The organism is Streptomyces sp. CG4 (assembly GCF_041080655.1).
GTDB lineage: Bacteria > Actinomycetota > Actinomycetes > Streptomycetales > Streptomycetaceae > Streptomyces.
In genome coordinates this window covers 1-56,504 of the sequence record NZ_CP163525.1, presented here as the reverse complement: position 1 = coordinate 56,504, position 56,504 = coordinate 1, and the positions used below count along the sequence as shown (strand labels likewise).

The following is a 56,504-nucleotide window of genomic DNA, read 5'->3' as shown; positions in this document are numbered from 1 at the left end:
GCCGAGGCGACCGGACTTCTCCAACACAACGACGTCGTCGAAGCCAGCCCGGCGCAGCGCGATCACGGCGGCCACGCCGGAGAGGCCGGCCCCGATGACGACGACTTCCGCTTCATGGCGATGGTTGTCCATACTGGCGTCGGCCACCGGTTCCCCCGTCTGGCTCGTGAGCGTCCCGGCACATATGCCGAACCGCTCCAACTGTTTACCCAGAGCGACCGATCGTAGTGTTATCCGTGATCGTTCATGGTGATACGACCGCTGGATACCTCATATGAGTGATCTTGCCGGGCGGCCTGAATTCACTGCGTCTTCTCGTGTTTGGCTGCCGACCATGACGATGAGGGACGAACTGCCCACGTCTCGTGGTCCACACGCCGCAGTCGACGAGCCGGGGTGGCATCTGCCCTACCCCAGTGGCTGGTTCTGCCTGGCGCGGTCACGAGAACTGGCCCCCGGCAATGTCCTGACCCGCCGCTTCATGGACGAGGACGTAGTCCTCTACCGCACCCGCGACGGCCGGCCCCGCGCAGTGCATCCCTACTGCCCGCACCTGGGCGCTCATCTGGGGGCAGGCGGCACTGTGGAGGGGCAAAACCTGGTATGCCCCTTCCATCGCTTCGCCTTCGCCCCCGATGGCACCTGCGTCGGCACGCCCCATGGCCCGCCTCCACGCGCCCGCCTGCAGCACCACACCATCAGCGAGTGCAACGGCTTCCTCTTCGCCTGGTACGAACCGGACGGCGCTCCGCCCGGCTGGGAAGTCCCCGACACCCCCCAGGCCGGAGTCGTCCCGACGGCCGCTTGGCGCACGGAAGTGCACACCTACGCCCAGGAAATCATCGAGAACACCCTCGACTACCGGCATCTGCCCGTCCTGCACCACGTGGCCGTGCAGGAACTCGACCCACCTGCGGCCCAAGGCCCCCTCCTGCGCATGCGTCTGCGTCTCGGGCCGGACCGGCCTCCCGCCCTCAAGCGGAAGATCCAGGCCGACCATTCGTTCCTCATGGCAGGGGTGGGATATCTCCGGGTCGAGCTCCCGCTGCCCTCGCTCGGAATCGTCAGCTACCTGTGGGCCATGCACACGCCGACCGGGCCCCGGCGCACCCAGATGCTGGTCGCGGCGGCTTGTGCGGACATCCACAAGCAGGACGCCACCGGAGCGTCGCTCCCACGTCGTGGCCTGCAGCGGGCGTTCGCCCGCGCGATGCTTCGCACCGCGGTCAGCAAGATCCATCAGGACCTGAGGATCTGGAACACCAAACGCTACGAGCCACAGCCCCGCCTCGCCGCGAGCGACGAGGCCATCGGCCTGTTCCGCCACTGGGCCCGCCAGTTCTACCCGGCACCGTGAGGGAACGCGATGGTGCTGCCGATCCCGCTGACGCCGGCACTGTTCATCCCGAACCTGGACGAGACGATTGCGCCCACCGCCCTGCCGAGCATCGGCGAGGGCATCCACGCCTGTGCGTGACACCCGACGGTACGACGAAGCCTCGCCGGTCTGGTTCGGCGGGGCTGCTGGCTCGCCGCTCTCGAGGACGCGGAGGAGTGAGGCGGCGACGACACGGGCTGTGCTGCCGATCGGCAGCACAGTGCAGGGGAATTCCCTGCGACGCACAAGGTCATAGTTTGGTCTCGACATGCCGCGCACCGGCGCCTCGTCTTCCTCGTGGCCGTGGTCCTTCCCGGCGCAGTCGGTGACACGTCACGGACCCTCTCCTGGAGCCGTCGAAGCGCTGGCCAAGGTCCTGGCCTCGGCGTGATCAGGACTACCGGTTGTTTCGCGTGTCGGTTTGGAGCAGTTTCAGGACGTCGCGGAGGTTGTGCTCGAACAGTGGCTCGGGATCGGTCAGGGCGAAGTTCAGGTGTCCGAAAGCTTCTATGGAGATCATGCCGTAGAGCCGGGACCAGGCGAGGACGAAGATGTACAGCGCTTCCAGAGGCGGTTGTTCGGAGCCGAGATGCTCCCTCACCTCTTCCAGCTGTGGGAGCCAGTCCGGGTCGAGGGCGCCGGGCTCGGGTAGTGAGAGGGTGCCCGTCCGCCAGAACTCCGTCATCAGGTCGAGGAAGACGCCGCCGAAGCGCCAGCTGGCCGCGTGGCAGGGGTCGCCCGGTGCGCAGTCGGCGTCGGGCAGCGGCTTGCTGAAGATGAGTGCGAACTCCGCCTTGTGGCTCAGCGCCCAGGTCCGTAGTGCTCGGGCGGTGGCGGTGAAGCGGCCTCGTGGGGACTGGTCGGGTGCCTTGTCGCAGGCGTGTCGCAGGCCGGCGGCCAACTCGTCGTAGAGGGAGGCCGTGAGGGCCTGGATCAGTTGGCGGTGGTCGGCGTAGTAGCGGTACAGGCCCGGCGCGGTCATCCCCATCTCGCGCGCGATGGCGCGTAGGGAGACGGCGGCCGGGCCCTCGTCCACCAGCAACTGGCGTGCGTGGCCCAGGATCTCGGACTTCGTCTCGGCGCGCTGGCGCTCCCGCACCTCTTCGCGCTTCTGTGCCCGGCGCGTCGACGCCATCGCGAACTCGCTGCTCACGGCTGTCTCCCTCCTGCTGTCCTGCGGCTCCGCCGGCCGGCACCGCGCTTGACAATGTTAACGTCGATCATCTGTAGTAAACGCCGTAAGCTTACGATGTTTACAGCATGGGGGAGTCACTGTCGTGAAGACCACGATCATCCTGACCTACACCTTCACCCCGGCCTGGCTGGCGCTCTCCCGCGAGGAGCGGAACGCGATGGCGGGAGCCCACATCCACCCTGTGTTCGCCACGTACGCCGACCGCGTCTCGGCCCGCTTCTTCGACGCGGAGGCGTTCACCACGGCCTTCTCCGACTTCGCCCTGCTGGAGACCGACGACCTGAGGGCGTACTACTTCCTCATCGAGGAACTGCGTGACTCGCCGCTGATCTCCCAGGGCTACCTGGTCATGAACGACATCTTCATGGGCGTCGAGGCGGGGTTCCGGGTGTTCGAGGCGCACACCGCCACCGATGCGGGTGCCCCGACACATGGCTGACACGTCCGGCATCCCCGCGCAGCGGTCCCGTACCTGGCCCCTTACTCTGCTCCGCACCACGTCGCTGCTGTTCGTCTTCGACACACTCGTGCAGGCGGCTCTGGCCGGTCTGTTCATCACCGGTGACGTGGGCTTCCTCGACCTGCACGCGGCCAACGCGCAGCTGCTCGCAACAACGCTCGCCCTCGTCGAGGCCATGGCCGCCCTGCTGGTGTGGCGTTCGATGCGGGGTCCGGCGTGGCCCTTCGGGGTCGCGGTCGGTTTGGTCGTGCTGGTCGGGGCGCAGATGGGGCTGGGTGCGGCCCGCATGCTGGGCGGCCATGTCCCGCTGGCTCTCGGCGTGTTCGGGGTCGGGGTGGCACTGTCCTGCTGGGCGTGCACGTACAAGGGGCGGGAGGGAGAGTGCGGGTGACGTCGCGTCGACGATTCCTGGGCGTGAGCGCCGGTGTCACGGCCGGCCTCGCCATACCCGCCGGAGCGGCCGCGTACGCCACATGGTCGGGCGAGCGTACGGGGACGATCCTGACCAGCAGGATCCGGCCGCCCCGGCAGTTCGCGGTGCCCCTGCCCGTACCGCCGCGCGCCCGCCCCGCCCGGAGCGCGGGCGGCACCGATGTCTACGGCATCACCCAACGCGAGGGGACCGTAGAGATCATCCCTGGCCTGAAGACGACGGTCTGGGGCTACGACGGCATCTTCCCCGGTCCCACCTTCACCGCCCGCACAGGCGGTAGAATGTACGGGTCCTCAACAAGCTCTCCGTGCCCACCTCCCTGCACCTGCACCGGGGCGTCACCCCGTCGCACTCCGACGGCTACCCGACGGACGTGCTCGTACCCGCGCGATGCGGCGCCGAGTTCAAGGCGCGGGGAATGACGCACGGCATGGGCGGCGTGCAGGCCCAGGTCGCCGACTGGACGGTCTCGGAGGGCTACAAGACCTACACGTACCCGATGGACCAGCGGGCCGCGACGCTCTGGTACCACGACCACCGCATGGACTTCAGCGCCCCGCAGGTCTGGCGTGGTCTGGCCGGCATGTTCCTCGTCCACGACCAGGAGGAGGACGCCCTGCCGCTGCCCGGCGGCGAGCGGGACATCCCCCTGATGATCTGCGACCGCTCCTTCGAGGAGGACGGCTCCTTCCGGTATCCCGGCCACTCGCCGACATGCACCGGCACCCCCGGCGTCCAGGACGCGTACATGGACGGCGTCCTCGGCGACGTACAGCTGGTGAACGGAGCCCCCTGGCCGGAGACGGAGGTATCCACGACACGGCACCGCCTCCGTCTGCTGAACGCCTCCAACGCCCGCCGCTACCACCTGGTGCTGCGGCGGGAGGACGGCGGCACGCTCCCTCTCACACAGATCGGGGCCGACGGCGGCCTGCTGGCCGCGCCCCAGCACCTGGACGGCATCCCCATGGCATCGGCCGAACGCTTCGACGTCGTCGTGGACTTCACCGATTGCCCGGTGGGCAGTCACGTCACCCTGCTGAACACCTTGGCGGACGGCCGTATGCGCCAGGTCATGCGCTTCAGGATCGCCCGCAAGGAGAAGGACGCCAGTCACGTCCCGGCCCGCCTCTCCCGGTACGCGGCCCTGCGCCCGGAGTCGGCCGTCGCCACCCGGCACTTCGACTTCCGCCGCTCGGACGACGCATGGACCATCAACGGCCGCCCCTTCAGCACCTCGGAGTTCCTGGCCCGCCCGCGCCTGCACGGTCGAACGCTGGCGTTTCACCAGCGACTTCCACCACCCGGTGCATCTGCACCTGGCCCACTTCGAGGTCCTGTCCCGCGGCGGCCGGGCGCCCGAACCCACCGACGCCGGCTGGAAGGACACGGTGGACGTCCGCCCCTACGAGGTCGTGGACGTACTGGTCCGCTTCCGCGGCTACCGGGGCCGGTACATGCTGCACTGCCACAACCTAGAGCACGAGGACATGGCGATGATGGCCAACTTCCAGGTTGTGTAAGGCATTTCAGTTCGAGGGTGGCGTTGATGCCGACGGGGGCGGTAGCCGGGCCAGTGCGGCGCGGGCGGTACTGACTGCGCGCGTCAGGAACAGGGCGAGGGACAGCAGCCGACGCATGCGGTTGAACCGCCCGCCACCTGCAGGAGACCCGTCTGGGAGAGGCTGAACGAGATCTTCTCCCAGATTTCCCCTCGCCCTGCGCGTACCTCACGGACCCCAGAGCTGCCGGCCGCTCTCACCCCTGACCCGCCTGGTGACCGTGCGCGCCATGCTCAGCCTCGCCTGGCTGTTGCACCGCGGCGTGAAGCGGCACGTGAGCCCCCGTCTCAGAGGAACCCCACATTCCCGGCATGATTCATGAAGGGCGCCTTCATGAAGGGCGCTTTTACGAAGCGCTCGTACGATTCCCCGCGCAGTGACTCCTCCCCCTCATGAAGGACTCCGTTGGGAAAGGCGTGATTCGAGCGGGCCGGTGTCGTTGGTCTTGCTGGTGGCTATGGTCGTTGGCGGGGTGGGGGGGGGATCGGGATGTCGCTGGAGTCGCGCTCGGATGAAGGGGTGCCTGGGCTGACGGCCCGGGTGGTCCGGGCCTCGTTTCCCAAGGGGACCTTGGCCATCCGGATCCGGGAAGCTCTCGGCGCACTGTTCACGGACGAGGACTTCGCCGAGGCCTTTCCCGCCCGTGGTCGGCCCGCGATCTCGCCGGGGGCCCTGGCACTGGTGTCGGTGCTGCAGTATGCCGAAGGACTCTCCGACCGGCAGGCCGCCGACCAGGTGCGAGCGCGCATGGACTGGAAGTTCCTGCTGGGCTTGGAGCTGGATGATCCGGGGTTCGACTTCACAGTCCTGGGTGACTTCCGCGCCCGTCTGATCACGCATGGGCTCGAGGAGCGGGTCCTGGAGGTGGTGCTGACCCGGCTGTCGCAGGCCGGGCTGCTGCGAGCCGGTGGCCGACAGCGCACCGACTCCACGCACGTGCTGGCCGCGGTGCGCACACTGAACCGGATGGAGTTCGTCGGCGAGACACTGCGGACAGCACTGGAGGCGCTGGCGGCGGCGGCCCCGGACTGGCTGACGCCGTTGATCGACTCCGGCTGGGTGGAGCGGTATGGGGCCAAGGTCGACAACTACCGCTTCCCGAAGAGGGAGAACGTCCGCCGGGAATGGGCCGAGCAGGTCGGGCGGGACGGGTTCGCTCTCCTGGATGCCATCGATGGCCTGACCGCGCCGGCCTGGCTGCGTGAGATCCCTGCGGTGGGCATTTTGCGCCGGGCCTGGGCGGAGCAGTATCACCGGGACGGACAGGAGGTGCGCCGGCGAGAGGGCAAGGACCTCCCGCCGGCCAGAGACAGGCTGTCCTCCCCTTATGACATCGACGCCCACTACGGCATCAAACGCGGGGCGGGCTGGTGCGGTTACAAAGTCCACCTGAGTGAGACCTGCCAGCCGGACGCACCGCATCTGATCACGAACGTGGAGACCACGAACGCCACCGTCAACGACACCGAGGTCACCGCGACCATCCATCAGCAGCCGGCCGAGCGGGAGTTGAAGCCGCGTGAACACATGGTGGATGCCGGTTATGTCACCGCCGCCCACATCCTGGCTGCCCGCCAGGACCATGGCGTCGACCTGGTCGGCCCCGTAGGCACCGACACCCACCACCAGCTCCACCACGAGCCATGGCAGGTACAGGTCCACCGCTCCGGGGCCCACTGCTGTGGCCCGGGCCCTATGCCTCCCGGCCGGCAGCGCGGTGACGAGCCCGCGGTTCCGCTCGTTGCGCGTCGGTCCGGCCAGCAGCTCGTCCAGCGCTGCCTGCGGCCCGGCCCCGGCAGACGCGGCGCGGGCGACGGGCCAGGCGCCGTTCGGGGCGACGAAGTACACCCGCACCCAGCGGGCGGCGCCGACCGTACGCCCTCCGCCGGCCGGCGCGCCCGCCGACTCCGGCCGGGTGTCGGGGACACCGCAGCAGGCGAGCGCCCAGGAGGCGAGCAGCACAGCCACGGGCCGCGCCTTCCGCTCCACGCCTCTGCGCGCCCTTCCCGGCCCGCCCGGCCCGTGTGCACCCCTCATCGGCATGCACCCAGTCTCCCCGCACGCTGCCCGGGCTCCGCGCACCCCGGGTCTTACGGCGCCGTCAGCCGCTCGATGCCCACCGTTCCCGCAACGGGCTGCGGTTTCGGTACGGCCATCCACACGCCCGCCGCCACGGCGAGGGCGGCGGCGAGCGCCAACAGGCCCCGGCGCCCGGTCGCCCACCTCGCCCGGAACCGGACGGGATCCTCCACCCCGGCCTTCGTCAGCCGGGCGGCCAGCAGCGACGCCCCGATGGACACGGCGGTGCGCCACCACCCGCCGATCCCGAACACCGTCTGCGGCAGCAACAGGTACACCGGTCAGTGCCACAGGTACAGGCTGTAGGACAGCTCCCCGAGCCGGCGAGGGACGGCGCTGCCGGCGAGCCCGGCCGGCGCGTCCGTCCGGCGCATGGGCGAGCAAGGCGATCAGTACGGCGGCGGCCAAGGAGTGCGCGAACAGCCCGCCCCGGAAGAGACCGGGCGCATTCTGGCCACCCGTCAGAACCCATGCGGCGCCGATACCGCACGCCAGCACGGCGCACACCACGTCCACAGCGCCCCCCGGTACGCGGGCGACGATACACCGGACCGTCGCCGTAGCCGCCAGCGCACCGAGCAGCAGGGAGAACGCCCGGGTATCGGTGCCCTCGTAAGCGCGCGTCGTGTCCACGGCATCGCCGTAGTGGACCATCAGCACGAGCGAGACAAGCGCCCCCGCGCCCGCGAGGACGGCGACCCGCCACTGCCCCCGGCCCGCCCTGCGAGCGCCACCACCAGTGGCCAGGCCAGGGAGAACTGCCACTCGACGGCGATGCTCCACAGATGTGCGAAAACGCGGGAGCCGGAGGCGTTCCAGTACCCGATCTGCTCGGCGACGAAGCGCCAGTTCACCACCTGCGCCGCGACCCACGGCGCGTCCTCGAGCGCGAAGAGCAGCACGGACGCCGCCCCGAACACCCAGGTGAGCAGAATGGTGCCGACGCCCACAACGGTCAGCGCCGGCAGCAGGCGGCGCGCCCGCCGACCCCAGAACGCGATCAGGCCGATCCGGCCGTGGCTCGCGGCCTCCCGCAGGAGCAGGCCGTTGATCAAGAAGCCGGACAGCACGAAGAAGAGGTCGACGCCGAGAAAGCCGCCGCCCAGATGCCCGGCATGGAACAGCAGGACGGCCAGGACAGCCAGTCCGCGCAGCCCGTCGAGCGGGGCGATGCGGGTGCCGGAAGGACACCCGGGAACGGGGCCCGCGGCGCGGTTGACTGTGGGAACGAGGTCCAGTCAGGGACAGAGACGAAGACACGGCGAGCCTTTCTGCGCAGAGCGGCTCAGCGGCAGCCGAGCTTGCCGTACCGCTCATCACCAGCCCACGAGCCGGTCGCCCACTTCTTCGGGGCAGCCGGGGCGAAGCCGTAGGTTTTGCCGAGCTGTTCCGTGAACCACTTGGCGAAGGCGGCCGAACCCTGCTGGCAGGAGTGGATGCCGTCGGACGCGCGCTGGGCCTTCCCGGCCTTGGGGTCGGTGCCCCACAGCGCGGAGGCGTCGACGAACCGGACCTTGCCGCCACTGCGGTCGGCAACCTGCTTGGCTGCCTTCGGCGCGCTCGCAATCGCGCTCTCGTAACTTCTTGTAAAAGTCGTCCTTCTTGTAAAAGTCGTCGATCTTGGACGGCGGGGCCGAAATGATCACCAGCTCGGCGCCCGCCCGCTGCGCGGTCCTCGCAAGCTTCTCGTACGAAGCCCGCTGCTGGCCGGCGCTGCCCCAGTCGTAGGTGGTGACCTGGTAAGCGATCACGTCCGGGCGGAAGGACTTGATGTTCTTCGAGAGGTCTTTCCACGCCGACTCCGCGATCCGCCCGGCCATCCTGTCGCCGCCCTCGACAACCGTGCCGCCGCCCTCGGACACCGCGTTCTTGAACCTCATACCGCTCGCCTTCAGCGCTGCCTCCAGGGGCGGCGCCTCAGCACCGGCTATGGAGTCGCCCATCCACAGGACCCTCTTGCCCTTGCCCTGTGGCCCCTGCTGCGCCGACGCACCGGGGTCCATCTTCGCGGCGCCGTCCCTGCCGTCCGCCGTCGCGCAGCCGGTCAGCACGGCGCCGGTCACAGGCGTGACAACGAGGACGGCGGCAAGCGGGGCCCACCGACCGCGCCGGTGACGATGACGGTGAGGGGGCTCATGCTCGTGACGCGAGGTGACTCTCGTCCATGCCCTCAGGCAAAACAGCGCACAGAGACGATCGACCGGGCGGTCATCCACCGGTCACACAATGAGCCACAAGCAGTCACACAGCGACGGCCCCCCCCAGCCGCTAGTTTTTCCACCACGGCCGCACCCACTGCTGAGGCATTCCACACAGCCGGCACACATCCGGGGGAACGAAGCGGGGCGCGATTCCGCCGCCCTTCTCCGGCTACCCGCATCTGCAGCGGCCGAGCTCCTGCGCGTCTGAAAGACGGACGGGTGCGGCCTCCCCCACGTAACTCCCGCTGAGAGAAAGCGAAGACGGACATGACCACACCCGTCACCACCCCCGCACACAAGGCGCCACGCCGAACGGGAAGGCGCGCCGCCGTACTTGCGGCATCCATCGCTCTCATCGCCGCGCCGCTGCTGGTCGGCGCGGCGGCGCCTGCCATGGCCGAGGACGGAAACACCTACCTCAAGACCGAACAGGAAGTCTTCGACTTCATCAGCAGGAGTGCCCCCCTGAACCAGAAGGAAGCCATCAAGGGCTACCCGGCCAGCGGCCAGGACTCGCAGAAGATCAAGCTCGACGACGTCGAGAAGGTCTACCCGCACGACCAGGCGCTCCAGGACGTGCCGTCCATGCTGGGCACCGGGTTCAACCTCCCGGGGAGCATCCCCACCGAGGAGCCCGACATCCGCAACAGCAGCAGCGACGACAAGGAGCCCTGGCTGAGCAACCAGGACGCCAAGTCGATGTGCGGCCAGCCCAGCGAGAAGCCCGACGGCGAGCCGATGCCCTGCGGCTTCGTCGGCGTACTCGACACGGCGTACCCGAAGATGCTGGGCGGGTCGGCGGTCATGGGTAAGGCGCAGTTCGACTACACGACCCAGGCCACGGTCGGCCAGGACACCAGCCAGACCAGCGGCTGGTCCGTCGGCGGAAAGGTCAGCTCAGAACTGAATACTCCCGGCGACGAGGGCAAGGCCGGCACGGAGCTCAACTTCACATACAGCGAGTCGACCACCACCACCAACAAGTGGACGACCATGACCCAGCAGACCAACAGGTACGACGTCCCGGACGGCGTATCAGGGTGGGTCGAGGGACGTGCCAACGGCGGCTGGTACATCGGCTACACCGTCTACAAGCTCGACTTCGTCGACGGCAGCGGCAACGAGAAGCAGAAGATGGTCCTCATACCGGCACGCGTCCTGATCCAGGCACCCGGCAACTCGGTTCCGATGACGTTCGTCAAGCGCCAGGGATAAAGCAGCGCACAATCCCGTGCCACCACCTGGGTCCCCGGCGGCGCGCAGCGCGCACGCGGCCGGGGCCGGCCGACAAGCCCCGCACGTCTCGGCCACGCGGCCCGGCCACAGGACAGCACAGCTCACCGCGTTGGCGGCGCCGAAACGCGTCCTCGTCCGTGCGGCGCGAACCGAAACGCCGCACCCCGGGTGTGACCGGCTGCGCCACGGGGTCGGCCAGTGTCTCGAACAGCAACCGCAGCGGCGCGGTACCCAGCCGCCGGCGCACCTCTCGCAGTGCCTCCTGCGACGGACGCTGTGGGAGGAGTCCGCGCAGCCCGGCGGCCAGCTTGTCCCACACACGCACGTACTTCAGCTGCGGAAAGAGAGCCAGTGCCAGGATGAAGTACACACCCACCCTCGACGGAAGCAGCCGCAGTCTCCGCTGCGTGCCGCCGGTACCTTTCAGCACGTCATCGACCAATTCAAAGGGCAACTGCCGGGTCAGCTCGCCCAGATGCCCCGGAGCGAAGACGCCGTCGGCGACGGTGACGGACGACGTGAGGGTGACGGTCGGACACTGAACGGGCAACGGGGCTCCTTCAAGCAGGAAGACCTTGGTCGGTTTCCTCGCTCTACCAGGAGCCTCGTTGTCGTGACCGGCACTTCCCCTGACTTCCCCGGCCCTGTTGACAGCCGCGGACCAGCCATAACTCCGTGGTCTTGGGGTATTTCCTCGGGGCAGGCATCGTCAGATCTCCTCTCGCGAGCTCTATCTGACCTGCTGTCACCCCTCCTCGCATCTCGGGGGAAGCTCACTCCGGCCGAAGTCGCACGCCGGGCAGGCCACAGCATCGCCGTACTGTTCCGCTTCTATGCCAAGGCGATTCACCGCAACCAGCAGCGCTCGAACGATCAGATCGAGCGGGCATTGGAGGCTGCCGACGACGATTAGGCAGTGCCGTCCCTCCCAACCGCAGGCGCCACCCTCACCCATGCCGAAGTGGGGGTGGCGCCTTTGCCCTGTCGGGTCCCGCTCCTCTACGTCAGGGTTGGGGCCCCGCCGTGTTGGACCGGGGCATGCCGGAGGCTCCAGGATCAGGCCGCGCCGGCCTGGCCGTCGCCAGGCAGCGAGTGCAGGGTGTAGGTGTCCGAGGCATCAGGGACGGACAGGTTGACCACGAGGCCGTAGTGGGAGAAGTAGGCGGTGGAGGTGAGCTTGGCGGCGTTCGTCTCCATCTGCTCCTGCGCCTCCACCGGCAGGTTCTCGCCGTTGACCCAGAGGTCGATGTGCGCCTCGGCAACGCCTTGTGCCGCGAGTTGCTTCTTGAGGAACTTCACGTCGTCCAGCGTCAGGCCCTGCCTGCTGGCAATCAGCTTGGTCGTGTCCAACGTGCCCGTGAAATGAGTGGCGTTCGTCCCGCGTACTGTCTCCTGGCCCACCTTGCGCAGATTGCCGCTGGCGATCAACATGCGTGCGGCCAGTGCTGGGTTCACCTGCTTCAGCTGGTCGGTACTGGCCTTGCCAGCAGCGCCTTGCGAGGCGATAAGAGCGAGCGGTTCCTTGATCCAGTGCTTACCGCGCATAGTGGCTACCTTCTGAGCAGGCACCTTCAGGTACACGGCGTCGCTCCGGATCTTCGTCTGCAAAGCGGGGGCCGACGTCGGAGCGGACGTCTTCACCGACATCGTGAGGTTGGCCTGCAGGCCGTTGGCCCAGTCCTCATCCCCGACGATTCGCATCCGGTTCAGAGTGCCCATCGTGAGGGTCCGGTCCACCTCGAACGAGTGGATCTTGGCTGTGGCGTTCTCCACCTTGACCAGGTAGGCCACCGGTGAGACAGCGACCGCTGACGGCGTGGCGGACGCGTGTTGGCCCATCGCCGAGGCGGACTTGCCGCCGCAGGCGGAAACCGTGCCCAGAGCCGCCGTGACGGCCGTGACCGCCAGAACCGTACGGAACCGCATGCCACGCATGGCGCGCCCCCTGTTTTCTATTGCTCGAAGATCGAATGTTCGAATGGTGGGCGCAGAGTAGCGTATGGAACGAGGCGTGCAGCGGCAGGGGTGGTCGAACTGGACGGCGCGGAAGATTCGGGCCGCTATGCCCTCCGGCGATGTCACGCGAGTCCCGGCGTCTCGGGCGGTCCACGTCTCGGCGCAGACCGGGCTGCTGACCAGCAAATCCTCAGACCTGGCCCACAGATTCTTGGTCCACGCCTGGTCCACACGCAGTGATCCACAACGTGACAGAGCCGGATCAGGGTGAGACAGGCCCCATGCAGAAGGGGTGCCCCTCAGCCTGAGACACCCCTTCTGACCGGCACGTCTACGACCTGTGCGGAGGCGGTGGGATTTGAACCCACGGTGACATCGCTGCCACGACGGTTTTCAAGGCCGTTCCCGGTGGGCATGCCGCTCATGCTGGGCATCGGTGTCATCGAGGTGTGGCCCCCGCTCGGCATCGACGCCGAGGGCGGCATGGACATGCTGGGTGTGGAGGGGGTGCGGGGCCATGAAGAAGGTAATGGGGGGGGCGTTGGAGCCGCACGCCGTGAGCACGAGCGCCAGGCTCTGCCCTTGCCGAGAACCTCATCCATGCAGATGGGAGGCGGTATTCGGAGTTTCTCCGGTCTTGATCCCGGTCGCATGGATCGGCACTCTGGCACGAGTGCTCAACGGTGCGGCAACATGATCGGCCGTGCTGCTGCGACTGGCCTATCTGGGCGTGACGAACGCGTTCGCCATGCTGCGCCTGCTGCCGATGAGCGACCGGGACAAGGACGTGGAGATTCTGGTGCTGCGCCATCAGATTGCGATGTTGGAGCGGCAGCTGGGCGGGAACAGGCCGCGGTTCGAGCCGGGCGATCGGGCGTTCCTGGCGGCGTTGCTGCACCGGCTCCGGCGGGATGTGCTGCGTCGGTTGCGGTTGTTGGTGCGGCCGGACATGGTGTTGCGATGGCACCGTGACCTGGTCGCGCGCCGCCATGCCGCCGGGTCCTGGCCCAAGCGCCCGGGCCGGCCTCGCACCGTGCACTCCATCCGCGTCCTGGTGCTGCGCCTGGCGCGCGAGAATCCCGGCTGGGGCTACAGGAGGGTGCACGGCGAGCTGCTCGTGCTGGGGGTAAAGGTGGCCGCATCCACGGTATGGGAGATCTTGAAGGAGGCCGGGATCGACCCGGCGCCCGAACGGAGCTCCAGTACCTGGGGCGACTTCCTGCGCTCCCAGGCCGATGCCCTGCTGGCCTGCGACTTCTTCGAGACGGTCACCCTGACCGGAGTGCGGCTGTACGTGTTCGCCGTCATCGAGCACGGCAGTCGCCGGGTCCGCGTCCTGGGCGCCACTGCCCACCCGACCGCGTCCTGGGTGGTCCAGGCCGCGAAGAATCTCGTGATGGACCTGGAGGACGAGGGCTATCGGGCAAGGTTCATGATCCGGGACAGGGACGGCAAGTTCCCCGGGATGTTCGACGCCATCTTGAAGGACGTAGGGATCGAGGTCGTGCTCAGCGGGGTCCGGATGCCGAGAATGAACGCGATCGTGGAGCGGTGGGTGCAAACGTGCCGACGCGAGCTGCTGGACCGGACCTTGATCTGGAACCAGCGGCACCTGCTGAACGTCCTGCGTGAGTTCGAGCAGTTCTACAACGGACACCGCCCGCATCAGGGCATCGCGAACGCCCGTCCGCTCTACCCATTGCCCGCCCCGATCGCCGATCCGGACCAAATAGCCCGCCTCGACATACGAAGACGCGATGGCCTCGGCGGCATCCTTCACGAGTACGAACACGCCGCCTGACCTGCACGGACGGAGATATCGGCAAGGGCAAGGTTGAGCCAGCACGCACCGACGGGTATGAAAGCGTGGTGGATACGGGGATGGCCTTCGAGCCAGGCCCGCGTGGACACGCTGTTGTGACTGGACAGGTTGTCGGTGACGATCCAGATCTCGCCGGTCGGGTTGGCATCCTCGATCTGTTGCAGGAACTGCTGGTAGAAGGCGCTGTTGCGGGAGGAAGCGGTCATCGTGACTGCCGGGCCGTCGGCGGGTCGCAGCCCGCCGTAGACCCAGGTCTTCTCCGGTCCGCGGCTGTAGTCGAGTTCCGCTTTGATCCGGTGGCTGTCCGGTGCCCAGGCGGGCGCGGCGGGAAGGTCCGTGGGATCACCGGCCCCAACTCGTCGGCGCAGATCACCGTCGCACCGACGGGCGGGTGGGTGTAGAGGCCGATGATCCTTGTCCTTTTGGGACGAAGTCCGGGTCCTTCGACCGTGTCCAGGACCGGGTGCGGCGCCAGCGCACGCCTTCGGCGAGCAGGATGCGGCGGACCTGTGAGCGGCCCACCTCGATCCCTGCGGCCCGAGCTGCTGCGGCCAGGGAATCCAGGGTCCACTCGGCCGGCCCGGACTCGTCGAAGGCCCACAGCTCTCCGGCGGGCTCCCACCTCAGCCGCCCCGGCGGCACGGTCTTGACCAGGGCGACGATTCTCGACCGCTCTTCGTCGGTAATCCGTCGTTTACGGCCCTGCCCACCCAGATCCTCCAGTCCTGGCAGGCCCGAGCGGTTGAAGCGGTGCATCCAGCAACGGACCGTTTTCTGGCTGCAGCCCAGCTCCGCGGCGATCGCCGGCACGCGCAGCCCCGACCAGCTCATCTCAATCATCCGGGCCCGCACCACCACGTCCCGTGGAGCCTTCCGTGCCCGAGACAACCGGCGAACGATCCTGCGTTCCTCCTTGTCACGCCCCGGCCGAGCTCGTAAAACCATCTGCCCAGCACCCGCCCCCGAGCACCCGAACCACCCCGCCACCAGCACATATACCCAGAGAAAGAGGAATCCAGCACTAGTGGTGTCCCCACGGACCGGCGGGATCTAGCCGTCCGCCGCCCGGACGATGTACGAAACCGCCCAGGGTCAGCGGATCGCGGCCCGGTAGAGCAGCCGGTGTCCGCGCCCTCGGCCGGCCTGAGTGCCCTGCTGCTACAGCAGGCCCGGACAGTCGAGTTCGCTGTCCGGGCCTGCGGCTTGCGTGAGTTACGCCGGCCATGAGGGTCATGAACTCAGCGAAGAGTGTCACGCAGGGCCTCCTCCAAGACAGGTAGCCGGTCCAGCAGCATCAGAGCTGCCTCGTGCCGTGCCCGCGCGTAGGACTCAAGTGTGGCGTCGACGAGGTGCGGTCGTTCCACTGGTGCCGACAACGGAAAGGCCGCGCAGAGCATGGCTGCACAGCCGACACGAAGCGAGGACAAGAGGTCGTCCACGGGCGCCTTGGGGTTGGCGTCTCGATAGGCGAGGGCAAGATCGGTGTATCCCTTGAGCCACCTCTCAACACCGTTGGCCACACAGCTCTTGGGGTCACAGCCAAGACGCACGATCTCCCAGGCGAGGTACCCAGGTGTGGGTGGTCCGAAGTCCACGAACGCGGCGACATCGTCCTTCTTCAGCAGGACGTTGGGACCGGCCATGTCGCCGTGCATGACCTGGACCGTCAGCTGTGGAAGCGAAGCGAGGATGCGCTCGACGTCCCCCAAGACGGCTTGCCGCTCACGCGCCGCCTGCAGCGCCCATGTCTCGAACTCCCCGAGCCTGGGCATGTTCTGGAACGCGAGAATCAGTCTCTCGAAGCGGTCACGTGCGGCGGCCACGTCGCACACCGCGGCACCAGGTTCCAGGGTGGGTGCGGCGGCGGGGTGAGTGGCGAGTCGGCGGTGGAGGAGGCCCATCGCAGCGCCGGCCGCTGCCCACCGCGCACCGGTCAGGGTGCCCTCGGCAGTCTCGGTGTGTGGCACGTATGACCACAGTGACATCGGCAGGCGGCCGTGGGTCGCGAGGAGTTCGTGCTCGCGCGTGCGGGTTGCCCGCGCGGTCGCGACACCTCCGTCGGCGGCGTACTCGGACAGTTCAACCGACGCCCGCTCCAGAGCCAAGTTATCTCGAGTGCGATAGACCTTGACGAAATACCGACGGCCCGTCTGGTCCACTACGGCGAAGTTGTCCGTCGAGGTGCCCTCCGGGATTCGCGCTATTTCTGCCGGGTGCAGTCCGTACGCGAGCACCAGCGTGTCGGCGATCGCCATGAGCTGCTCCCCCTCCGCGGTACGGCCGGGTGTGGACGGCGCGGCGACGGGCTTGGTGGCGGGCTGGTGAGATGCGGTGGACATGGTCTCCTCGTCGAAGCACACAGCGGTAGTGGTCAGATGATGAGCGGGCGGCAGGTGGTCGGGTCGATCAGGACTCGGCCACGGGGGTGCCGGTGAGCTGCTCGGCCCGGCGGGCGATGGCGGGGTGAACGTGGGGTGGACACCTCTGCAGCAGCTGGCCGAGCGCGACTCGCTGGGCCTCACGTCCGGACCACCGGATCACTAGGCGGCCGTGTTCCTTGTCCAGGATGTCGCCTGGAGGCACCTGCTCGTCGGGCGTGCCAACCGGTTGGACCGTCAGGATCGGATCGACGTGCTGGCGGTTGTCCTCGGCGCGCACATGACGGTCCCAGGCCCGGACCGTGGCCACCAGGTGCTCAGCGAACGGCGGCGGGCCACGCCGGGTGCAGCGGGGCTGCAAGATTGCCGACGGACGCTCCGTCAAGGCAGTCATCTCCCGGGCGCGTGACTCGGCTGATCAAGGGGGTGAACGCGGTAAGCGACGCCGGCTTTTCGTGGCGATGGTGATCAGTTCGGTCTCGCTCAGGCGGGGCGTAAGGCCGACCGGCGGGCGCCACGGCACCAGGTCGGGGTGCTCGTCGCATAGAGTGCTGGCGCGAGGGTGGCCATGATGTTCGCCGTAAGGCGATCTTGGACGCCTTCGTTCTTGTCTCCGCAGGCACCCCTCGGGCCAGACCACCAGGAGGAAGCAGTGTCGTCCCCGCAGCTGATCACCCCCGAGGAGAAGCTCGCTGATGCAAAGAAGCTGCTGAGCTTCCCGCGTATCGTCGCGATCTGCGGCTCTACTCGTTTCATGGCCGAGATGGCCGAGGCCGATCTGCGGGAGACCATGGCTGGACGGATTGTCGTCAAGCCGGGTTGCGACCTGAAGTCGCCGCACGAGCTGTGGTCGGATCATGTCGAGGCTGAGGCGCTGAAGATTCGGCTCGACGAGCTGCATCGGTCGAAGATCCTGCTCGCTGATGAGGTGCTCGTGGTCGGCGACTACATCGGAGACAGCACCCGGGCCGAGATCGCCTACGCCCGGTCGCTGGGCAAGCCCGTGCGGTTCACGCACCCCGAAGTCGACCCCGACGCCTGAGGGACCACCCCCGCACCCTCCGCGGGCACCCCCTTGGGATCGATCACCTGGCGGGTGGCGTGGTGGTGAGAGCGAGCTCACGGGGCGGCGGAGCGCATGGCGGCCGTGATGGCGGCAGCGAGAAGCTGCTGGTGGTTCGTCAGGTAGAAGTGGTCGCCCTCGTACCTCTCGAGTCCGCGGAAGTTCGTCGTGTGCGCCCGCCAGGCAAGGAGATCGTCCTCGCTGATCAGCTTGTCGTGGCGGCCCGCGAATGCCGTGAGCGGAACGGGCAGCTGCTCGGCGGTGCGGGGGGGAGTCCAGGTGTCCACGAGTTTGAAGTCGCTGCGGAACACCGGGGCGAACTTGTGCCAGACGTCGTCGTTGTCGAGGAGCTGCGGGGGGCTGCCGCCGCCGCTCCGCAGCCAGGTGCGCAGTTCGTCGTCGGCCATCAGGTGGGGGCTGCTGTCGGCGTCGGCTTCGCCTTGCGGGGCGCCGTAGGCGGACACCCCCAGCCAGGTGGGGAGCGGTTCCCCCTGGCGCAGGAGTCGGCGGGTGAGCTGGTAGGCGATCAGTGCGCCCATGCTGTGACCGAAGAACCCGAAGGGCCGGTCGAGCAGTGGTGCGATGGCGGTGTGGAGGTAGTCGACGAGCCGGTCGCAGTCGTCGATCAGCGGCAGGGCCTGCAGGTTGCCTCGGCCGGGGGCCTCCAGGAGGCAGAGTTCCCAGTTCTCGGGGAAGTGCGCCGACCAGCCCCGGTAGAGCAGGTGTGAGCCGCCGGCGTGGTGGAGCAGGAACAGGCGCGCCGCTGGTTCGCTCAGCGGCCTGGGGCGGATGAGCGGGGAAGCCGGCGTCTCGCTGGTGAGCTTGGAGGTGAGGAAGGCGTGCAGCTCGACGAGGGTGGTGGCGCCGCTGGCGGCCACGGAGTTCTCCGGGACGCCGTACGCGCTCTCCACGCGGGTTGAGATCTCCAACATCAGCAGCGAGTCGATGTCGAGCTCGTGGGCGAAGTGCGCCTCGTCGGTGACCTCCTCGGGCTCGGTCTCCAGTACGCCAGCTATCAGGGCGCGGAGATCCTCGATGGTCACGCTCGTCGTGGTCATGGGTGTTGTCCTCGTTCCTGCGTGGATGGGCGAGTGGCCGACGACGGGGTCAGCAGCAGGGCGGCCGTCGCGTCGTGGCGAGGGCCTCCGGCCGTGGCGAGGACGTTCCCGGTGGCGCCGCCCTCCAGATGGGCAGCCGCGGCAGCGCACTGCAGGACGCCGAGCGCCCCGGACAGCGGGCCCAGCTGGGATTCCAGGTCGATCCGGCGCGGGGCTGCGAGTAGATGGCCCGCCTCGGCCCCGGCGGCTTCCGCCTCGTCCGCGAGCCACAGTCCGACGGGCTCCTCTTCGGTCACACCGGTCGAGGCCAGCGCCGCGGCGAGGTTCCGGGCCCGTGCATAGCCGGTGATCGTGGCGCGTGGCCGTGCGCCACGGGAGGTGGCTGCGTCCGCGGGTTCCAGTACGACGGCGACCGCCGCACCGGTGGACTGCCGGCCGAGGACCTTCGTCACCACGTCGTTGGCGGGTTCGACGCCGACGACGACGGCTGCGTCGGCGCGCCCGGTCACGATGAGGTTCCGGGCCCAGGCCAGGGCGTCCAGACCGCTCGTGACGCCGTTGCAGACGGTGAGGTTGGGGCCGCGCAGCCGGTAGCGGATGGCCACCCAGCCGGCGACGACGTTGCTCGAGGTCTGGGGCAGGCCCAAGGGGCTGAGGCTCATGACGCCTGCTGCGGCGATGGTGTCGGTGGCTTCGCAGACGCTGTCCGCGTTGCCCAGGTTGGTCCTGACTACGACGGCGGTCGCCTCGGCCGCGCCGGTGAACGTGGTGTCGGCGTCGGTGAGACCGGCGTCGTGGAGGGCGAACTCGGCGGCGCGCAGGGCGAGCCGGGACGCGCGGTCCTTGTGGCGCAATTCGCGTCCGATGAGTCCGGTGGCCGGGTCGAAGCCGCCCTCGGCGGGCAGGGGTCCGAGGAGGTCGCGGTACGTCGCGACACCGGGGAGCGCCAGTCCGATGCCCGTGACGACGACCTCCCGGGCGCTCGGGTTCCTCGTGTGCGCGGTGCTCGTCGCGTTCATCGAGCTGCCTCCACGATCGCGACGGCGTTGATCCCTCCGAAGCCGAACGCGTCGATCTGCGCGATGGCCAGGTCGCCGGAGGCGGGGGAGCCCTGCACCAGGCCCAGCCCTGCGGCCTCCGGGATCGGATCGGCGAGTCCCAGGACCGGGGGTACCGTCCCGTTCTTCATAGCGAGCACCGCCATCACGAGGCTGAGCAGTCCCGAGCCGCCAAGGGTGTGGCCAGTCATCGCCTTGATGGCGGTCATCCGCGGACCGGGTCCCGCGTCCTGGAAGATGTGGCGCAGGACGCTCGACTCCGTCGCGTCGTTGCGGGGGTGCCGCTGCCGTGCAGCATCACCAGGTCGATGTCCTGCGCCCGCACCCCCGCTCTGCTGTAGGCATCCCGTACCGCGCGGGTGATGCCGTCGGGGTCGGGCGCGGTGGCGTGGTGGGCGTCGCAGTTCATGGACACACCGCGCACCCGGGCGTGGACGGGCCCGCTCCCGGTGCCGACTCGCTGGACGACGACGGCCGCCGCGCCCTCCCCCATCAGCATGCCCTTGTGGGTGGCGTCGAAGGGGCGCAGCGCGTTGGGGATGTCGTTCTGCACCCGGTCGAGCGTGCCGAAGCCGCTCTCGGTGGCGGCGTCGGTGCCCGCGACGACGACCGTGTCGGCCAGGCCGAGCTCGATCATGTCGGTGGCCATGCCCAGCGCGTACAGCGAGGCGGAGCAGGCGTTGGCGAAGGTGTACGTGGTGGACGCCCCGAAGGCCGCCTTCAGGGCGGTGCCGAAGTGCAGGTCTTCGAGGGCGACTTGCGCGTCGTGGCGCCACCACAATTCGAGGCTGCGCTGCTCGCGCATGGTGGTTCCGACCAGCACGGGCACCTGGGCCAGGCCCTCGCCCAGGCCCGCGTCGGCGGCCGCCTGGCGGACGACGGCGGTCAGCCAGCGGGTGGCGCGCCGCGGTATGTCGCCGCCCTCGGGCCGGTCGTCGATCTCGTAGGCGTAGGCCGCCCGGTACTTGTCCGGGTCGAACGCCATCAGGGGCTTGCGGCTCTCCTGGCCCGCGCACAGCGCGGCGAAGATCTCCCCGGGGGTGGCGCCGATGTTGGCGACGGCCGCCATGCCCGTGATGTCCCAAGTCACGGTCGAGTGGCCGCCTTCCTCAGCTCGAAAGCGGCCACCTTGCCGGTCGACGTGGTCGGGAGCTCGTCGAGGAACTCCAGACGGGCGGGGCGCTTGTAGGCGGCGAGACCGCCACGGGCCGCGGCGAGCACCGCGCGCCGCACCACGGCCTCGTCGAATCCCGACCGGGCCACCAGGTACGCCACGGCCTGCTCCAGGCCGTCGGCGTCGCGGCCGCCGACCACCACGCAGTCCTGGACCCCGTCGACACCGCGGACCACGCTCTCGATCTCACTGGGCACGACCTTGTAGCCACCCAGGTTGAGCACGTCATCGGCGCGGCACAGATGGGTGAACGTGCCGTCCGGCGCACGGCGCACCACATCGCCGGTGTAGGCGCCGCCGTCGGCGAAGGTGACCGCTGCGGCCTCCGGCCGGCCGATGTAGCCCAGGGCGACGGTCGGGCCGGCGATGTGCAGTCGGCCCTCCACCCCGTCGGCAACGGGCGTGCCGTCAGCGGCGCGGACGGTCGCGGTGATCCCGGGCACCGGGACCCCGAAGGTCCCCGGACGGTCCTCCCCCGGCGGGGTGCCGACGACGATGTAGAGCACCTCGGTCGCACCGAGGCCGTTGAGCAGATCGGCCTGGAATGCGGCGCGGATCCGCTCGTCGAGCGGACCGGGCAGGTTCTCACCCGCCGCCACGCACAGCCGCACGGAGTCGACGCAGTCGGAGGCGAGCGGCGTCCCGGGAGCGTTCAGCAGCGCCGCGTACAGCCGCGGGACGGACAACAGCACGGTGGGCCGGTGGCGCTGCATCGCGGCGGCGAGCGAGTGGACGTCGACGGTACCGCTGATGAGCGCGACGCGGGCGCCAGCCGCCAGCGGGCACAGGACGGAGCTGCCGAAGCCGTAACCAAAGGACATCCGGGCGCTGGACAGCACGGTGTCCTCGGGCATCAGCGCCAGGACCGTGCCGATACCGTCGGCCATAGCCCCGATCGCACCCGCCGAGTGCCGCACCCCCTTGGGCATGCCGGTGCTTCCAGAGGTGTACTGCACGAGCGCCTCGCTCCCCGCGCTCCACACGGCCGAGGGCCCGGCCTCCTGCGGGCGGTGCGCCGGGCCGGCCTCGGCCGTCGCCAGAGCAGCGCGGACGTCAGCGCCGGCGAACCGGGTGGTTGTCGCGAACACCTCCTCCAGGGCGCGCTGCCGCGTGGGAGCTGCGTCCAGGTGCACCATCGCAGCGGCGCAGTCGGCGGCGATGTAGCGGACTTCGTCGTCGGTGAGCACCGGGCTGATCACCACGGGGACGCAGCCGTGCCACCACAGGCCGAGGACGGCGACCACGGTCGCCACGGAGTCGTCGGCGACCAGGAGGCCGCGGGCGCCCTCGGGCACTCCTGCGGCCTGCAGGGCGCCCGCGTACCCGCGTGCTCCTTCCAGGAGGCCCGCGTAGGTGATCTCCCCGGCCTGGGGGTCGAGGTAGCTGGCCCGGTCACCCCGGCCGGCGGTTACATGGCCTGCCACCAGGCGGTCGATCAGGTCGACACTCTGGAGGCTCCTCGCCCGCTCGCTGAGCACGGCCACCGCGGCGTCCAGGCTGGTGAGGGCTGCCGCCTCCTGGGCGGACATGGGGCCGAACTCGCGCTCGACCGCGACCACGACCTCGACCTTCTCCAAGGAGGTCATGCCGAGTTCCTCATAGAACAGGGCACCCGGCTCGATGGCGTCCTTGTCCACCTCAAGGACAGACGCCACGATCTCTCGCAGCCTGCCGCGCGTTATGTCGATGTGTTCCACCGGCGAGGGTCCTTTCCTTGTCTTCGTAGCCGAGAAGCGGGATCGGGGTGGACAGAGTGGACGAGCCGAAAACCTGCTTTCGGGGACTGCGCCGTTCGCCGAGACGCGATCCGGGCGGAGATGCCGGAACGGGGTGAGGTGCAGCAGCCCCCAGCGGGTGTTCTCAGGCCCCCAGGCCTACCTCGCAGGGGAAGGAGACAGATACGCCCAGGGGCTCCTCCGTGAAGATGACCCTCTTGCCAAGCGCGGACATGAAGCCGAGCTCGAAGACGGTGCCGCTTCCGACGCGACCACCCGGGTTGCACACGATGACAGCGTCGGCCTGCCGGAATGCGTCCATGTGCACGTACTTGTGCCGCCAGGTGTCGCGGTGGTTCTTCAGCAGGTCCTGGTAGTCGAAGAGGATGAAGTCGGTGCCTGCGGTTTCCGGCTTGATCCTGGTGCTGCGGGGCTGAGCACCTCGGTGCCGGTTTCGCGCAGCTGGGCGATGGTGCCCTCGATGGGCCCTAGGGACTGCTGGAAGCTCCCGCAGACGACTGCCGTCCGGAACTCGCGCCGGATCAGACCGTCCACCATGTCGTCCGAACCGCATGCGGACATGCCCGTGTCCAGGTAGAACCGCTCCAGCTCGGGCCCCACGACGTTGAAGTAGAGGCCCGTGTTGACGTAGACGCTGTTGACCAGTGCGGCCGCCTCCGGCTGCGGAAGCTGCTGGAAGACCCCGGTGGCGTGCACCCGCGTGCTCTTGTTGTCAACTACCTCGGCGAACTCCTTGAGCCCGGCGCAGAACTCGCCGACGCTGTCCGCCAGCGCCTCGTCGGCGAGGCCGGCTCCGAACGGAAGCCGCTCCCTCGTGAGCAGTTGCAGCTCGCCGCTCTGGAAGCGGTATACGCTGACGCGTTCCGAGCCGAAGTGGACCAGGACCCTGCCTTCTGTCACCACTGTGCTGTTCTCCTTCTTCTCGATCAGCCACGTTGGGCGCCCTCAGCCTGCGGGGAGTCAGCCGAGGGCGGCACAGCTAGTCGCCTTCTCCGCGCAGAGCACTAAGGTACTTCTCGGCGAATTCTTCTTTTCTCGCCCCGTTGTATTGCGTGATGAAACGCGGGTGCTCCAAGGGCACGATCTTTTTGAAGAAGCGCTGACCCTCGTTCACCTTCGAGAGGAATTTGAAGTTCTCGCCGCTACCGATGCAGTAGCACACCGAGGTGTCGGTTCCAAATGCCACCTGACGCTCCAGGGCGTCCACGAGGAAATCGTGCAGAAGCTCCAGCAGCTTCTTGTTCTCGTAGAAGTTGCAGTTGACCTCTCTTCCCTGGGGATTCGTTCTCACCAAACCGAGAGGGCACACAAAGCTCATGACGAAGTCGGCGTAGAACCTTGTCCGGCCCCCATAGCGCGCGATGACGTCATGCAGGAATCCGGCGGAGGGCCGACTCACCGCATAGCCGTCGACATCGACTCCCGTTTCGCTCTCGAGGAGCTTGGCGTCTTCGAACGGGACCCCGGTCACGGCCGTGCCCCGTCGGGCGGGCGAACTCCCCAGCACCAGACGGCGCGGCCTGTCGTCGTCGTAGTACTTGTGGTAGAACGCAGTCGTCACCTCGTGGACGCGCTCCTTCTGGGGGCCACTGAACGGGTTGATGACCGCGAATCCCGGCGGCAGTTCAAGCGTCGTCTCCGCGAGTTCCTCGTTGAACTGCAGGATCCGATCGGCAACGGTCGTTCGCCCGTTCATTGCAGAAGTCCTTCCTTCATGCTGGTCGCTCCAGACTGACCGGCCGCACCGGCTGTCTGCGATTCAGTCTTCCCGCGGGCTGGTGGGACGTCGCGACCGCGGCCGGCCGGAGGGCGGTGGCGACGTTAGGCGGCGACCGCCGAAAGGTAAATCTCGGTACTTGTTGGAAACATTCGGACATCTTTGAATCCAGCGCCGTCGAGCTCCGTACCAATTAGATTGGCGGTGTCCATCCCGCGATAGAGGTCGACGAATTTAGTGCCGGGGATGATAAGTCCCGGCACGACGCAGCCCCGCTGAGTATACAGAAATCCGTTGGCCACTGAGACGATAAACGCTGCACCGGGCTTCAGTACTCTGTGCGCCTCCGAGGCCGCTGCGGACGTGTCGAAGAATGACGAGTTGTAGGTCCTCAATGAGATATACAGATCGAAACTGTCGTCAGGCAGGGCGGACAGGTCTTCGGCGCTGGAGACGACGGTTCTCGACAAGGGAATGCGTCCACTTATGTTCGCGAGGCCGCTTTCCGCGATATCGGCGAAGGTGATCTGCGGACAGTCGGAGAACAGGGCCGCGGCTTCGTGGCCGGAGCCGACGCCGACGTTGAGGATGTTGACGGCAGTCAGGGACCTTGTGGATGACTGCCTGTACACCGCCATGAAGTCGTCGGCCCACCCCGCGTTGGCGGCGCGAGCGTCGTACGCGTAGTCGTAGGTGCCGTACTTCGCGTCGAACGCTGCGGCCAGTGCGTCGCCTACGGCGCTGTCAGCCTCCTTGTACTCTGTCCCGTACCTCTGGCAGATGAGAGAGGCGAGCGCAACCCTCCCCCGGTGCGCATTGACGTCGCTCCTGGTCAGCGCGAAGCCCATCGACATCAGCCTGGTAGAGACGGCTTCGCTGATGCGATGGGTGGAGTAGTGGGGGTTGCACTCGATGCTTTGCCCGCTCGCCGCGTAGAGGTCTCGGTTCTGCTCCAGGATCTGGCGCTGAAGATCGTCGGGGAAGCGGAGTACATGGCCTCGGGCGGTGACGGGGTCGCCATCGAGGTAACTCGTCAACGCGGGGTCTGGCAGACCGATATAGACCCTGTCGATGCGTACTTCCTTCAAGAGTTCGGCGAGCTCAAACGACCAGGCCGCCGACAGGGTGTTGATCGTCAGATATGCACTGTGTGCGCTGGATGCTCCGAGTTCTTGGATCCTGCGCCGCAGAGTGCCGTACCAGGATGCGCCGCGCACTTCGCCCTCGAAGGCGGAGCAAATCAACGCGTCGTGTTCAGAAACAAGGACAACGCCGACCCGCCGATCTGACTGCGGCGCCCTTTGTGCGACGCCAATGGCGCATTTCATCCAATAGGTACTGTTGGGGCTCATGTGGGGCCTCCGTTTCTCACCTTGCGCGGCACGCCCGGGGGCGTCATCGCTCCTTGGGACGCGGGCAGGCGGTACAGGGCATGGCGAACGACGTTTTTGAGGATCTCGAGGACGGACCGGCGGTCGCGGGCGTCACACGCAACGACCGGAACGCTGGCGTCAAGTCGCAGGGCTTCGCGGACCTCGTCCAGCAGGTAGCGCGGAGCTCGGTCGAACTGGTTCACCGCGATGAGGAAGGGCAGTTGCTGTGCCTCGAAGTAGGCCACCACGTCGAAGGCGTCTTCCAGGCGACGGGTGTCGACCAGCACCACCGCGCCGGCTGCGCCACGGGAGAGGTCGTCCCAGATATTGTTGAAGCGGTCCTGCCCTGGAGTGCCGAACAGCATCAGCACGATCTCCTGGTGGAGGGTGATCCTCCCGAAGTCCATGGCCACGGTGGTGGTCTTCTTGGACTCCACGCCCACCAAGGCGTCGACGCCCTCGCTGGCCTGGGTCATCGCCGCTTCCGTGAGGAGCGGCCTGACCTCGCTGACTGCGCCGACCAGGGTCGTCTTGCCCGTGCCGAAGCCCCCGGCGATAACAATCTTGACCTTCCGCAGGCGAGGGGGAGCAGCCTCACAGTTTGTGTAGGCCGACAAGGACAGCCTCCAGGAGTTCTCGGTCAGGACGATGGCTGGCGTCGTGGTGTTCGGCGATGACCAGGGCTTGGACGCGGAGCAGGTCGGAGGCGAGGATCTTGGCCACCTGAACGGGCTGCCCCAGATGGAACGCGAGTTCGGCGACGGCCTGGGGAGTCGCGCACAGCAGTCGGATCCGCTCGCCCTCCGGGCCGAGATCGGTGTCCGCGGGGACGGGGCAAGCAGCCAGCAGCGTGTCGAGCTGCAGCGGGTAGTCAGAGCGGGTGCGTCCGCCCGTAAGGGCGTAAGGGCGAAGCCGTGCACCTCCCGCCCCGATGGCAGCGTCGCTATAGGGGCCGACCACGTCACTGGACCAGCTGCTGTGCGCTGGGGGCAGGGTTGAGCGATGCGCTGCGGACAGGGTTGAGCAAGTGCTCGCGCATCCTGCCGATCCACTGGCGCATCTCGTATCCGACAACGCCCACGTCAGCCGTCGAGCTGGTGCGCACGGCCAGCAGCGCACCGACCATGTCGGGGACCTGCTTCGGGCCGTCCGCCCGCATGATGAACAGCGTGCCGGAGTCGTGTTCGATGGCGGTCTGCTGCACCTGGCCCGGCGCGTCCAGGAACACTCCGCTCGACAGGGACGCAAGCCCGCTGACTGCTGCAGCCAGAGTGTCCGCGTCCGTCTCCGAGAGCCCCGCGTATTCGCTGACCAGGCCGTCGGACGTGACGAGGACAGACGCAGCGACTCCGGAGACTCGGTCGACGAAGCCCGCCAGCATCTGACCCAGGGCGCTCAACGAGTCGGTGTGCTGTGACATGGAGATTCTCCAGGGAGGGAGGAAGAGGGGACGTCACTCGCCGGCCGGGCGATGACCCGCCGCGTGGTGGGCCCCCGCGCGGTACTGCGCCATGAGGCCGGGCGTGGGGCCGTTACTCGCCGGCGCAGACTGGGGTGGGGCATAAGCCTGGCCAGCGGCGGGTGTGGCAGGACGGCGGGGCAGGGGAGCACGCCCCTCGGTCGGAGCTTCGGCGGCATGTTGGCGTGCGGCAGGTGCTTCCGTCGCTATCGGGTGCAGAGCACCCGAAGGCTGGGACAGGCCAGAACGGCCTTGGTAGACCGAGAGCTCGGGGCGCATCTGGTATGGCACTGGCTCCGCCGGCGACGCGGGCACGCTGTGGACCGTGGCCACGGGCGAGGTCATGAGGACCGCGTTGGGAATGAGCGCGAAGGCGGTCACCCCGGGGCCGTCGGTGTTCGCCTGCAACTGGACCCGGATGCCGCAGCGCTGGGCAAGCTCGCCGGTGACAACCAAACCGATGCGGCCCGCTTTCAGGTGCGAGTAGACGTCCACGGTCTGCGGCGCGGCCAACTGCTCGTTCAGCTGGTACATCAGCGCGGGCGTCATGGACATGCCTTGGTCGCGGACCGCGATCACTAGGCCGCCTTGCTCCACCGTCGCGGTCAGCTGCACCTTCGTCCGGGAATCGGAAAACTGGGTGGCGTTCTCCAGCAACTCGGCCAGCAGGTGGACGACGCTGGGACCTACGTGTCCGGGGAAGGACAGCTTGTCCGGGGCAAGGCCGACCCCCACCCGGTCGTACCGTTCGATCTCCTCGACGGCCTGTCGCAGCGCGGTGGACACCGGCAGAGGATCGCGGGGACGGCCTGCCAGACTCTGCCCACCCAGTACCGCGATGTTCTCCGTGAACCGCCGCAGCTGGGTCACCAGATGGTCGATACCGAAGAAGTCATTGAGGATGTCAGGGTCCTCAACACTGTTCTCCGCCTTGTCGAGGGCTGCCAGAGTTCGGCCCACCAACGCGTTCTGCCGCTGGGCGATGGTCCGCAATAAGTCTGTCTGCGCGCGCTCGCCGAGCGCGCTTCGCTGGTGGAGTTGCGCAGCGTGGCTGATGGCGTGGTCCACTTCAGTGCGAGCGAGGAACAGCAGCTGCTCCACGGCGAGGGCCGGGTCGGCACTGAGTGAACCGGTGAATTCCGGTGGGGCCGCCGACACGCCGTTGAGATCGCCCTGCTCCACCCGCTCCAGGGCTTTGCTGACAGCGGCACGCAGGTCCTCGAGGCCGCCCACCAGATTCTCCTGATGCTCGTTGGCACCTTCTATGGCGGCATCGGCACGGCGAACGCCGTAGAGCATGGATCCGAGCCAGATTGCGGCGGCGCTCGACACGGTCACCGGAAGCGGGACATGCGCTCCCGGATGGGCTGCCCACGCGGCGCCCGCAGCGATGCCCGTCCCGAGCATCGGCTGCAGGACCAGTCCGCGCAGCGAAGCCTGACTCAGGGGCGCCGGTCCGGGTACGCGCCGACGGAGTTGAGTCGGGCGGCGGTGATCAGACATGCGCTTCCTCACGGTCATGGGCCCAGGGGCCATCGATGGGGGGCAGAGGGAATCGGTGGGCAAGAGGCCACCAGCCGCGGGACCGTTGCTGTTGTGCAGGGTGAGCCCCCTTCGGCCTGGACATGGGCGAGGAGTTCTTGGACGCTCTCGGCGACCATCACCAGGTGGATCCGCGATTCCATGTGGCCGACGGGGAAGGGCAACCGCCCCAGATGCCGCATCCGGCCGAACCACTCATCTGTCTGGGCCCCCGCGTCGATTCTCCGGAGAAGCCCCTCGAGATGGGTGGAGAACCGGATGAGGAACCGGTCGACGTCAGACTGCAGAGCCGGGAGCGGCCTGTCATCGCCTAGCACCAGGTGGACGTCTTGACGCGCGCTGGCGATGAGTGAACTGACGTCCAGAAAAGGCCCTTTGCGCGCCACACGCGGCCACCACCACGCGTAGCCGACCACTGCGGCAGGCTCAGCCCGCCGAGGGGCGATTGCGGTGAGGATCATCGCGACTCCTGAAAGAACGGGGCAGCTGTTCCGGATGCGGAACTCATCCGGAACTAAGCGTGATCGCTTCGTCGCGGCACCGGTACGCCAAAGCGTGGCCACCTCATGGCCATGTCGAAGGCGCGCCGGGCTGGTCTCAAGCCCTTCTCTCGCCTTCACCGGGGTGTGAATGTGGGCAAACTGGGCCTTCAGTGGGCTCCGGTAAGGGGGTGCGCGGCGTGTGGCCACCTTGTGGCCACCTTGTGGCCACCTTTCCGGAACCGCTTGACAAAGCCTGTTCAATTGCACTCGCGGAGCTGGTGGTTAATAAGGTTATGGGCGTTATGCCGCTTCGAGTGCCTGCCGATCCCGGGGCATCGCCCCTTGCTGAACGTGCATGCCGGCAGCCGCGAGCGTGATCTTCGAGGACGGCTTGGGGGAGTTTCGACGCGGAGCGTGCGACAACTGGCGGGTGCGTCGTCGAAGGTGCCGCCGGTCGCGCCCCGGCCCCAATCGATCGCCTGGCGGAGCTGAGCCTGTTGACCTCCCACCTGGACGGGCCCGAGCCTTGCCCCCCCAGGCGGGTGCGGCCCCGCGTCTTGGCAGGTCGTCATCCCAAGAAGTCCAGATTGTCGTCCTGTCGGCGGGTCCTGCCGCGGAGCGAGAAGGACTAGGCGTTCTCGCTCCCTCGGAGACCCGAACTGAATCCGTACGGGCGAGATGACCACAACGTGGCCAAGGTTTGGCGTACCGGTGCCACAGCCGGTCGGCGAGGGTTGGTGGCGGGCCGGATCTCCGGCCCGCGCCTCAAGGCGTCTCGACACGCAAGGAGACGACGGTGCCGCCGACAGCAGCCGAACTCATCCGGGAACTGACCCTGGGGCAACTGGTCGACCACCACGCCTTCGCGCTCACCGCAAGGGAAGAACCGCTCGCGTGGGCCCGCGAGACGGTCCGCCGGCTGCTCCACGACCGGACCGACCAGAACCGGATCGACGACACCGTGCTGGTCGTCACCGAACTCCTCACCAACGCAATCCGGCACGCGGGCGGGCCCGTATCCCTCACCATCGACCTCTACGAGAAAGGCGTCACCGTGGGCGTCGTTGACCGCGGAAGGGACACCACTGCCATTCCGACCGATGCCGTCAGTCTCCTGGCTGGCCTACAGGACGAGGCGACCGCCGCGACCAGTGGAGGGGACCTTGCCACGAGCGGCAGGGGCCTGTACCTGGTCAGCGCGTTCGCCAATGGCTGGGGGGTCGAACCAGCTCGCGAGGGCAAGGTCGTGACCGCCGCGTTCTGCCTGGCAGGGAGCGCTGCGTGACCGCTCACGACCTCGGAGTCCGGCACTTGTGCCGCGGCATTCTCACTCTCCCGCTCGGGCTCCATTGCGACGTCCCCACGGATCACACGTTCCCAGGGGGATCGGCGGGGGCCAGCCGGTTCCTTGCTGGGTTCCACCGCGCGGTCGAGCAGGGCGCCACGTTCTTCGACACCGCCGACTCCTACGGTTGCGGGCACTCGGAGCGCGTCCTCGGCCAGTTCGCGCGACAGAACCCGGACCTGGCCCTCCAACTGAGCAGCAAGGTCGGACAGATACGCGGCAGCGCAGAGCATCCGTACGCCGGCCGACACATCCACCACCAGCTTGAGCAGACGCTGGAAAACCTCTACGCCGAGGAGCTCCACCTCTACACGTTGGACAGCTTCGACTTCGGCCCTGGAGATCGCTACCTGGGCAATGCCATCGACGCAATGCGCACCCTCCGGGAAGTGAAGGCGATCAGGGCGATCGGGATGCGGGGACCCTTCACGCACTACGCGGCTTCCGCAGGGGAATGGGCTGCCCAGGCGGAGCGGTTCTTGTACCTGTTCCGGCTGATCAAGCCGGACGTGGTCTGGACGCGATTCAATGCATTCACCCCGGCGGTCTCGCTCGAGGGCCAGGATCTGTTCGCGTTCACCGCACGGCATGGCGTCGGCCTGGTGCTGGCGGCTCCACTGGCCCATGGCGTGCTCGTTGGAAAAGGAGCGGAGAGTCCCTCGTCGCGTGCGCCGGTTCCTCCGCGACGTGCCGGGCTGGTGCCCTGGTTCAGGGACCGGGTCGATGAGCAACTTCACATCCTTCGGCTTCGCTTCGGGGACGCGCCGGGCACCCTCACGCGATTGGCCCTGCGCTCGTGCCTGCAGCGCGGCGATCAGTGCGTGGTCGTTGCCGGTTTCAGCAGCGCGGAGCAGGTGGTGGAGAACTTCAGCTGCCTCGGTGATCCGCTGACAGAGCTGGAGCTCGGCATCGTCGACGATGTCTACGCCGCACTCCGGGCGCAGGTCCGAGAAACGGCGTCACGCATGCCCGTCAAAGAGCTGCAGCCATGAGCGCCGCACGTTCTGACGGCGCCGCCTCACGCGTCGTATACGCGGACGCGGACCGCTTCGTGAGACTGACCGGAACATCAAGTGGGATACCGCGCCGCGCACACCACACGAGATGAAGGAAGCACATGGCTGCCCCATTGCCGCCCGGTGCTGCGGGCCGGATGCCTGCCGAGCCTCAGCTGGTGCGCCCCGCAGGGCGATCGGACGTCGACGAGATGCTCTCGGCACTGGCCGATCTGGCGCATCTGCGCTCCCACCCGGACTGGGTTCCCCGCTATCAGACCCATCGCCTGTCGTGCGGAAGGTACTTCGACGCCGTACGCGCCCCCTCTTACATCGCTGAGCCCGCTCTTGCCCTGCTGGGAAGCGGGATCGGGCCTGTGCTGGCGAACAACTACGCGCAGGCCTGGCACTTCCTCTTGCGTCCCGGCGTCGCGCAGCTCGGGCGCTGGGATATTCGCGGGGTACGCCTCCTCAGGCGGGGAACCGCGATAGCCGTCCCGGCGTACCAGGTCACGGCCGGAGACGACGTCCGATGGGTCGTACCGCCCGGTGCCGGCGTCACCAAGGTGCTGGATCTTGAAAGCGCCCTTGCCGGTAGAGCACCCGAACCCCGGCGACGAGCACGGGCTTGTCCCACCGCCCAAGTGCGGTAAGGCACCGATGCGCTGCCACACTGGGGGCTGCTGGTCGCACCGCGAGCCTGCTGCCGACACAGGCCGTTCGTGCTCGAGGCGCGGCGAGTTCTGACGGCCCAGCTGCTCAGAGAGCCAGACCCGGCATCGAAGTCCTCGGTGACGTGCCGGGGCTGCGTGTCCTCCATCTCGGCAGCGGGGGCGACTGGCCGACCTGGGCGCCGAGGTCACCCGCCGTGGATGCCTCTCCCGCCCAACACCAGCCGTCCCGACAGCCGCTCGTCCAGGACCTGGTCCCGTTGCCGACAACGCCGTGATAGCGATGGCACTGCCGACGTTCCCGGCGGCGTCTCGGCCTGCGGTGGTGTCTGGGCGAAGGGGTCGGTCAGCGGCGCTCGGCGGATACGACGAGTTGCTGGCCTGCGCGCGTGATGCGGGACAGGACGTAGCCGTCCGGGAGCAGTGGGGCGGGCGTCGTGGTCGTGGCCTGTGACGGCTCCGGAACTGGCACCAGGAGGGTGAGGCGTTCCACCCACGCCTTGCTGAGTAGCCGTTCCCCCAGCGTCGAGGGCCCGACGAGCAGAACCGTGCGGGCCCCGGCTTCGGTCAGCGCGGCAACCGCGTCTCCTGGCTCGTCGGGCACCGGATGGGCGGGCACCGAGAAGCGGCGCCCGTGGCTGCCGGTCCGGCCTTCCTCGGTGGAGCCGTTGAGGGAGATCACCAGATCGTGTGCGTGGCGCTGGAGCTCGATCTCGGCGAGCGCCTCGGCAGAGGGAGCGGTGGCATTGCCCGCGGCATCAGTCTGGATCAGTAGGTGCAGGACGGGACGCTGGTGCGACAGGGAGGCACGCCAGGGCCCGAGTACGACCAGGGCCTCCTCCTCCAGGACGTGCGTCTGGACGTCGACGCCGGCCTGGCGTAGTCGTACGGCTCCACCATCACCGCGCGACGTGGGGTCCATGACCGCGATCAGCACGCGCGCGATCTTGGAGTCCAGGAGGGCTTGGTGACAGGCCGGCGTGAGGCCTTCGTGGTTGCACGGCTCCAGCGTCACCACCGCCGTGCCACCTGCGGCTCGGGCGCCGGCGGCAGCGAGTGCGTTGACTTCGGCGTGCGCAGCCCCTTTGCGCAGGTGATATCCCTCGCCCACTGCCCGACCGGTGGCATCAAGGATCACGCAGCCGACGGCTGGGTTCGGACTGGTGGCGCCAAGGCCGCTCGCGGAGATGATGATGGCGCGACGCATCGCCGCCAGCTCCACCGACGTGGGCACTGCCCCTCCCTCAGTACTGCGCGACGGCCCGGATCAGCTCGGCCACCCCAGGGGTGTCAGGGGCGGAGCGCATCGCGTCGACGGCAGCGATCGTCTCATGGAGGATTCGAGTCGAACCTCCGCTTCGGGCTACGACGAGCGCTTGGCGGGCATGGTCGACGCCTTGGTCCATGTCGCCGGTCCGAGCGTGGGCGGTAGCAAGGCGGGCGTGCAGAAGGCCGCGGTCGCGCTGGTAGACCTGGGGCATGGCGGCGAGCGCGGTCGACAGGATCGGGACGGCGCGGTCCGAGCGCCCCAGGAGCAGCCAGCAGTTCGCGCGCTGCCCCTCCAGATACGCAGGGGTCGCGAAGTCGCCGTGCCCACTGCGGCCATCCCCCGCGTCCTCGGGTCGTGCGGCGAAGGACTCGGCCTGATCAATGAGCCGGTGGCATGCCACTTCGTCCCCGGCCAGCGCGTATCCGTGGGCCTCCTGCTGGAGGGCGGCGGCGCGCATCTGAGGGGCGAGGACGTGGCTGTAGCGTTGGACGGCGCGGGACAGGCTGATGCTCGGGGCGGCGTGACCGCTCGCGGTGGCCTGCTGGGCACGCCGGAAGAGGGTCCAGGCGGTCATCACGTCGTCACCGGCCTCGACCGCCCAGGCCATCGCCTGGTTCGTCCAGTACGCGGCCTGTGCGGCGCCCGCAGCGTCGACGGCGCAGTCCTCATGAAGCCAGGCCGCGGACTCGGCATAGCGGGCGGTCAGGACCAGCGCTTCCCTGCGCACGGGCGGATCGGCGTACTCGAGAAGCTCCTGGAGCACGCCGAGGTTTTGATGAACGCCGGCGAGCGCGTGGAGCGGGCCCAGGAGGTTGTCGCTCTGTACGAGCAGATGCCACATCTCGCGAAGATGCACGAGCAGGGCTTCTGACTGGTCCGGCGTCATCCGGCCGAGGCGAGGTCTCGCGGAGTCCCCGGCGGGCCCGGGAAGGAGAGGCAGTGCTGCTGCGGCGCTCCCTGCCAGGAGCAGCTGGCGTCGGTCCACGTCTGCGCCTTCCTGCGGGAGGAACGGGCTTGGAGGCAGGATTCCCCCCTGCACCGATCCCGACCCGAGGAGGCCCTGGGGAACCATGAAGCTGTCCGCTGCCTGAAGCTCGGCGGCGCTGCTCTCACCGCCATCATCGGCAGCGCCGAAAAGCCTCGTGACGGGCTGCTGGAAGAGGCGCTCAAGAATGGCCCGGGTGTCCCGTTGCGGCAAGCGTTTCAGCTCACCCGCCATCCACCGGTCGAAGGTACGGCGAGAGACGGAGACAACCGCAAGACGGCCCGTCCCGGACTGCGCAGCCAGTTCCCGTCCCGCTCTGGCGAAATGGGTGCTGAACGTCTCGATCGTGGTCCAGCCCCGCTCCTGAACCAACTGACGGAACAACGTCATTCGCATCGCGTGCACCTCGTCCCGATCCGCGTGGCCTTAGGTCAGCCCTGCTGCCAGCCGGAGTGGGAAGGCGGAAACGACCGCGGGCGCAGAGGAACACTGCGCACGACCCGCCAGCGGTAGGCCGGCAACGGATTGGTCGTACGCCAGAGTTCGACGAGTTCCACGCTCCTGATCTCCAAGGACACCGGCTCGAGGGTGCGGAGGCGAGCGACGCTCTCGACGACGGGCGCGGCGGGACGCTCCCGGTTGCTGTACTGCACGCCCAGGTGGGGACGGAAAGCAGCGGTGGGCTTGCCCCCGGGTACGTTCGCGCGTCGTCCTGCCTCGCTGAGGGCGGCATGCAGGCGGATCAGCGGCGACCATGGCGCGAGGGTGAAGCGGACGGCTCCCCGCGATCCCGCCATCGGATAGGCCGTGACGTCGAAGGTCGTCAGCGGCATCTGTTCCGCCAGGTCGGCAAGGAGCCGCAGTTGGTCGTTGGACACAAGGTCGGTGCTGCCGATGCGGGTCAACGTCACATGCAGCCCGTCACTGGGGACGCAGTCCATGCCCAGGTGTGCGAGTACGTCCTGACACTGCCTTGCACGGCTCATCAGGTCGCCGGCATCAGGGAACGTCAACATCCAGTAGTAGGCGCGGAACCCCTCGGGCCAACCCGGGCGTGCCCAGTGGTTCGTCATCCGCTCGACAGCGATGAACGCTCGCCAGTCGTGATCGACGAGCAGGTCGGGGCTGTCGAGGTCCGGCGGCGGGTGGTGTGGGAACGCTCCGGTGAAGACGTCCAGCGCGGGCGTCACGGCTCTCCTTACTGCTGCAGTGCGAGCTCTACGTCCGAGCCGCTGACGATCGATTTTGCCTGGGGGCGTGAGCGCCAGGTCCGAAGTTCCTCGGCATAGTCACCTACATCAGGCACGGAGTGCCACCGCCCGGCCCGCTCGTACAGCTCGTGCGCCCTCTGCCACACGGACGTGATGGGCGCGGTGGTGCCGGCGTGGAGCGCGCGCCGCCCCAGAGCCATGGCGTGCTCCACCTCCGGCTTCTTGTGCTGCAGGAGGGCCGCGGCGACATCGAGCCGGACCAGAGCCCGGCTCCACTCGGAGTCGGACTTCTCGATCAGCCCGTCGATCTCTTCCGCGCAGGACAAGACCTCGCCGGTGTCGTTGAGGGACAACCGCGCGGTGATCTCATTGGCCAGGGTCCGGGCCAGGCTGTAGGGGGCGAAGGAGATGCACGACGTGATTCCGGAGGGCAGGGATGGCTGCTGATCGGAGAGGTCCAAGGCTCTGCCGATGGCCCGCTCCGCACCCCTTCGGTCGCCAAGGCGAGCCAGAGCCCGCGCTCGTCCATTGACCAGAGGCCGGATGGCCTGTCCGTCGTTGGGCGCCAGCTCGACCCCGGCGGCCGCGGCCGCATCGGCCTCGGCGTAACGATGCTGGTAGTACAGGCTCAGAGACCGGGTCCCAGCGGCCCACATCTGCAGCTGCGTATCTCCGATGTGCTCGGCCAGGGTCTCGGCCGGTGCGCAGTAGGCTTCCGCTACGGCAGGCCTAGCCCCGGCATTGACGGCCATGTACGCCAAGAGGCCTGCTGCCTGTCCGGTGAGCCTGAACAGCTCGGTGTGCACCGCCGGGAGGTGCTGGCGGCCGCCCAGCCGGGCCGCGAGTTCCTCGTGCAAGGACCGGGCCTTGCCAGCCAGCGCCTGTGGGCCGTGTGTCTCGTAGCGGTCGACGATTTCCTGGATTTCCCCCCTGAAATGGTCCAGTACTGCCATCCCTGTACTGGATTGCGTCAGTAACTCGGTCTTTGTGATCACAGACAACGGGTCGTCGAAGGCGCCTTCGCTGCGGAGGACGGCAGCCGACGGGCGCGGCGGTTCTGCGGGCTTGACCTCGGCGGCCGCCGCACCTTCCGGGGTGGCGAACAAGAGCGCGACGGGCTGCTGGAAGAGGTGCTCGAGGATCCTCCGAGTGTCCAGCTGGGGCATTCTCTTCAGGTCACCGGCCATCCAACGATCGAAGGTGCGGCGAGACACGGTCACATCCGCGAGCTGGCGTTCGCCGGTAATCTGGGCCATCTCCCGCGCTGCCCTGGCGAAGTGCGTGCCGAACGTCTGGACCGTGGTCCAGTGTCGCTCCTGAACCAGTTGAAGGAAAAGCGTCGCCCGTGTCGTATGCACATCAATCTCCATGACGCTTGTCAAGCGCCAGCATCGCTACGTCGTACTGGCTCGCAAGTCGGAGTCCCGGAGCGGTGAGCTCGTCTCCGCACCGATCGGTGCACGGCCAATAGCAGTCGCCCTCGTCGCGCGCCAGACCGGAGGCACCGGGCGGCGGACCGAACAACTCGACGCATGGGAAGCCCAGAAGATGTTCCAAGACCACCTGATGGTCACGCTGCGGCAGGCTGTCCAACTCACCGATCATCCACCGGTCGAACGTGCGCCGAGCGACAGAGACCCCCAGGAGGCGGGGAGTATCGGTCTTCCCTGCCAAGTCACGGGCGGCGTGCTCCAAGTGGCAGGCAAACACGCACCAGTTGTCCCATCGGCGCTCCTGGACGAGCACGCGGAACACCGTGGGGCGGGCCGGCATCTCAGACCTTCCTGGGAGTGAAGGCGGGGGAGCGTGCATCCGTGCTACGTGAGCTATGTCACCCCGCAACTATGCTCGCGCAACTGGTGTGTTGGCAAGCAGCATAATGCAACTTGCATAGATGGACCTGCAGTCTGTTGATCGAGCCAGTAGCGTGGCACACTGCACCAGCGACCAGCACTACCCAACGGGAGGGCGAGCAGATGACTGATCCACGCCCTGCCCCGACCGTGCTCCAGATCGTCCTGGGCCGGCGACTGGCCGCACTGCGCGATGCAGCCGGTCTCACTGCGGCCGAAGCCGCCAAGCAACTGCGTACCGCGGCCACAACTATCACCCGGATGGAGAAGGCCGAAGTCGCGCTCAAGTTCGCGAATGCCAGGGCACTTCTGGAGATCTACGAAGTCAGCCAGAAAGAAGCTCAGGAGTTCCTGACCCTCCTCGACCAGGCAAACAAGCCAGGGTGGTGGCAAAGCTTCCGCGACGCCCTCCCAAGCTGGTTCGGCGTATACGTCTCCTTGGAAGACGCAGCCACACAAGTCCGCGTATATGAACCACACGTGGTCCCGGGACTGCTGCAGACGGAAGACTACGCGCGGGCCGTACTGCAAGTCGGGCTGCCACGCCCGGACGCTGATGTCCTGGAGCGACGCGTCGGCCTACGCACGGTGCGGCAAGAACTTCTGAATCGTTCGCCAGAACCTCCTCACCTCTGGGTAGTGATGGAGGAGACCGCGCTCCGCCGGAAAGTCGGCGACCGAAGCACGATGGTCGCCCAGCTTGACCGCCTGCTGCATGCAGCCGAGCTTCCCAACGTGACCCTCCAGGTTTGCACGTTCGAAGGCGGCCTTCACCCCGGCGGCTTCGGACCATTCACCCTCTTCCGAATCCCCGAACTACCTGACATCGCCTGCATCGACAGCCTGAGCCGCGTTCACTACACCGAGGACGCGCAAGAGACGGCGCTCTATCGCGAAGCTCTCGACCATATGACCGCCTACGCACTATCTGCGGATGACACCAAGAACTTCATCAGTGACGTCCGCAAGGAGACAGGCCCATGAGCGACACCCACGTCCAGCAGGCAGCCACCGAACTCGGAAGGGAAGAGTGGTGCAAGCCCTGGAGCGGAAGCAACGGAGGCCAATGCCTTGAGGCGAAGAAGCTTCAGGACGGTCGCATCGCCCTCCGCCAGTCCACAGACCCGAACGGACCAGCGCTGATCTATGCCCAGGACGAGATGGCGGCATTCGTCATCGGAGCCAAGGCGGGCCTGGCAGACTTCCTCCTGGCGTGACTTCGCCGGACAACTTCCGACGAAACTACATCACATCTCTCCAGGGAGAACGAATCGTGCCCGACGCAGAACGACCGGTACCGATCATCGACACCAGCAGGCCGCATTCCGCCCGGATGTATGACTGGTTCCTGGGAGGCAAAGACAACTATCCGGTCGACTGGGAAGCGGCCGAGCAAGTGAAGTCGTTCTTCCCTCAAGCGGCAGAGCTGGCCCGGGCGAACCGAAGTTTCATGCACCGGGCCTCTCGCGCATTGGCTCAGATGGGAGTGCGACAGTTCCTCGACATCGGAACCGGAATTCCGACCGAGCCAAATCTACATCAGGTGGTTCAAGGGGTCGCGCCGCAGTCCAAGGTCGTCTACGTGGACAACGACCCGATCGTCCTACGCCATGCACAGGCGCTCCTGAGGAGCTCCGATGAGGGGCAGACCGCATACATACAAACCGACGCCCGCGAACCTGAGCTGATCATCGAGGGCGCCCGGAAGACGCTGTCCTTCGATGAACCGGTGGTGCTTTCCATGGTCGCCCTGCTCCACTTCGTTACCGACTCAGACGGCGCATTCGACGTGGTCGGCCGCCTCCTCGATCCACTGCCGGCAGGTAGCTGCCTTGTAATCTCCCACGCCACTGCGGACTTCGACCCCGACACATGGCACGCCGTTGTAGACGTATATCGCAACAGCGGCACACCTGTACAAGTGCGGTCGCGAGCGGAATTTGCAAAGTTCTTTTTCGGACTGAATCTCATCGAACCAGGAATTGAATTCGTCACGAACTGGCGTCCCGACTCCACTGCGCAGATGCAAGACGACCGCCTCCCGCTGTATGCAGGAGTAGCCCAGAAGTAGTCGGTACGGTTGACTCGTGCGCATCGCACCGGGGCGGATGCCGCTGAATGAGGCCGCGAGGATCGTGAGGTAGTCATCGCCGTCGGCTGCGGCAGCCTATTTGCCGGGGCAGCCACCGCCGCCCAACACCACGGCATCCGCACCGTCGGAGTCGAACCCGAGAACTGCCGCGCCCTCAACGTCGTGCGCCAGTCTGGCGCCGTCATCGAAATCACCGTGGACTCGATCGCCGCGGACTCCCTCGGTGGACGCCGCACCTCCCAGAGGGGCCGGCAACGCCGCCCGGCAGGACCGAGTGCACTCCGTGCTCGTGCCGGACACCGCTGACGCACCCGCCACGAAATCCCGCGGCGCGGCCAGGGCCCCGGTCACAGCAGTCGCTGGCCTGTCAGATCCCGCACCTAGGCTGGCTGTCGCAGAGATCGATCAAGGAGCGGGGCAGTGCGAATAGAGCGTCACCAGGTGGGCGGGGCCGTCGTGTCGGCAGCACGCGAGGACTTCACGAACCGCATCGGGGGGCAGGTGCGGTCCATGTCGCGGGCCGGCCGGATGGCCACGTACGAGTGGCAGTCGATCGCCGAGGAGTTCCTCGACTATCTGGGCGCCCTTTCCGTCACCACACCCGGCCTCGACACGCCGGAGGCCAAGGCCGTCCTCAAGGACGCTTCCGAAGCAGCGGCCGGCGCCGTCGCCTACGCGGCGTACCACCCGCACTGCAGCTTCCAGGTCTTCCTGGAGTACGTGAACTTCGGCATGAGCTACGACCCCGGTGAGGATGCCCCCGAGGAGAGCGTCACGCCCGGGGAGTGGATCGATGCGCTCTGCCTGGCGGTCCTCAGGGACAGGGCCAAGTGGCACGGCGAGGCTTTCCACTTCGCCCGGGAGAAGTTCGCCGAGCAGGCGCAGGGGACGCCTCTCGGCGAGGTCGCCACCGGATTGATGGCTGTGGTCCTGGACGACACCGGCGATGACGAGGAGTATCCGCCGAGCGCGCAGGCCAAGCTCGCCGCAGTCGACGCGGCTCTGGACCGCGTCCGTACCCGCGCCCAGGAGACCGGCGAGCCTCTCCTGGACCGGCCGGACAGTGCGGCGTTGCTCACGCTGCGCGCCCTGGCCGCCGAGGACCGGGAGACCTTCGATGCTGCGCTGGCCGACCTCCTGGCCAGGCACGCCGCCCTGCACGGTCCCGCGGCCTCCCCGCGCAGCCTTCTCCCGCTTGTTCCCATCGCCCTTGCCGCGCTTGCTTACCGGAGCCTGGGCTGGGCGCCTGCCGTCCGCTCCGACTACCTGCCGCACGCGCTGGTCACCGGCTTCGAGTCCCGCGGGCCGCGGGTCGCGGGGTTCGGCCGGGACCGTCGGCCGGACGCGGTCGCCGCGCTCGCCGCGAGCCCGCTGGTGGTGGAACGGCCGGTCTGCGAGCGGACGGTGAACCCGCGGACCGAGGCCATGTACGAGGAACACGTCCAGGAGGCGTTCACGCCCGTCGACGACGAACCCCTCGCTGTCTGGCGGCTGGGCAGCGTCATGGGCGATCAGGAGCGCCTGTTCAAGTGGCGCGCGGGGGACTCCTCGGTCACGGACGCGCTGCTCGCGAACCTCCGGCTGGCCTCCCAGATGGGGGCGGCCCTCTTCCGTATCGCCCTGGCGGAACCGGGCACCGAGGTCGAGGTGACCATCGGCGGCCGTACGCTGCGCTACCCGGCCGAGCGGGGCGAGGAGGCCGGCGCCGGCAACTGGCACACGGCCACCGCCCTGGCTCTCATCACCGGCGCACGCGAGGACCTCGCTCCGCTGGTCCTCACCGGCCCTACCTTCGTCCGCCCGGACGGCTCTGCCTTCAGCGCGTACCGCGAGGCCCTCCATGCCTACCTCAAGGGCACCGATCCCGAAGCGGCCGCGCAGCGGGCGCTGCAGCAGGACGAGAAGGCCAAGGACTGGGGCTTCGCCATGCCGCCGGCCGTGCTGCTGTCACAACTCGTGGAAGGCGATGAGGAGAGCTTCAACCTGGCCCTGGCCGACGCGCTCGAAGCCCACCGCGACTACTACCAGGTCGCGGACCGCGCCGACGATCCGGACGCTTCCGTGAACCTCGACGTCCTCGCCCTGGCCTGCCACGCCCGGCGCCGCGGCTGGGCCATCCGCGTCGAATCCCCCTACCTGCCGCAGGATCTCCTGGGGGCCGCCGAACCCTTCTAAGGGGGCCGAGGCCGCAGCGGGATGCCCCTGCCGGCCCTCGGCCCGAGGGCTCACCAGCCGTCTGCACGTGCCCAGGCGGCTGGTGACATCACGAAGGCCGGGCTCCTCAACGCAGTACGTTCCCTCGCCCCAGGCCCATGAAGCCGGGAGGGGAAAGCTGCAGCCGCCCGGTCAGTTGCCGGCCGTGGGCCGGAGCTGGCGCAGCACTACTACGGCCGGCGCCGCGACGCCGGCGACGCCCACGCCACCGCCCTGCGCAGGGTCGGCCGCGACGGCGTCATGTATCTGCTCTGACCGTCGGTAGGGCGTGGCATTGCCGCTCTACCGCTCGGCGGTGCCGTTCCCACCGTCAATCTCGTAGATCCGCCCTTGAAGGCGTTCACCGGCCCAGTCCAGCCCGACGCCCAGGTCAAACCAGTGCCGGTCCTTGCGGACACCGGGCGGTGAGAGGTTCACCGCCGCCCAGGAGAACACGCCCAGGAGGATGGAACGCCCGTGCTGCGTGGTGCGCACGGACAACGCAAACGGCGCGGCGAGTGCCGCGCGGGTCACCAACATGACCTGTTCGTCCTCGGAATGGCGACGCCCAGCCGTGAGAAACCGGGGCGTCTCAAGGATCTTGACCCAGTCGACCACTGCGTCTGCCACCTGGGCGCGCAAGGACTCTTCGATGCCCCTGCGGACGGCGGCCGCGGGATCATCGCCGAGCCAGCCAAGCCAGTGATCAGGATCAGTGAGCTTGCGGAAGTCGTCCTGGGGCACCCCGTGACGGGGATTCTCCTGGTACTCACCGGTCAGCTTCCCGCTGTCATCCACCAACCACGCGCCGCGGATTGCCTCGGGAGGTACGTAGCCGTTCGGGTCGTCGATGTACGTCGGATCGATCTCGGCGACGCTGCCACCGGGATTCTCGGCAGCCGCAGCCAGTAGCGCCGGCTCGTTCGGTATGCCCTTACGTCGGCTTCGCGAGCCAAAACGCCCCACGTTCCCACCCCCACCGTTGCCCACCCAGTTGACCGCGATTGTGCCGCACCGTTCAGGACCGCATGAGGGAGGTGTGCGTGACGGCGACGGGTGGGTGGGGAAGCTCAGCGAGCAGGTCTGTCCCACCTCCAAGCAAAGCGGTCAGCCCACGCTCACCCAGGTCACGACAGCAAGAACGAGGGGGACAGGACACGCCACCGCAGTCAGCAACAGCCGACGTCCGGCCGGCGTCATGCGCCGCACCGCGGGCACGAAGGCGAGCGCGGCGAGCAGTGCGGCACCGCCGGCCACGCCCGCCGCGTACTCCGTGAGAAGCCCCCCGACGGCCGCCCCTTCCGCCGCACCCCACAGTGCGACCATGCCGACCAGGAAAGTCAGCCATGCCATCGACAGGACCGTGGCAGCGCCGAGCAGAGCCGTCAGCAACGTGACCCCTGAACGGGCTGCAGCCGACGGGGTCGGCTTCCACGGGCCGTAGAGCCTCGCATAGGTCTGAGGATTCATGAGCCGATGATCGTCGGCAGCCCTCGTGCACTTCATGAGGCGCTCTACTCGTACGCCATGAGGCGTTGTTCGATTGTGTGGAGGTGAAAGACCTGCACCCCGGCCCTGTCGCAGCAGGGTCGTGAAGCTGAGGACAGCCTGACCCGGGAGGTGCCGGGGAGGGTGGGAGTAGTCCTGACAAAGCCGGGACGTGCCAGTACTGCCAGATAGTGCGGGTCCGGCGAGCGAGATGGAGAGGTGTACGAGAGGAACCGGCGTTTTAAGTCCCTCAACGGCTCACCGGCTCGAACCTGGTGGATATGGGCCGGAGGCGATGCGCACCCAAACCCCCCTTGAGTTGCGGGGTACTTGGGGAACTCCTTGGGCGGGTCTGAGTAGGCCTGCCGGGAGGCCGTACTGAAGGTCTGCGGCGTAGGTACGGCGATATCGCAGGGACATAGTCGGGCGCCTACTCCGTCGAACGATCGGCAATGAACATGGGAACCGCCTGGTGACAGCTCCAGGTCCCGCGTGGCCAGCGCGGAGGCCGGGATGGGTCCACCGTCGGCCGACAGCGCCGGGCGGGGCGGAGCCGCCGTAGTACTCCGAGCCGGGGAGAGCCCGCGCACATGGGGAAGGGCGGCAGCGGAATCGAGAAGGGAAGGAGGCTGCAATGCCGAAAGACGCACCGCTGAACAGCGGTGCTCCGGAGGCCCCGATGGGGTCTCACCAGCGGGTATCGGGGATGCAGGCCAAACTTCACTGTTGGGCGGCGGCCGATCCCGGCCGCAGGTTCGACGATCTGTACAACCTCGTGCACGACCCGGCGACGCTGCTCGTGGCGTTCGAACGGGTCGCGGGGAACAAAGGCGCCAAAACCCCCGGAGTTGACGGCCTGACGGCCGTCAACGTGGAAGAGGAGATTGGCACTTACGGGTTCCTTGAGGACCTTCGCCGCGTACTGAAAACGGGTGAATTTCGCCCGCTGCCGGTGCGTGAGCGGAAGATCCCCAAGCCTGGCGGCTCGGGCAAGGTCAGAAGCCTAGGCATTCCGACCGTCACCGACCGCGTGGTCCAGGCCGCACTGAAACTGGTGCTGGAACCGATCTTCGAGGCTGGGTTCCTGCCGGTCTCCTACGGTTTCAGGCCGAAACGGAGAGCACACGACGCGATCGCCGAGATCCAGATGTTCGGCACCAAGGGCTACAGATGGGTGCTGGACGCCGATATCGAGGCGTGCTTCGACTCGTTCGACCACACGGCCCTGATAGACCGGGTGCGCAAACGGATCAAAGACAAGCGCGTGTTGGCACTGGTCAAGGCGTTCCTCAAGGCCGGCGTCCTCACCGAGGGCGGCGGACGCGAGGAGACCTACACCGGTACTCCGCAAGGCGGCATCCTTTCACCCCTGCTGGCCAACATCGCCCTGACCGCGCTCGATGAGCACGTACACGGGCCGTGGCTCCAAGGAGGAGAACTGTCCACCCAGGGCAGGCGGGCCAGCCGTCGCAGAAGGGGACTGCCGTGCTGGCGGATCGTCCGTTTCGCGGACGATTTCGTCGTCATGGCCAACGGTCACCAGAGCGACGTGGAGAACCTGCGCGAGGACATCGCCGATGTGATCAGGCCCCTCGGGCTGCGGCTGTCACCGGCCAAAACCCGGGTGGTCCACATGGCGGACGGCTTCGACTTCCTGGGGTTCCACATCCAGTGGCGCCGCAAGAAGGGAACGAGCACATGGCACGTCTACACCTTCATCGCGGACCGACCCGTCCGACAACTGAAGGAGCGTATCCGGGCCCTGACACACAGATCGTCGCAGCAGAGACCAGCCCACGTCATGACCAGGCTCAACCAGATCATGCGCGGGTGGGCGAACTACTTCAAGCACGCGGTATGCAAACACACCATGTCGGCCTTGGCGCATTTCGTATGGCGCAGGGTCGTCACGTGGTGGCGCACGCTGCACCGCTGGAACGGGACGGATGTCTACCGCTGGCTCCACGACCCGGCAACGGGCCGCTGGAAGAGCCCAGTCGTGGAGGGGACCGAGCTGTTCAATCTCGCAGCAGTCCCCATTACTCGGTATCGCTACCGAGGAGTCGTCAAGATCCCAAGCCCATGGCCCCTGCACAACCACGCCTGACAGCAGAAACCGTGGAGAGCCCGGTGCGGTGAGAGTCGCACGCCGGGTTCGGTGAGCGGCCTGGGGAAACGGGTCGGCGGCAACGCCGAAACCGCGCCCCAGGCCGACTCTACAACCAAGCGCGCAGACGTACTCACTCTCGGCTGCTCCAGGCGCCGACTGAAGTGGGCAGGTGCTGTCCGGCGTGCTCAGGCACCAGTGTGGGCTGAGCGCCCCGGTTGGTACGGCTCGCCAAGTGCGCTGCTCAGTTCGGCGAGAAGACGGGCGACATCCACGTCGGCGGAGCGGTCGGGTCATCAGGAGCGGCTCCAGGCGTAGGCGTCCCAGTAGCCGTCGTGGCGGACGCAGCCGCCGTCGGCGACGACCAGTCCCTCGCCAGTACGTCGGCCGGGGCTCAGCGACAGCGCGACGCCGTGGTCGTCGGTGGTGTGGATCTCTTGCAGACCGGTCGCCTTGTCGGTGACCGGGTCGGTCCCCTGCTTCGTCGTCACCTTCCATCCCCGCTCGGACCACCGCCTGCGAAGGTCGGCGACCGCCGCGCGATAGCCGGCGTCGCCGTGCTGGAAATCCGGGGCCCAAGAGACGGACGGCTGGTCCCGGCGGGTGTCATCCCGGTCGACACCGAGGTCGTCCACGCAGGATGCGCTGTCCGTGGACTTTCCCAGGATCACAGCCTCCGGATCCGAGCCCAGGAAGCGAACCGTGTCCTCGCCGACGGCCTGCGTGTCGCGTACGTGCTCCAGGAACTGCGCCTCGGAACGGACCGGGCCACCCGCCACGGCGGAGCAGCTCGTGACGGACCCCACGAGCAGGAACACCACAACGGCCCCGGCAACGGACAGCCCCAGGCCCCTGACCCGGCGGCGGAAAGCGGACGCCGTGGAAGCGAACGCAGAGTCCGGATCCGAGCCCAGGAAGCGAACCGTGTCCTCGCCGACGGCCTGCGTGTCGCGTACGTGCTCCAGGAACTGCGCCTCGGAACGGACCGGGCCACCCGCCACGGCGGAGCAGCTCGTGACGGACCCCACGAGCAGGAACACCACAACGGCCCCGGCAACGGACAGCCCCAGGCCCCTGACCCGGCGGCGGAAAGCGGACGCCGTGGAAGCGGCGGAAGGAGTCAGCGTCATGAAGCGATCCGAACACCGCCACCCAGGCCGACGGCACCGTCGCCCTACTCAGTCTCGTACTCAGAGTGCCCAGAGAGTCCTCATGGCCTCAGACGCCATCCGCTTTCCGAACGTGATCGTTTGGCTTGGGCTGGGTGGGCATGAACTTCGGCTGGTGGCGGGAGAGATGGGCGTGGTTCGTCTGCTCGTCCCGTTTGTGGAGGTGGCTGGTGCCGTCGGTGCTCGGTCTGTTGGAGGCTCGAGAGAAGAAGGTCCGGGAAGAGGTGGCACGGCTGCGGGAGGAGGCCGAGCGGGTGGAGGCTGCCCTCGGCGAGGCGGAACGGGCACTTCAGCGTCTGGCGGATGCCCGTGTGACGGTGACTGAGGTGCTGGCCGAGCCGCCCGTCGCGGTCGCGGAGCCGGTGGTGAGTGCGGTGGCGGGGTCGGTGGTGCCCAGACGGGTCGAGGGCATGACAGCGACGGTCCTGCCTCCGGACTACCAGCGGATCATGTCCGTGCTGGAGTCGGATGCGGCCCGGGAGGGTATGCGGTGCCAGCAGCTGGCCGTGGCCCTGGGCCTTCAGGCGGTTCCAGCGAAGGTCGAGGGGCTGCGGTCGAAGGCGAAACGCCTGGTGGAGCGGGGGTGGGCGCTCCAGGTGCGGCCGGGGGTGTTCACCCCGCTCGGGGCGTCGGCCGGCTGAAGGCGCAGGGGCGGCGCCCGGCCAGGCGGCTGCTCATGAGCATGGTCATGGACCACAGCACCATGGCCTCGTGCATGGCGGGCAGTGTCTCGTAGTCGCGCACCAGGCGGCGCGAGCGCATCAGCCAGCTCAGGGTGCGCTCCACCACCCACCTGCGCGGCAGCACCACGAACCCGCTGGTGTCGTCGGTGCGTTTGACGATCTCAAGGGCGAGCTGGAGTTTCTCGGCCGCCCAGTCGACGAGTCGGCCTGCATAGCCGCCGTCCGCCCAGACGAGGCGGATGGAGAAGTACATGGTGCGCAGCCGCTCGAGCAGCGGGACGGCGGCGTCGCGGTCCTGCACGCTCGCCGCGGTCACTGCGACGGCCAGGACCAGGCCGAGGCAGTCCACGACCAGGTGCCGCTTGCGGCCACCCACTTTCTTCCCGCCGTCCCACCCGGACGTCGAGCGCGGGATGTTCGTCGCCGCCCGCAGTGACTGCGAGTCCACGATGGCGGCCGTCGGGTCCGGCGAACGGCCTTCCTTCTGGCGGACCTTGTCACGCAGCCGGTCGTGGAGTTCGGTGAGCAGGCCCGTCACCTGCCAGCGTCGGGCGAACGCGTGCACCCGCCGGTACGACGGGAAGTCGCAGGGCAGGTTGACCCACTTGACGCCGTTGTCGACGACGTAGCGGACCGCGTCCAGCATGACGCGGTGGCAATAGCCCTCCGGTCGTCCGCCCCGCCCCTGAAGCCACGCGGGGATCGGCAGCAGCGGCCGGATGACCTGCCATTCGGCCTCCGTCAGGTCGGAGCCGTAACACGGGGCGCGGTCCGGCCCGTCCGCCGCGTTGCCGAACCTGTGCGCGAGACTGTCACACGCCGGAGACGGCGCGTTGGACTCCACGGACGCAAACGCGACAGACTGCGACACAGGGCCTCCTGGTGCTGCTCGGTTGGGATCGCAACCCCGAGCTACCGGGAGGCTCTGCCGTTATGCCCCGACCACCGAGAGATCACCCGAACAGGAACCGTGTTCGACTGATCAAGCCTGCCCAGCGGTAAGCGGATGGCGTCTAAGGCCATTGAAGGGGCGTCCGAAGCCATAGGAGGTGGCTTCGGACGCCCCTTCCGACTGTAGCGACCAAGGTCAGCTGACTGCTGCGGCGACCGCTCCGGCGGAACGCGGCCGCGGGCGCTCGCGGCCGGCCTTCCCGACGGACGTATCGCGCTCACCCAGTCCCTTAGGGCGCCGCTCGCCGCCCAGGTCGCGGTGCACTTCGCCGCCAGCGGACCGCCACGCAGTGCACGCACCCGGGCGGGGGAGACCTACACCGCCGCCTCTCCCGGACTGGTGGTTGAGGTCCTCGCCGGGACGACCCGGCACGCCGTGGTGACGGCGACCCGGCTGCGTGCCCCGTAGACCAGCCGCCCAGAGCCTCTCAGAATCGATGGGGCCAGAAGAACGAGTCAGGTGTACGCACGGCAGGTGGCCGTTGGTGGAGGTGAGGCCGGCGGCCACTTCTGGACGCATCGGCGGGTGGAGCTGGCCGTCGTGCTCGCGGAGCATGAAGACGCGATCGACGTAGTCGACCGTGTCCCCCTCCGGTTGGTGTTCGTCCAGCCAGGCCAGGGCTTCGCTGCGGCTTCCCGGCCCCCGCAGGTAGTCCGCAGGGAACTGTGTGCTCTCGAACCGGGCGTCGAACGCCGACCAGTGCGCGTCGTCGAGATGGCTCCCCGGGCGGAAAACACAGCGGATCAGGAGGTAGACGTGTCCGTCTGCACCACTGTCCTCGCGCAGGGCATCAGCCGGTGACGCCAGGAAACCGGGAGCAGCGCGGGCCGTCCACCAGGCTCTTCGCAGCCTCTTCCAGGGGACTTTTGCGAACGGCGACCTGCGGAAACGTGATCGCTCCGGGGGCTGTCGCAGAACTCTCACAGATGGTCATTTATGAGAGTCCGTCATCAAGGCTGCGACGAGCTACCGGGACCTCGCCCCCTGGAGGCACACTCACACGTCGCGGCGCCTCACGACGAGCACTGCGAGTGCGACCGTGATCAGCGGCCAGAGCGTGTACACGAGCCAGGAGCCGGGGACCGTGGCTGTGTAGCCCAGGGATCCGGGGTCCGGCTCCCAGGGTTGGACCAGGCGATTCCAGGCGGCCGCCACCAGTGTGTGCTTGATGTCCGCCGACCAGCGGTTGCCCTCCGAGAACATGGGGGGCAGCATCAGCAGGGTGAAGACGGCGGTGACCATGGTCCCGGCGGCATGCCGGAGCAGAACGCCGAGGCCCAGACCGACCAGGGCGCAGACCGGGGCCAGCAACGCGGAGGCCACCAGCGCCCGCAACACCCCGGGGTGGGTGATCGGAACGCCGGCGTGGTGCCCGTCCAGGATGGCCTGGGAGACCAGGAAGGAACCGGTGGAGGCGGCCGTGCCGACCGCGGTCCACAGCGCTGCGGTGACGGCCGCCTTGGCCAGCACAACCGAGCCGCGGGCCGGGACGGCCACGGTGGTGGTGCGGATCAGGCCGCTGCTGTACTCGCTCACGACGGTGAGGGCGCCCATGCTGCTGGCGACGAGGATCAGCGTCCAGTAGCCGGCCGCCGGGTAGGCGTCGAAGGGCAGGAACTCAGCGGGGCCGGAGCCCGCGCCCTTGTCCGCCAGCGTGGCCACGGCGGCGGAGCCGATGACGAACAGGACGGTGAGCGCGAGCGTCCACGGGGTGGAGCGCAGGGACCGCGTCTTGATCCACTCGGAGGCGAGGAGGTCGCGGAAGCGGGCGGGCACCCCGGCGGCGGGGGTGGCCTGGGGGGCGGAGGCGAGTGTGCTCATCGGGGCTGTCCTGCCAGGTATTCGGTGCTGTCGGCGGTGAGTTCCATGAAGGCCGCCTCCAGTGAGGCGGTACGGGTGGTCAGTTCGTCCAGTCGGATGCGGTTCTCGAAGGCGAGCGCGCCGATCCGGTCCGCCGGGAGCCCGGTCACGGCGAGCTTCTCGGCGCCCGCCGAGCCCTCCGGCTCAACCGAGGCGCCCGCCGCGGTGAGCACCGCTGCCAGCTCGGCGGCCTGCGGTGATGCGACCACGACGCTGCTACGGGTGCTACGGGCGGCGAAGTCCCGTAGCGGCTCGGCGGCGATGAGGCGGCCCCGGCCGATGACGACCAGCTGGTCGGCGGTGTTCTCCATTTCCGACATCAGGTGGCTGGAGAGGAAGACCGTGCGTCCCTCGGCGGCCAGGCGCCGGAAGAGCCGGCGTACCCAGAGCACGCCTTCCGGGTCCATGCCGTTGATCGGCTCGTCGAACATGAGCACGGGCGGGTCGCCGAGCAGGGCGGTGGCGATGCCGAGGCGCTGCTTCATGCCGAGGGAGAATCCGCCGATGCGGCGGTTGGCCACCTCGGCCAGCCCCACCTCCTGAAGCACCTCTTCCACCCTGCGCCGCGGTATGCCGTTGCTGCGGGCCAGGGCGGACAGGTGGGCGGCGGCGCTGCGTCCGCCGTGGATATGTCCGGCGTCGAGGAGGGCGCCGACGTGTCGCAGTCCGCGCGGGTGGCGGTGGAAGGGGACGCCGCTGACGGTGGCGCTGCCGGTGGTGGGCGTGTCCAGGCCGAGGATCATCCGCAGGGTGGTGGACTTGCCGGCTCCGTTGGGGCCGAGGAATCCGGTGACCTGGCCCGGCCGCACGGTGAAGGACAGATGGTCGACGGCCGTCTTGCTGCCGTAGCGCTTGGTGAGTTCGCTGACTTCGATCACGGCACCCACACTGCCGGGAGGACCCACGCCCGGACATGGGGCCGTGGGCGGCAATCGTGCGGCCGCATTGGCCCGTGGGCGTACGTCCCCGGGCTGATGCCGCGCCGGCGGTGGCCGGTTAGTCTCGCGGCGTGAACCCCATGACGATCACTTTGTTGCCTACGCGCGTCGCGCACCGCGGGGTTGTTCCCGGGAGGGAATGCCGCCGATGACGAGAATCAAGGCTGTGGCCTGGGCGGGGGGCGCCTCTTACCTCTTCGTGGTGGGTCTGCTGGTGGGGGGCGCGCCGCGGGCGTCGGGCACCGTTCACGGTGTCGGGGCACTGCTGGCTGTGAGCCTGCTCGCCGGCGTGGTGCGGCGGATGCCGCTGCTGGCTCTGGCCATGGCACTCTTCGGATCCACCGCTGTGGTGGCGGGCACTCCGAGCTCCGTCCATAAGAGTCTGGCGGCCGCGTATCAGGGCCAGTTCCTGTCGTATCTGGCGGTGGACCTCGTCCTGGGCTTCATCGTCACCACCTGTGCACGGCGCGCTTCGGTTGTGGCCGTGGCCGTGTCTGCCGCCGTGCAGCTCCTGGTGATCGGCGTCTTCGCGCACGGGGACAACCTGACCGTCAACGGGGTGATCGCCCTCCTGGCGCTGGCCGCATCCTGCATGGCCGGTCTGCTGAGTCGCGAGCGCCGCGAGCACGCAGTGGCGCTGCGTGCACAGGAGGTGGCCGAGGCCGTGACCGCCGAACGGCTGCGGATCGCACGGGAGCTGCACGACATGGTCGCGCACAGCATCGGCATCATCGCCATCCAGGCCGGTGTGGGCAGCCGGGTCATCCAGACCCAGCCGGCACAGGCGCACGAGGCCCTGCGCGCCATCGAGGCCACCAGCAGAGAGACCCTCTCGGGCCTTCGGCGCACGCTGGTCTCGCTCCGCCAGGCCGACCGGGGTGCGCCCCCCTCGGAGCAGTCACCGCTCGCACCCTCGCCGGGGCTGGCGGACGTCGAACGGCTGGCGGCAGCGACCGCGGGCGCGGGGGTACACGTCGACGTGCGCCGCAGCGGGGAGCAGCGTCCTGTGCCCACCGACATCGATCTGTCCGCCTACCGCATCGTGCAGGAGGCGCTGACCAACGTGGTCCGGCACGCGGGCACCGGGCGCTGCCGGGTGACCATCACCTGCGGAGACGGGGAACTGTGCGTGGAGGTCGTCGACGACGGGCGCGGCACCACTGGGAACGGCTCGGCCCACGGCTTCGGCATCATCGGGATGCGGGAGCGGGTCGGTCTGCTGGGCGGCCACCTCAGCGCCGGGCCCCGCCCTGAGGGCGGCTTCCGGGTGGCGGCCAGGCTGCCGCTGCCCGCACCCGTCGGAGTTTTGGTGAAGACCCGATGACCACCGCGGGCCGTCACTCCGGCTCTCACCGGCATCTAACCATGGGCACCTTCTCAGAGCCCGCAGAGAGGAGGGTCCACCAGTGACCGTCCGCGTTGTGCTCGCCGACGACCAGCCCTTGGTGCGGTCCGGTCTACGCGTGCTCATGGCCGATCACAGCGACCTGGAGGTCGTCGGTGAAGCCGCCACCGGCGCCGAGGCCGTCCAGCTGGTCAGGGATGCCAGCCCCGACGTCGTGGTCATGGACATCCGGATGCCCGGCATGGACGGGATCGAGGCCACCCGCCAGATCACGGCCGGTCCGGCAGCCACACGCGTCCTCGTCCTGACCACCTTCGACGAGGACGACCACGTCTACGGCGCGCTCCGGGCCGGCGCGAGCGGCTTCGTGGTCAAGGACATGGCGCTGGACGACATCCTCGCGGCGATCCGCGTGGTCGCCGCTGGCGACGCACTGATCGCGCCGGGTGTGACACGCCGTCTGATCGCGGACTTCATCGGGCGCCCCGCGGCTGTCCCGGAGCGCTCCCCACGGCCGGTCGAGGGCATCACCGAGCGGGAACGGGAAGTGCTGACCCTGGTCGGACGCGGCCGGTCGAACACCGAAATCGCCGAGGACCTCTTCATCACGGTGGCCACCGCCAAGTCGCATGTGTCACGGCTGCTCACCAAACTGGGCGCCCGGGACCGGGTCCAGCTCGTCATTACCGCCTATGAGATGGGGCTCGTCACCCTGCCTCGCTGAAGCGTGCGGGTCATGCCGCTGGGGCCTGCTCGTCCTCCAACACGCTGAAGCCGACGTCGAGGTGGGTGTCGTAGTCCTCCGGGGTGACCCCTATCTCATGGGTGGAGTAGACGCCGAACCGGTTGACCTGCTCCGTCAAGTAAGGCGAGATCTGGGCCAGGTCCAGCGGGTCGATGACCCAGCCCTCGGCCTGCAACTGCCGAACCACGTCGGCGATATCGAGGGTGTTGTGGAAGATCAGCAGGTTGGCGAGCAAAGAGGTGAACTTCACGTCCTTCTCCTGCTCGACCGGGTCGTTGGCCGCCACCGTGCCACGCTGGCCGAACCGCACCCAGTCGCTGAAACCGTTGAACGCCTCGACCTTGTTGGTCGCGGCCGTCGCCCGGCCGCGCAGCGGCGCGTCCGAGAGGTACCGGAGCAACGAACGGTACGAATCCCCGCCCGACCTCGCGGAAGGCGGTGTAGGTGCAATGCCGTGACTCTGCTGGTGATGTTGAGCAGGTCATGCGGTGGCTGAGCACAGAGTGCGGAAGTGCGTGGCCCGGCGTCGTGTTCTGGGCGCGGTGCCGATCCAGTCAGCGACGCGGGCGACGTTGCAGGCCATCGCGGTGAGGACGTGCTGGACGTGGGTACGGGCCAGGCCCCGGTAACGGGAGCGGCGCAGGCCGTGGGCTCGGACGTTCTGCGAAAGGGTGGCCTCGATGCCGGCGCGGATCGCGTAACGGCGCTGCCGTTGCTCGGTGCGCTGGTCGAGCCGGTTACGCATCTGGATCTCGTGCAGCGGCTGAGGGAGCACGGCGATGGACCGGGGCCTGGTGGCTGAAGTGGTGCACTGGGCGCGGTCTGGGCAGGCCCGGCAATCTGCCTCGGCGAACCGAGCCTGCAGATAGGTGTTCTCCTTCATCCTCAGCTCGGTCCAGGACACGCTCGTGGCCCCGCGCGGGCAGATCGCCTGCTCATTGGCCCAGTCGATGGTGAAGGCCGCCTTGTCGAAGCCGGATGCGGCCTTGGCCTGGGCGCTGTGGTCGGCAACGACCGGGCCCAGGAGGGTGATGCCGTGCACGCGCTGGGCCCGCTCGATACGTGCCGGAGATATGTAGCCGGAATCGACGACATGCTCGGCGGGCAGCATGTGCTGCTCGGCGAGCTCGTCGTGGATGGTGTCGGTCAGCTCGATGTCCTGGACGGTGGAGATGGTGGTGGCGACATGGACCACCAGCTCGGGGCGTTCTTCATCGCACGTTTCCGTGAAATGTCCCCGGTATCCGCTCCAGGCGGTGTCCCGTTTGACGCAGTAGTGCGCATCAGTGTCATACGGGGAGTCGAACCGCAGCGAGGCCGGCGGCAGGGCGTGGCCGTCCCGCCAGCGCAACCGCCCGTCCACGTCCCAGAAGTAGTGATGGACCCAGACCTGGCGCAGGATCTCCGCCTGAGGGAGAAGCCGCAGGCCGGGTGGGGCGCTGGCGGCCCAGGCTGCGGTCAGGATCTTCTGGCCGTCCCGGCCGAACTCCTCGGCCCGGGCGGTCACGGCCGCCTTCCCGCCCGGCAGTTTGCCGATCTCCACCCGGCGTCCGTATCGCTTGGCCCATTCGGGCTCGATCAGCGGCGCCAGCCAGGCAGGGGCCGCCTCGGCCAGTTCCTCCAAAGCGGCCCGCAGCGCCTCCCCGACCAACTCCAGGCGGCTGAGGGTCCGAACCGCGGCCAGCACATGGGTGGCGTCGGTACGCTGTCGGCCCCCGGCCTTGAGCAGACCGGCCTCCACAAGGCGCTCCAGCATCACCTGCAGCAACCGGTCGGCGGCGCCGTCCTGTTCGGCCAGCCGGGCCCTGAACTCGCACAACACCGAGTGATCGAACCCCGGATCCTCCAGCTCAAGGCCGATCGCGTATTTCCAGTCGATCCTGGTGCGGACCGCGTCCGCCGCCGCACGGTCGGACAGATTCTCCGCGAACTGCAGCACTGACACCAGCGCCAGCTGTCCGGGCGACAGTCCCGGCCTGCCATCAGGGGGATACAGTCTGGCGAACTCCTCGTCCTCGAAAAGGACATCGAGCCGGTCCCGGATCAGCATTGCTGGGGTGCCCTTCGGGCACGCCGCCCGCGCTGTCCGCAGCGTCCTTGCCGGGATCCGCTGAAAATTCCTAGGTCGTAACGACACCGCACCCACACCCCAGACCCGAGGCCACCCCGCACACCCATAGCGAAGCATCCCACGGCCCTCCCGTCAGCACCCCAGAAGATCACCAGCAGAGTCATGCCGTTGTTTTAGGCCTCGGGCGTAGGTTCCTGGGTAGTGGTCCCAGGGAGTGGTTCGGGTGTCTGCACGCGTGTCTGAGTTATCGGGCCTGGGGCTGTTGACCTGGGTGTATCCGCCGGGGTTGGTGGATCGGGTGGTCGCGGCTTGCGGGTGCGTCGAGCAACGCAGGCGGCTGCTTCCCGCGCGGCTGGTGGTGTACTTCGTGCTGGGGCTGGCGTTGTTCTCTCCGGCTCCGTATCTGGAAGTGATGCGGCACCTGGTGGAGGGGCTGCGGGGCCAGGGCCTGCTGGGCGGCTGGCATGTGCCGGCGAAGTCGTCGCTGTTCCGGGCCCGGCAGCGGCTGGGCTGTGAGCCCCTTGCGGGTGCTGTTCGCCACGACCGCCAAGCCGATGGCCACCGAGACGACTCCCGGCGCGTTCTGGCAGGGGCCTGCGGCTGCTGGCAGTGGACGGGACCTGCTGGGACGTCGCGGACAGCGAAGCCAACGACGCCGCCTTCGGACGTCCGGGCAGCGGCCGCGGGTTGGGCAGGAGCGCGTTTGTGCAGGTGCGGATGGCTGCTTTGGTGGAGGTGGGCGGCCACGCGGTGCTGGACGCGGAACTCGCCGGCTGCCGCACCGGGGAAGTCACCCTGGTCGGCCGCCTGCCGCGTTCACTCGGCCCGGGCCGGCTTGTCCTGGCCGACCGTGAGTTCCTCGGTGTCCCGTTGTGGCGGGCCTTCACCGCCACCGGCGCCGATCTGCTGTGGCGGGTGCCCGCCAACCGCGTCCTGCCGGTGATGAAGCAGTTCCGGGACGGGTCATGGCTCTCACCGATGAGGGCGAGCAGCGGCCCCTCCCGAAGCGAGCCGGTCACCGTCCGGGTCCTGGCCTACCAGCTCAAGGACCGGGCCGGGGAGGGCGCAGCCGACGGCTACCGCCTGGTCACCACTTTGCTGAACGCCCGACGCCATCCGGCCCGGCAACTTGCCGCGCTCTACCGCGAACGCTGGGGTGCGACACGAAG

At 68.3% G+C, this 56,504-nt stretch carries 54 protein-coding genes and 5 pseudogenes (1 of these 59 running past the window's edge); 24 read left to right on the top strand and 35 right to left on the bottom strand.

The window, feature by feature from the left end; genetic code table 11:
• On the bottom strand, positions 1-147 hold the beginning of the coding sequence (locus AB5L52_RS00295) for a flavin-containing monooxygenase (RefSeq protein ID WP_369362182.1). Its footprint begins 426 nt before the window's first position; only the first 147 of its 573 coding nucleotides appear in the window; its start codon is at positions 145-147; the stop codon falls past the left edge of the window.
• 187 nt (positions 148-334) lie between these two features.
• Here AB5L52_RS00295 and AB5L52_RS00290 point away from each other — a divergent pair, with 187 nt between their 5' ends.
• On the top strand, positions 335-1,357 hold the full coding sequence (locus tag AB5L52_RS00290; protein ID WP_369362181.1) for a Rieske 2Fe-2S domain-containing protein: 1,023 nt from the start codon (positions 335-337) through the stop codon (positions 1,355-1,357).
• Between the two features lie 418 nt (positions 1,358-1,775).
• Here AB5L52_RS00290 and AB5L52_RS00285 read toward each other — a convergent pair whose 3' ends face one another.
• Entirely contained in the window at positions 1,776-2,531 is a 756-nt protein-coding gene (locus AB5L52_RS00285; protein ID WP_369362180.1) for a TetR/AcrR family transcriptional regulator, read from the bottom strand.
• A 124-nt stretch (positions 2,532-2,655) separates the two neighbouring features.
• Here AB5L52_RS00285 and AB5L52_RS00280 point away from each other — a divergent pair, with 124 nt between their 5' ends.
• The 5 genes and pseudogenes from AB5L52_RS00280 to AB5L52_RS00260 all read left to right on the top strand — a co-directional run bounded on the left by AB5L52_RS00280 (position 2,656) and on the right by AB5L52_RS00260 (position 7,413).
• The gene (locus AB5L52_RS00280; RefSeq protein WP_369362179.1) at positions 2,656-3,012 is read left to right on the top strand and encodes a darcynin family protein; all 357 of its coding nucleotides are present in this window, start codon (positions 2,656-2,658) and stop codon (positions 3,010-3,012) included.
• Positions 3,005-3,424, top strand: a complete 420-nt coding sequence (locus AB5L52_RS00275; RefSeq protein WP_369362178.1) for a hypothetical protein — start codon at positions 3,005-3,007, stop codon at positions 3,422-3,424. Before AB5L52_RS00280 ends, AB5L52_RS00275 begins: the two co-directional genes overlap by 8 nt.
• A 460-nt stretch (positions 3,425-3,884) precedes the next feature.
• Positions 3,885-4,013: pseudogene (locus AB5L52_RS00270) on the top strand (multicopper oxidase domain-containing protein); the annotation flags it as partial.
• A 745-nt stretch (positions 4,014-4,758) separates the two neighbouring features.
• Positions 4,759-4,989, top strand: a pseudogene (locus tag AB5L52_RS00265) (multicopper oxidase domain-containing protein); the annotation flags it as partial.
• A 609-nt stretch (positions 4,990-5,598) separates the two neighbouring features.
• The gene (locus AB5L52_RS00260; RefSeq protein ID WP_369362177.1) at positions 5,599-7,413 is read left to right on the top strand and encodes a transposase; all 1,815 of its coding nucleotides are present in this window, start codon (positions 5,599-5,601) and stop codon (positions 7,411-7,413) included.
• A 347-nt stretch (positions 7,414-7,760) separates the two neighbouring features.
• Here AB5L52_RS00260 and AB5L52_RS00255 read toward each other — a convergent pair whose 3' ends face one another.
• Positions 7,761-8,213 (bottom strand): acyltransferase family protein, encoded by a 453-nt coding sequence (locus tag AB5L52_RS00255; RefSeq protein WP_369368775.1) that lies wholly within the window; start codon positions 8,211-8,213, stop codon positions 7,761-7,763.
• Positions 8,214-8,423: 210 nt separating this feature from the next.
• On the bottom strand, positions 8,424-9,170 hold the full coding sequence (locus AB5L52_RS00250) for an SGNH hydrolase domain-containing protein (RefSeq protein WP_369362175.1): 747 nt from the start codon (positions 9,168-9,170) through the stop codon (positions 8,424-8,426).
• Positions 9,171-9,575: 405 nt separating this feature from the next.
• Here AB5L52_RS00250 and AB5L52_RS00245 point away from each other — a divergent pair, with 405 nt between their 5' ends.
• Entirely contained in the window at positions 9,576-10,523 is a 948-nt protein-coding gene (locus AB5L52_RS00245) for a hypothetical protein (RefSeq protein WP_369362174.1), read from the top strand.
• A gap of 178 nt (positions 10,524-10,701) precedes the next feature.
• Here AB5L52_RS00245 and AB5L52_RS00240 read toward each other — a convergent pair.
• Positions 10,702-11,094, bottom strand: a pseudogene (locus tag AB5L52_RS00240) (transposase domain-containing protein); the annotation flags it as partial.
• Between the two features lie 63 nt (positions 11,095-11,157).
• Between AB5L52_RS00240 and AB5L52_RS00235 the strand changes: the two are divergent.
• Complete coding sequence (locus AB5L52_RS00235; protein ID WP_369362173.1) at positions 11,158-11,457, top strand: hypothetical protein; 300 nt, start codon at positions 11,158-11,160, stop codon at positions 11,455-11,457.
• 143 nt (positions 11,458-11,600) lie between these two features.
• Here AB5L52_RS00235 and AB5L52_RS00230 read toward each other — a convergent pair whose 3' ends face one another.
• Positions 11,601-12,470 (bottom strand): hypothetical protein, encoded by an 870-nt coding sequence (locus AB5L52_RS00230; protein WP_369362171.1) that lies wholly within the window; start codon positions 12,468-12,470, stop codon positions 11,601-11,603.
• A gap of 733 nt (positions 12,471-13,203) precedes the next feature.
• Between AB5L52_RS00230 and AB5L52_RS00225 the strand changes: the two genes are divergently transcribed.
• Positions 13,204-14,301: an integrase core domain-containing protein gene (locus AB5L52_RS00225; RefSeq protein WP_369362170.1), complete on the top strand. Its 1,098-nt coding sequence runs from the start codon at positions 13,204-13,206 to the stop codon at positions 14,299-14,301.
• Here the strand turns inward: AB5L52_RS00225 and AB5L52_RS00220 are convergent.
• The 4 genes from AB5L52_RS00220 to AB5L52_RS00205 form a co-directional block, all read right to left on the bottom strand.
• Positions 14,277-14,615 (bottom strand): transposase, encoded by a 339-nt coding sequence (locus tag AB5L52_RS00220; RefSeq protein WP_369368774.1) that lies wholly within the window; start codon positions 14,613-14,615, stop codon positions 14,277-14,279. The two genes, AB5L52_RS00225 and AB5L52_RS00220, sit on opposite strands and share 25 nt — an antisense overlap.
• A gap of 76 nt (positions 14,616-14,691) precedes the next feature.
• Complete coding sequence (locus AB5L52_RS00215) at positions 14,692-15,180, bottom strand: transposase (protein ID WP_369362169.1); 489 nt, start codon at positions 15,178-15,180, stop codon at positions 14,692-14,694.
• A 380-nt stretch (positions 15,181-15,560) separates the two neighbouring features.
• Positions 15,561-16,577, bottom strand: coding sequence for an aminoglycoside phosphotransferase family protein (locus tag AB5L52_RS00210; RefSeq protein ID WP_369362168.1), 1,017 nt, complete (start codon positions 16,575-16,577; stop codon positions 15,561-15,563).
• 151 nt (positions 16,578-16,728) lie between these two features.
• Positions 16,729-17,010 (bottom strand): hypothetical protein, encoded by a 282-nt coding sequence (locus AB5L52_RS00205; protein ID WP_369362167.1) that lies wholly within the window; start codon positions 17,008-17,010, stop codon positions 16,729-16,731.
• Positions 17,011-17,352: 342 nt separating this feature from the next.
• Between AB5L52_RS00205 and AB5L52_RS00200 the strand changes: the two genes are divergently transcribed.
• The gene (locus tag AB5L52_RS00200) at positions 17,353-17,742 is read left to right on the top strand and encodes a hypothetical protein (protein ID WP_369362166.1); all 390 of its coding nucleotides are present in this window, start codon (positions 17,353-17,355) and stop codon (positions 17,740-17,742) included.
• A gap of 77 nt (positions 17,743-17,819) precedes the next feature.
• Here the strand turns inward: AB5L52_RS00200 and AB5L52_RS00195 are convergent, their stop codons facing one another.
• The 12 genes and pseudogenes from AB5L52_RS00195 to AB5L52_RS00140 all read right to left on the bottom strand — a co-directional run bounded on the left by AB5L52_RS00195 (position 17,820) and on the right by AB5L52_RS00140 (position 28,841).
• Entirely contained in the window at positions 17,820-18,821 is a 1,002-nt protein-coding gene (locus tag AB5L52_RS00195; protein ID WP_369362164.1) for an alpha/beta fold hydrolase, read from the bottom strand.
• A complete protein-coding gene (locus AB5L52_RS00190) occupies positions 18,818-19,840 on the bottom strand; it encodes a beta-ketoacyl synthase N-terminal-like domain-containing protein (protein WP_369362163.1) in 1,023 nt (340 codons plus the stop codon). The genes AB5L52_RS00195 and AB5L52_RS00190 overlap by 4 nt, the downstream gene beginning before the upstream one ends.
• A pseudogene (locus AB5L52_RS00185) lies at positions 19,837-20,969 on the bottom strand (beta-ketoacyl synthase N-terminal-like domain-containing protein). The gene AB5L52_RS00190 and the pseudogene AB5L52_RS00185 overlap by 4 nt, the downstream one beginning before the upstream one ends.
• Entirely contained in the window at positions 20,966-22,750 is a 1,785-nt protein-coding gene (locus AB5L52_RS00180) for an AMP-binding protein (RefSeq protein WP_369362162.1), read from the bottom strand. Before AB5L52_RS00180 ends, AB5L52_RS00185 begins: the two are co-directional and overlap by 4 nt.
• Positions 22,751-22,913: 163 nt before the next feature.
• On the bottom strand, positions 22,914-23,090 hold the full coding sequence (locus AB5L52_RS00175; protein ID WP_369362161.1) for a nucleoside 2-deoxyribosyltransferase: 177 nt from the start codon (positions 23,088-23,090) through the stop codon (positions 22,914-22,916).
• Positions 23,091-23,128: 38 nt separating this feature from the next.
• A complete protein-coding gene (locus tag AB5L52_RS00170) occupies positions 23,129-23,689 on the bottom strand; it encodes a hypothetical protein (RefSeq protein WP_369362160.1) in 561 nt (186 codons plus the stop codon).
• Positions 23,690-23,768: 79 nt separating this feature from the next.
• The gene (locus AB5L52_RS00165) at positions 23,769-24,485 is read right to left on the bottom strand and encodes a uracil-DNA glycosylase family protein (RefSeq protein ID WP_369362159.1); all 717 of its coding nucleotides are present in this window, start codon (positions 24,483-24,485) and stop codon (positions 23,769-23,771) included.
• 125 nt (positions 24,486-24,610) lie between these two features.
• On the bottom strand, positions 24,611-25,858 hold the full coding sequence (locus AB5L52_RS00160) for a methyltransferase domain-containing protein (protein WP_369362157.1): 1,248 nt from the start codon (positions 25,856-25,858) through the stop codon (positions 24,611-24,613).
• A complete protein-coding gene (locus AB5L52_RS00155; protein ID WP_369362155.1) occupies positions 25,855-26,496 on the bottom strand; it encodes an ATP/GTP-binding protein in 642 nt (213 codons plus the stop codon). The genes AB5L52_RS00160 and AB5L52_RS00155 overlap by 4 nt, the downstream gene beginning before the upstream one ends.
• The gene (locus AB5L52_RS00150; RefSeq protein WP_369362154.1) at positions 26,474-26,839 is read right to left on the bottom strand and encodes a DUF742 domain-containing protein; all 366 of its coding nucleotides are present in this window, start codon (positions 26,837-26,839) and stop codon (positions 26,474-26,476) included. Before AB5L52_RS00150 ends, AB5L52_RS00155 begins: the two co-directional genes overlap by 23 nt.
• Before the next feature lies 1 nt (position 26,840).
• Positions 26,841-27,299: a roadblock/LC7 domain-containing protein gene (locus tag AB5L52_RS00145; protein ID WP_369362153.1), complete on the bottom strand. Its 459-nt coding sequence runs from the start codon at positions 27,297-27,299 to the stop codon at positions 26,841-26,843.
• 33 nt (positions 27,300-27,332) lie between these two features.
• Positions 27,333-28,841, bottom strand: a complete 1,509-nt coding sequence (locus tag AB5L52_RS00140; RefSeq protein ID WP_369362151.1) for an ATP-binding protein — start codon at positions 28,839-28,841, stop codon at positions 27,333-27,335.
• A 1,317-nt stretch (positions 28,842-30,158) separates the two neighbouring features.
• On the opposite strand from AB5L52_RS00140, the gene AB5L52_RS00135 reads away from it, so the two are divergent.
• The 3 genes from AB5L52_RS00135 to AB5L52_RS00125 all read left to right on the top strand — a co-directional run bounded on the left by AB5L52_RS00135 (position 30,159) and on the right by AB5L52_RS00125 (position 32,355).
• Positions 30,159-30,647 carry an ATP-binding protein gene (locus AB5L52_RS00135; RefSeq protein WP_369362150.1) on the top strand — a complete coding sequence of 163 codons (489 nt, stop codon included), beginning with the start codon at positions 30,159-30,161 and terminating at the stop codon, positions 30,645-30,647.
• Positions 30,644-31,699, top strand: coding sequence for an aldo/keto reductase (locus tag AB5L52_RS00130; protein ID WP_369362149.1), 1,056 nt, complete (start codon positions 30,644-30,646; stop codon positions 31,697-31,699). The genes AB5L52_RS00135 and AB5L52_RS00130 overlap by 4 nt, the downstream gene beginning before the upstream one ends.
• Positions 31,700-31,824: 125 nt before the next feature.
• Positions 31,825-32,355: a hypothetical protein gene (locus AB5L52_RS00125; RefSeq protein ID WP_369362147.1), complete on the top strand. Its 531-nt coding sequence runs from the start codon at positions 31,825-31,827 to the stop codon at positions 32,353-32,355.
• 364 nt (positions 32,356-32,719) lie between these two features.
• Here the strand turns inward: AB5L52_RS00125 and AB5L52_RS00120 are convergent, their stop codons facing one another.
• From AB5L52_RS00120 to AB5L52_RS00100, 5 genes are all read right to left on the bottom strand, one after another.
• On the bottom strand, positions 32,720-33,607 hold the full coding sequence (locus AB5L52_RS00120) for a bifunctional diaminohydroxyphosphoribosylaminopyrimidine deaminase/5-amino-6-(5-phosphoribosylamino)uracil reductase RibD (protein ID WP_369362146.1): 888 nt from the start codon (positions 33,605-33,607) through the stop codon (positions 32,720-32,722).
• 10 nt (positions 33,608-33,617) lie between these two features.
• The gene (locus tag AB5L52_RS00115) at positions 33,618-34,499 is read right to left on the bottom strand and encodes a hypothetical protein (RefSeq protein WP_369362145.1); all 882 of its coding nucleotides are present in this window, start codon (positions 34,497-34,499) and stop codon (positions 33,618-33,620) included.
• Between the two features lie 560 nt (positions 34,500-35,059).
• The gene (locus AB5L52_RS00110; protein WP_369362144.1) at positions 35,060-35,818 is read right to left on the bottom strand and encodes a 2'-5' RNA ligase family protein; all 759 of its coding nucleotides are present in this window, start codon (positions 35,816-35,818) and stop codon (positions 35,060-35,062) included.
• Positions 35,819-35,826: 8 nt separating this feature from the next.
• Positions 35,827-37,209, bottom strand: a complete 1,383-nt coding sequence (locus AB5L52_RS00105; protein WP_369362142.1) for a hypothetical protein — start codon at positions 37,207-37,209, stop codon at positions 35,827-35,829.
• Positions 37,199-37,585, bottom strand: coding sequence for a hypothetical protein (locus AB5L52_RS00100; RefSeq protein WP_369362141.1), 387 nt, complete (start codon positions 37,583-37,585; stop codon positions 37,199-37,201). The genes AB5L52_RS00105 and AB5L52_RS00100 overlap by 11 nt, the downstream gene beginning before the upstream one ends.
• 230 nt (positions 37,586-37,815) lie before the next feature.
• Between AB5L52_RS00100 and AB5L52_RS00095 the strand changes: the two genes are divergently transcribed.
• The 4 genes from AB5L52_RS00095 to AB5L52_RS00080 all read left to right on the top strand — a co-directional run bounded on the left by AB5L52_RS00095 (position 37,816) and on the right by AB5L52_RS00080 (position 41,959).
• A complete protein-coding gene (locus AB5L52_RS00095; protein WP_369362140.1) occupies positions 37,816-38,676 on the top strand; it encodes a DUF5753 domain-containing protein in 861 nt (286 codons plus the stop codon).
• Positions 38,673-38,909, top strand: a complete 237-nt coding sequence (locus AB5L52_RS00090) for a DUF397 domain-containing protein (protein ID WP_351034483.1) — start codon at positions 38,673-38,675, stop codon at positions 38,907-38,909. The genes AB5L52_RS00095 and AB5L52_RS00090 overlap by 4 nt, the downstream gene beginning before the upstream one ends.
• A gap of 56 nt (positions 38,910-38,965) precedes the next feature.
• Positions 38,966-39,763 (top strand): SAM-dependent methyltransferase, encoded by a 798-nt coding sequence (locus AB5L52_RS00085; protein ID WP_369362138.1) that lies wholly within the window; start codon positions 38,966-38,968, stop codon positions 39,761-39,763.
• Positions 39,764-40,225: 462 nt separating this feature from the next.
• Positions 40,226-41,959: an Imm49 family immunity protein gene (locus tag AB5L52_RS00080; protein ID WP_369368773.1), complete on the top strand. Its 1,734-nt coding sequence runs from the start codon at positions 40,226-40,228 to the stop codon at positions 41,957-41,959.
• A gap of 321 nt (positions 41,960-42,280) precedes the next feature.
• Here AB5L52_RS00080 and AB5L52_RS00075 read toward each other — a convergent pair whose 3' ends face one another.
• Positions 42,281-42,943, bottom strand: coding sequence for a hypothetical protein (locus tag AB5L52_RS00075; RefSeq protein ID WP_369362137.1), 663 nt, complete (start codon positions 42,941-42,943; stop codon positions 42,281-42,283).
• A gap of 141 nt (positions 42,944-43,084) precedes the next feature.
• Entirely contained in the window at positions 43,085-43,330 is a 246-nt protein-coding gene (locus tag AB5L52_RS00070; RefSeq protein ID WP_369362136.1) for a hypothetical protein, read from the bottom strand.
• Between the two features lie 769 nt (positions 43,331-44,099).
• On the opposite strand from AB5L52_RS00070, the gene ltrA reads away from it, so the two are divergent.
• Positions 44,100-45,572, top strand: coding sequence for a group II intron reverse transcriptase/maturase (gene ltrA / locus AB5L52_RS00065; protein WP_351576064.1), 1,473 nt, complete (start codon positions 44,100-44,102; stop codon positions 45,570-45,572).
• 296 nt (positions 45,573-45,868) lie between these two features.
• On the opposite strand, the gene AB5L52_RS00060 is transcribed toward ltrA, so the two are convergent.
• Positions 45,869-46,702 carry a hypothetical protein gene (locus tag AB5L52_RS00060; protein ID WP_369362135.1) on the bottom strand — a complete coding sequence of 278 codons (834 nt, stop codon included), beginning with the start codon at positions 46,700-46,702 and terminating at the stop codon, positions 45,869-45,871.
• Positions 46,703-46,911: 209 nt separating this feature from the next.
• Between AB5L52_RS00060 and AB5L52_RS00055 the strand changes: the two genes are divergently transcribed.
• Positions 46,912-47,382: a hypothetical protein gene (locus AB5L52_RS00055; protein ID WP_369362133.1), complete on the top strand. Its 471-nt coding sequence runs from the start codon at positions 46,912-46,914 to the stop codon at positions 47,380-47,382.
• Here the strand turns inward: AB5L52_RS00055 and AB5L52_RS00050 are convergent.
• The gene (locus AB5L52_RS00050; RefSeq protein ID WP_369362132.1) at positions 47,354-48,295 is read right to left on the bottom strand and encodes an IS5 family transposase; all 942 of its coding nucleotides are present in this window, start codon (positions 48,293-48,295) and stop codon (positions 47,354-47,356) included. The genes AB5L52_RS00055 and AB5L52_RS00050 overlap by 29 nt on opposite strands.
• A gap of 540 nt (positions 48,296-48,835) precedes the next feature.
• Between AB5L52_RS00050 and AB5L52_RS00045 the strand changes: the two genes are divergently transcribed.
• On the top strand, positions 48,836-49,177 hold the full coding sequence (locus AB5L52_RS00045; protein ID WP_369362131.1) for a hypothetical protein: 342 nt from the start codon (positions 48,836-48,838) through the stop codon (positions 49,175-49,177).
• A 195-nt stretch (positions 49,178-49,372) separates the two neighbouring features.
• On the opposite strand, the gene AB5L52_RS00040 is transcribed toward AB5L52_RS00045, so the two are convergent.
• Positions 49,373-50,197: an ABC transporter permease gene (locus AB5L52_RS00040; RefSeq protein ID WP_369362130.1), complete on the bottom strand. Its 825-nt coding sequence runs from the start codon at positions 50,195-50,197 to the stop codon at positions 49,373-49,375.
• Complete coding sequence (locus tag AB5L52_RS00035) at positions 50,194-51,114, bottom strand: ATP-binding cassette domain-containing protein (RefSeq protein ID WP_369362129.1); 921 nt, start codon at positions 51,112-51,114, stop codon at positions 50,194-50,196. Before AB5L52_RS00035 ends, AB5L52_RS00040 begins: the two co-directional genes overlap by 4 nt.
• Positions 51,115-51,322: 208 nt before the next feature.
• Between AB5L52_RS00035 and AB5L52_RS00030 the strand changes: the two genes are divergently transcribed.
• Together AB5L52_RS00030 and AB5L52_RS00025 are read left to right on the top strand one after the other, a co-directional pair.
• Positions 51,323-52,498, top strand: coding sequence for a sensor histidine kinase (locus tag AB5L52_RS00030; RefSeq protein ID WP_369362128.1), 1,176 nt, complete (start codon positions 51,323-51,325; stop codon positions 52,496-52,498).
• Between the two features lie 82 nt (positions 52,499-52,580).
• Complete coding sequence (locus AB5L52_RS00025) at positions 52,581-53,243, top strand: response regulator (protein ID WP_369362126.1); 663 nt, start codon at positions 52,581-52,583, stop codon at positions 53,241-53,243.
• Between the two features lie 10 nt (positions 53,244-53,253).
• On the opposite strand, the gene AB5L52_RS00020 is transcribed toward AB5L52_RS00025, so the two are convergent.
• Positions 53,254-53,664, bottom strand: a complete 411-nt coding sequence (locus tag AB5L52_RS00020) for a Tn3 family transposase (RefSeq protein ID WP_369362125.1) — start codon at positions 53,662-53,664, stop codon at positions 53,254-53,256.
• 81 nt (positions 53,665-53,745) lie between these two features.
• Positions 53,746-55,452, bottom strand: a complete 1,707-nt coding sequence (locus AB5L52_RS00015) for an IS1182 family transposase (RefSeq protein WP_351580182.1) — start codon at positions 55,450-55,452, stop codon at positions 53,746-53,748.
• Positions 55,453-55,549: 97 nt separating this feature from the next.
• On the opposite strand from AB5L52_RS00015, the pseudogene AB5L52_RS00010 reads away from it, so the two are divergent.
• Together AB5L52_RS00010 and AB5L52_RS00005 are read left to right on the top strand one after the other, a co-directional pair.
• Positions 55,550-55,849 (top strand): annotated as a pseudogene (locus tag AB5L52_RS00010) (transposase domain-containing protein); the annotation flags it as partial.
• Between the two features lie 95 nt (positions 55,850-55,944).
• Positions 55,945-56,504 (top strand): transposase (locus tag AB5L52_RS00005; protein WP_369362124.1); only part of this gene is annotated, 560 nt, incomplete at its 3' end.

What these genes read in the sequence shown, in the direction of transcription:
- ltrA (WP_351576064.1), top strand. Translation starts at nt 44,100, where the DNA reads ATGCCGAAAGACGCACCGCTGAACAGCGGTGCTCCGGAGGCCCCGATG.
- AB5L52_RS00090 (WP_351034483.1), top strand. Translation starts at nt 38,673, where the DNA reads ATGAGCGACACCCACGTCCAGCAGGCAGCCACCGAACTCGGAAGGGAA.
- AB5L52_RS00165 (WP_369362159.1), bottom strand. Translation starts at nt 24,485, where the DNA reads ATGAACGGGCGAACGACCGTTGCCGATCGGATCCTGCAGTTCAACGAG.
- AB5L52_RS00040 (WP_369362130.1), bottom strand. Translation starts at nt 50,197, where the DNA reads ATGAGCACACTCGCCTCCGCCCCCCAGGCCACCCCCGCCGCCGGGGTG.
- AB5L52_RS00175 (WP_369362161.1), bottom strand. Translation starts at nt 23,090, where the DNA reads ATGGACGCATTCCGGCAGGCCGACGCTGTCATCGTGTGCAACCCGGGT.
- AB5L52_RS00145 (WP_369362153.1), bottom strand. Translation starts at nt 27,299, where the DNA reads ATGTCACAGCACACCGACTCGTTGAGCGCCCTGGGTCAGATGCTGGCG.
- AB5L52_RS00190 (WP_369362163.1), bottom strand. Translation starts at nt 19,840, where the DNA reads ATGAACGCGACGAGCACCGCGCACACGAGGAACCCGAGCGCCCGGGAG.
- AB5L52_RS00195 (WP_369362164.1), bottom strand. Translation starts at nt 18,821, where the DNA reads ATGACCACGACGAGCGTGACCATCGAGGATCTCCGCGCCCTGATAGCT.
- AB5L52_RS00210 (WP_369362168.1), bottom strand. Translation starts at nt 16,577, where the DNA reads ATGGCGATCGCCGACACGCTGGTGCTCGCGTACGGACTGCACCCGGCA.
- AB5L52_RS00160 (WP_369362157.1), bottom strand. Translation starts at nt 25,858, where the DNA reads ATGAGCCCCAACAGTACCTATTGGATGAAATGCGCCATTGGCGTCGCA.
- AB5L52_RS00290 (WP_369362181.1), top strand. Translation starts at nt 335, where the DNA reads ATGACGATGAGGGACGAACTGCCCACGTCTCGTGGTCCACACGCCGCA.
- AB5L52_RS00030 (WP_369362128.1), top strand. Translation starts at nt 51,323, where the DNA reads ATGACGAGAATCAAGGCTGTGGCCTGGGCGGGGGGCGCCTCTTACCTC.
- AB5L52_RS00230 (WP_369362171.1), bottom strand. Translation starts at nt 12,470, where the DNA reads ATGCGGTTCCGTACGGTTCTGGCGGTCACGGCCGTCACGGCGGCTCTG.
- AB5L52_RS00140 (WP_369362151.1), bottom strand. Translation starts at nt 28,841, where the DNA reads ATGTCTGATCACCGCCGCCCGACTCAACTCCGTCGGCGCGTACCCGGA.
- AB5L52_RS00125 (WP_369362147.1), top strand. Translation starts at nt 31,825, where the DNA reads ATGGCTGCCCCATTGCCGCCCGGTGCTGCGGGCCGGATGCCTGCCGAG.
- AB5L52_RS00070 (WP_369362136.1), bottom strand. Translation starts at nt 43,330, where the DNA reads ATGGCATGGCTGACTTTCCTGGTCGGCATGGTCGCACTGTGGGGTGCG.
- AB5L52_RS00060 (WP_369362135.1), bottom strand. Translation starts at nt 46,702, where the DNA reads ATGACGCTGACTCCTTCCGCCGCTTCCACGGCGTCCGCTTTCCGCCGC.
- AB5L52_RS00105 (WP_369362142.1), bottom strand. Translation starts at nt 37,209, where the DNA reads ATGGAGATTGATGTGCATACGACACGGGCGACGCTTTTCCTTCAACTG.
- AB5L52_RS00095 (WP_369362140.1), top strand. Translation starts at nt 37,816, where the DNA reads ATGACTGATCCACGCCCTGCCCCGACCGTGCTCCAGATCGTCCTGGGC.
- AB5L52_RS00275 (WP_369362178.1), top strand. Translation starts at nt 3,005, where the DNA reads ATGGCTGACACGTCCGGCATCCCCGCGCAGCGGTCCCGTACCTGGCCC.
- AB5L52_RS00245 (WP_369362174.1), top strand. Translation starts at nt 9,576, where the DNA reads ATGACCACACCCGTCACCACCCCCGCACACAAGGCGCCACGCCGAACG.
- AB5L52_RS00015 (WP_351580182.1), bottom strand. Translation starts at nt 55,452, where the DNA reads ATGCTTCGCTATGGGTGTGCGGGGTGGCCTCGGGTCTGGGGTGTGGGT.